The following is a 55,322-nucleotide window of genomic DNA, read 5'->3' as shown; positions in this document are numbered from 1 at the left end:
AATCACGGCCAGTTGCGCATCGGCGACGCGCTGACCGAGGGCGAGGCGCTGCGTTTCACCGGCATCCCCAGTTTCGCGCCGGAACTGCTGCAGGCCTGCCGCGCGGGCGACCCGATGAAGGCCAAGCATCTCGACAAGGCGCTGATGCAATTCGCCGAGGAAGGGGCCGCCAAGGTGTTCAAACCGGTCTTCGGCTCGGGCTTCATCGTCGGCGTGGTGGGCCAGTTGCAATTCGAGGTTCTGGCGAGCCGGATCGAGCTGGAATACGGCCTGCCGGTGCGGTTCGAGCCCACGCAATTCACTTCCGCCCGCTGGGTGATGGGCGAGAAACTCGCGGTCGAGAAATTCGCCGCGGCGAACAAGCAGCATATGGCCGAAGACAGCGACGGCGACCCGGTCTTCATGACCCGGCTGCAATGGGATATCGACCGCGTGGCGCGCGACTACCCGGATGTGCGCCTGACCGGGACCAAAGAGATGATGGTGTGATCTGCCGCCCGCTTTCCGACGTAGGGTGCGTGCTCCCGCACGCACCTTACCGCCAACGCCCACATCAATAGCTGCGGATCAATCCCCTGAAGCCGCCCCTGCACCGCCACCTGATCATCGCGCAACAGCCGGGTCTCATAGGCCGGATTGGCCGCTTCCGGCGCGATCATCCCGTTCTGCCGCCGGAACCGCCTGAGCGTCGATTCATGTCCCTTGACCAGTGCCACGGTGATCATCAACACGCAGCATATGGCCGAAGACAGCGACGGCGCGGGTCGTCATGACCCGGCTGCAATGGGATATCGACCGCGTGGCGCGCGACTACCCCGATATGCGCCTGACCGCGACCAAAGAGATGATGGTATGATCTGCCACCCGCTTTCCGACGTAGGGTGCGTGCTCCCGCACGCACCTTACCGCCAACGCCCACATCAATAGCTGCGGATCAATCCCCTGAAGCCGCCCCTGCACCGCCACCTGATCATCGCGCAACAGCCGGGTCTCATAGGCCGGATTGGCCGCTTCCGGCGCGATCATCCCATTCTGCCGCCGGAACCGCCTGAGCGTCGATTCATGTCCCTTGACCAGTGCCACGGTGATCATCAACACGCAGCATATGGCCGAAGACAGCGACGGCGCGGGTCGTCATGACCCGGCTGCAATGGGATATCGACCGCGTGGCGCGCGACTACCCCGATATGCGCCTGACCGCGACCAAGGAGATGATGGTATGATCTGCCACCCGCTTTCCGACGTAAGGTGCGTGCTCCCGCACGCACCCTACCGCCAACGCCCACATCAATAGCTGCGGATCAATCCCACAAGCCGCCCCTGCACCGCCACCTGATCATCGCGCAACAGCCGGGTCTCATAGGCCGGATTGGCCGCTTCCAGCGCGATCATCCCGTTCTGCCGCCGGAACCGTTTCAGCGTCGCCTCATGCCCCTCGACCAGCGCCACGACGATATCGCCGTTATCCGCCGTCTCCTGTTCGCGGATCACCACGATATCCCCGTCATTGATGCCCAGATCGATCATCGAATCGCCCTGCACCTCCAGCGCGTAATGCGCCGCGCGCCCGCTCAGCATCGTGCCCGGCACTGAAATATCGCGCACCGCTTCGCTGATCGCCTCAATCGGCGTGCCCGCCGCGATCCGCCCCATGACCGGCAGGCTCAGCGCCGCCGCATCCTCAGGCCTCGCGCGCGCAGAGGGTTCCGGCCGCGCCGTCGCGCCCCCGTCGATCACGCGCGGCGCGAAACTCTGGCTCATCAACGCATCGGGCAGTTTCAGTACTTCGATGGCCCGCGCCCGATGCGGCAGGCGGCGGATGAAACCGCGTTCTTCCAGCGCCGTGATCAGCCGGTGAATCCCCGATTTCGACCGCAGATCAAGCGCATCCTTCATCTCGTCAAAAGAGGGCGCGACCCCTTCGGCTTCCATTCTTGTGTGGATCAGTTTCAACAGGTCAATCTGTTTGCGTGTCAGCATCGCGCGCTCCCTGAGCTGTCCCCCACCCGGATATTCACATTATGTTCTAACTCTGTTCTGCTGTTCTGTCAACCTTCCTCACAGAGCGATATAGCGCATCTGTTCTCCCGTCCGCCGCGCGCCATCCCCCGCCGGGTGGATCAGCAGCGCATCGGCACTGCACAGCACCGACAGAAGCGCGCTGTCCTGATCGGGCAGGGGGGTGATCGTCGGCCCCGGCCCCAGCGTCGCGCGCATGTAATGCGTGCGCGGCCCGTTGGCGGGCAGATCGCAGGTCAGTTCCGCAAGCTGGCTTGGCAGCGGCAGGGCGCCCAGCCCCTGCATCGCGCGCAGCGCAGGGCGCATGAACAGATGCCCGCAAACGATGGAAGAGACAGGATTTCCCGGCAGCCCCAGCAGCACCGCATCCCCCATCCGCCCCGCCATCAGCGGCTTGCCCGGGCGCAGCGCCACCTTGTAAAAGGCGCGTGTCGCCCCCAGCGCCTCAGAGACCGGGCCGACAAGATCATGATCCCCGACCGAGGCCCCGCCCACGGTCACGATCAGATCCGCCCCCAGCGCCAGATCGAACACTGCGCGCAGGCTCGCCGCATCATCCGCCGCAATCGGCAGGATCCGCGCCTGCGCACCTTCGGCCTCGGCCATGGCCTTCAGCGCAAAGACATTCGAGGCGATGATCTGATCGGCGCGCGGCGTCTCTCCGGGCATGACCAGCTCATCCCCGGTCGCGATGATCGCCACATCGGGCCGCGCGCTGACGCTCAGCCGCGGACAATTCATCGCCGCCAGCAGTGCCAGTTCCGTGGCCCGCAGACGCCGCGGGGCGCTGATCTGGTCCCCGGCGCGGAAATCACCCCCTTGGGGCCGGATATGTGTCGCGCTGCCGGGGACACCCGCGATCGTGATCACATCCCCCTCGCGGGTGACATCTTCCTGCATGATCACGCGGCTCGCACCTTCGGGCACGGGGGCGCCAGTGAAAATGCGCAGCGCCTGTCCCTCAGCCACCGCGCCGTCAAACCCATGGCCCGCGCCCGCGCTGCCGATCACCTGAAACTGCATGCCCTTCTGCGCCGCGCCGCGGATCGCATAGCCATCCATCGCCGATGCCGCAAAAGGGGGCTGATCGCGCGCCGCCCGCACCGCGCCGCGCAGCACCCGGCCTGCGCCATCTTTCAGCGCGATCTCTTCGGTGCCCAGCGGTGTGACCAGATCGAAAACCCGTGCCAGCGCCTCTTCGACCGCTATCATGATCCCGCCTCGTAACGCCCTGATTTCCCGCCATCTTTCAGCACAACCCGCGTCGCGGTGATGGTCATCGACTTCTCGGCGGCTTTCAGCATGTCATAGACCGTCAGCGCCGCGACCGAAGCCGCAGTCAGCGCCTCCATCTCCACCCCGGTCTGGCCCGTCGTGCGCACCTCGGCGCGGATCCGCACACCGGGCAGCTCGGCATCCGGCACCAGATCGACCGAGACCTTGGTGATCGGCAGCGGATGACACAGCGGGATCAGATCGGCGCAACGTTTCGCCCCCATGATGCCCGCCAGCCGCGCCACCCCCAGCACATCGCCTTTTTTCGCGCGCCCCTCAGTAATCAGCGCCAGCGTCTCGGGGCGCATCTGCACCGCGCTTTCGGCAATCGCCACCCGCGCTGTATGGGACTTTTGCGACACGTCAACCATATGTGCGCGGCCTTCAGCGTCGAAATGTGTCAGTTTTTCCACATCACACCTCGGCCGCGACGGGATTGGCCAATAGCGCGCGGGTCGCCCCGGCCACATCTTCCTGCCGCATCAGACTTTCGCCGATCAGGAAGCTGCGCGCGCCATAGCCCGCCAGATCGGCCAGATCGGCGGGCGTGTAAATCCCGCTCTCGGCGATCAGCCGCTTGCCTTCGGGCACCAGTTTCGACAGCCGCCGGGTGGTTTCCAGCGTCACCTCGAAAGTTTTCAGATTGCGGTTATTCACCCCCAGAAGCGGCGAGCGCAGCGCAAGCGCGCGCTCCAGTTCTTCCTCGTCATGCACCTCGACCAGCACATCCATGCCCCAGCCAAAGGCCGCATCCTCCAGCTCCTGCGCCTGCGCATCAGAGACCGAGGCCATGATGATCAGAATGCAATCGCCATGCAGCGCGCGCGCCTCCGCCACCTGATAGATGTCATACATGAAATCCTTGCGCAAAGCGGGCAGGGCGGTCGCTGCGCGCGCCGCGGTCAGAAACGCATCCGCGCCCTGAAAGCTGGGCGTATCGGTCAGGACAGACAGGCAGGTCGCGCCCCCGGCCTCATAGGCGCGGGCCAGCGCGGGCGGGTCGAAATCGGCCCGGATCAGACCTTTGGAAGGGCTGGCCTTCTTGATCTCGGCAATCAGCCCGTAGCCCACCGCCTCGGCCCGTGCCAGGGCGCTGGCAAAGCCACGCGGGGCAGGGGCCGCGCGCGCGGCCTCCTCGACCTCGGCCAGCGGGCGCGCAGCTTTGCGGGCGGCGACCTCTTCCAGCTTGTAGCTCTTGATCTTGTCCAGAATGGTGGCCATTGCGCCCTCCGATTTCACGATTTCACCGGGCTGATCCGCGCCAGCGCCTCGACCGCGCGCATCGCCGCACCCGAATCGAGGCTCTCGCGCCCCCGCGCCACGCCCTCGCGCAGATCAGCGGCCTTGCCCGCGATCACCAGCGCCGCCGCTGTATTCAGCAGCACCGCATCGCGGTAAGCCGCGCGCCCTGCACCCGTCAGCACCGCGCGCAACTCGCGCGCATTCTCGCCCGGCGCACCGCCCAGCAAATCCTCGAACGGATGCACCGGCAGCCCCGCATCCTCGGGATGCAGCGAAAATTCCCGCAAATCGCCGTTCTCCAGCGCGACCACGGCGCTTTCCGCCGCAATCGACAATTCATCCGTCCCGTCGCCGCCATGCACCAGCCAGGCGCGTTCGGTCCCCAGCGCGGCCAGCGTCTCGGCCATGGGCCGCAGCAGATCGGTGCTGAACGCCCCGGTCAACTGATATTTCACCCCCGCCGGATTGGTCAGCGGCCCGAGGATGTTGAAGATCGTGCGCGTCCCGAGTTCCATCCGCACCGGCCCCACATGCCGCATCGCCGGATGATGCATCGGCGCCATCATGAAGCCGATCCCGGCCCCCTGCAACGCGCGCTCGACCACATCCGCGCCCACCATCACCTCGATGCCCAAAGCGCCCAGCGCATCCGCCGCGCCCGATTTCGACGACAGGTTGCGATTGCCATGTTTGGCGACCACCACCCCCGCGCCCGCCACCACAAAGGCCGTCGCGGTCGAGATATTCAGCGTCCCTTTGCCATCGCCCCCGGTGCCGACAATATCCATCGCCCCCTCGGGCGCGCGCACCTTCACGCATTTCGCGCGCATCACACCTGCGGCGGCAGCATATTCATCCACCGTCTCGCCCCGCGTGCGCAGCGCCATCAGAAAGCCCCCGGTCTGCGCGGGCGTCGCCTGCCCCTCGAACAGCAGGTTGAACGCGGTCTCGGCCTCGGCGCGGGTCAGCGGGCGGGTGGCGGCAAGGCCGATCAGGGGTTTGAGATCCTCCATCACGCCACCACTTCCGCTTGTTCCAGAAAATTGCGCAGCATCGCATGGCCATGCTCGGAGCGGATGCTCTCGGGATGGAACTGCACCCCCTCAATCGGCAAGTCACGATGCCGCAGCCCCATGATCAGCCCGTCCTCCAGCCAGCTTGTGATCTCCAGACAGTCGGGCAGACCCTCGCGCTCGACCACCAGCGAATGATAGCGCGTCGCCGCCAGCGGCGAGGGCAGGCCGCGAAACACCCCCGCCCCCGCATGATGCATCTGCCCCAGCTTGCCATGCACGATAGAGGGCGCGCGCACGACCCTGCCGCCAAAAGCCTGCCCGATGGTCTGATGCCCCAGACAGACCCCCAAGAGCGGCACCCGCGCCTCGGCAGCGGCCAGTGTCAGGGGCAGACAGATCCCCGCCTGATCCGGGTCGCACGGGCCGGGCGAGAGCACGATGGCCGAAGGGTTCAGCCCCATCGCCTGCTGGACATCCAGCGCGTCATTGCGATGCACCACCACATCGGCACCCAATTCGCCGAAATAATGCACAAGATTATAGGTGAAGCTGTCGTAATTATCGATCAGAAGCAGCATTTCACAGCTTTCATATCCATGGGGCTTGTTGCTGCCTTCATGCCCGTGCAGACAGGCTCTGGTCAAGGGCAGGTCCGGCAATCTGTTTGATCCGCGCGTGGTTTTGTGGGAGACTCGCCCGCAAACGCGCGGGACAGGCGCGACGCAGTCTATCGGCAGCAAGAATGAGGTCAGGTGTGAACAGCTCACTACTCGCGGGACTCGGCGTAGGATCTGGACTTGTTCTGCTGGGATTTGTCGGCGCGACCGTGGTCTTTCCACCCCAGCCCGGCCCGGTCGCCCCGCCCCTTTCCGACAGTATCAGCCAGCCCGCCCCGGCCAGCCCGGAGCCGGAACTGGCTGACCCGGACCTGGCCGCGCCCGAAATCACTGAGTCCGAAATCACTGAGCCCGAAATCACTGAGCCCGAAAGCCCCGTCCCCGATCTTGCAGCGGAACCCGACACCACACCCGAAACGGACCGCGACGCCCCCTCGGACGCGCCCGACCCCGATTCCGCCCTGACCGAAGCCGCGCCCGAGCCGGAAACCCCCGCCGAGGACAGCACCGCCGCGCCCCGGCCCGATATGCCCGAGGAACCCAACGGCACCGCTGAACTGGCCGATGACATCGAGCCCACAGCGCCCCCGGCAGAGGTCACCGGCCCGCAGGCGCGCTTGCCCGCAGGCATGGTGCCAAGCCCCAGCCGCGAGGCGGGGCAGGGCCTGCCGCAGGTCACTGTGCCGCAGCTGCCCAGCTCTGACGCCGCCAGCCCCCCCGCCAGCGACGCCCCCGCAGCCGATGACAGCGACAGCGCCGCCCTGACTGAGGCGCCCCCCGCCACCCTGCCGGGCACGCGCATCTCCGGCCTGCCGCAGATCGGCGCAGGCGATCCCGCCGCGCCCGATGCTTCCGCCGAAGTGCCCGCGCCAGAGGCCGCCGCCATCCCTGCGCTGGAGCGCAATTCGCTCTATGACGGGGCCAGCACCGGGGCGCGCATGGCGCTTGTCCTCAGCGATCCCGGCCTGCCCATGGCCATGCGCCGCGCGCTCGCCGCGCTGGATTTCCCCGTCACCATTGCGCTCAACCCGCTCGACACCTCGGCCCCCGACGCCGCCGCAATCTACATGGAGGCGGGCAAGGAAGTCCTGATCCTCGCCACTTCTATCCCCGAGGGCGCCACGGCCTCGGATCTGGATGTGACCTTCAACGCCTATTTCGCCAGCCTGCCGATGGCCGTGGGCGTGATCGACCTGCCGCAAACCGGCTTTGCCCGCAATGCGCGCCTGCTGAACGAGGTGCTGCCGCTCCTGCGGCAGGACGGGCATGGGCTGGTCACATTCTCGGGCGGGCTGGCACAGGCCACACGCGCCGCGAGCGCTGCGGGCGTGCCCCATGCCGAAGTGTTCCGGGTCATCGATTCCGGCAATGACAGCGCCTTCACCATGCGCCGCTTCCTCGACCGCGCGGTGTTTCAGGCCAGCCAGATGGGGCAGGTGATCGTCTTTGGCGACGCCTCGAATGATGTGCTGATGGAAGCGATCACCATGTGGCGCGAGGGCAGCAGGCTCGATCAGGTGGCGCTGGTGCCGATTTCGGGTATTTTGCGCAACCTGCCGTAAGTCCGCCAGTTGACGCGAAGAGTGCATTGCGGACGGTCCAGGGCTCTCATAGACTTGTGGGGTTGTTTGGCTTCATGGGGCTTTGATGACAGTAGCGCGCCCGCATCCTCGACTTAAGTTATCGAAGCTCCGCGACATCGGCTGGACCCTCTGGGATCCAATAGGTCTGCTGTCGTCCGACGGACCTTTTTCCGGGCGATGGAGCGACGACGCAAACAGTGCGTTCGCCGACGAATACGACAGATACCTGATTTCTGCCGCCTCTCAGCTAAGGAGAGGCGAATCCCGCAGTCAGGTCGTCAGATACCTCGTGAACGTCGAAGCCGACTACATGGCGCTTGGAGAAGGCCCGACATCTCAAGAGCGCGCTGAAGCGGTCGTAGCGGCGATACTCGCAGACGAGAGTATCTGGACATGGCCTGATGAGCAGGGACGGTTCGCTCAGAACGACTGACCGGAAAGTCCCGCAGAACCGCCCCCCACTCTCGCCCAACTCCCCCCAGACCGCATTTCCCGTCTTGAAGCCCCACACACCCCGGTCTAGACCGGGGCGCGTGGCCGCTTGCTGGAACTGGTAGACAGACCGGACTTAAAATCCGTTGCTCGCAAGGGCGTGTGGGTTCGATTCCCACAGCGGCCACCAGCGCAGATCAGGGATTGATCCGTATCGGCGTGCCGTCGCGCACCATCGCATAGATATCCTCCATCTCCCGGTCCGTCACCGCGATGCAGCCCTCGGTCCAGTCGCCCCGCACCCGTTGGAAACGCGGCCCCTGCCCATGGATGAAGATATCCCCCCCCGGCTTCCAGCCATTCATCTCGGCATATTCGCGGTCCATCTCATTGGGATAGTCCAGCCCGATCGACAGATGGAAGGCGGAATTGGGGTTGCGCCGGTCGATGATGTAATCACCCTCGGGCGTGCGCCGGTCGCCTTCGCGCTGCTTGTGACCGACCGGGTTGCCGCCAAGCTGCACGTTGAAGCTGCGCAGCACCCGGTGGTGGTGAAGAAGATACATCCGCCGCTCGCCCTTGTTCACCACGATCTGGGTGACTTCGGGGCCATGATAGCTGCGGAACTTGCTCGGGGGTTTGCCACAGGATGCCAGTATGCCAACCAGCATCACTGCGACAAAAACGCGGAAGAAACCCATGTCACTGCCTCTGATTTTTTTCAAAGACAATGCCGCATTGCCGCGATTCTGCCAAGCATTTGCTGGGGCACTCACGAAGCTGTCATTCCGCAGGCGTGGTCTCTTTTTCCTTCTCCGCCGCCAGTCGCGCCTCGATGGAAGCAAGCCGTTTCAGCACCTCATCGCGGTAATCCGAGGTCGCCTGATTGCTCTCGGCAGCATGCGCATCCTGCATCGAATTGACGATCAGACCCACGAGCAGGTTCACCACCGCAAATGTCGTGACCATGATGAAGGGCACGAAAAACGCCCAGGCATAGGGATAGACCTCCATCACCGGGCGCACGATCCCCATTGACCAGCTCTCCAGCGTCATGATCTGGAACAGCGAATAGGCCGAATTGCCCAGATCCCCGAACCATTCGGGGAAACTGCCGGAAAAAAGCTTCGTCGCCATCACCGCGCCGATATAGAACAGCATCCCCATCAGCAGAAAGACCGAGCCCATCCCCGGCAGCGCCTTGATGAACCCCTCAACCACGCGGCGCAGATTGGGGCTGACCGAAACCACGCGCAACAGCCGCAGGATCCGCAGCGCGCGCAACACGCTGAATGTCTGCGCGCCGGGCATCAGCGAAATCCCCACGATCAGGAAATCAAACACATTCCAGCCCGAGCGCCAGAACTGCCCGCGCTGGGCATGGAATTTCAGCGCCAGTTCCAGCACGAAAATCGACAGGCAGAGCGTATCCAGCGCGATGATCAGCGGCCCCGCCACAGCCATGATCGTCCCCGAGGTCTCCATCCCCAGGAGCACCGCATTGAACAGGATCACCCCGATAATGCCATTGCGCACCCATGATTGATCCAGAAAGGCGGCGGTTCTTTCGCGGCTGAGCATGATCACTCCCTGATTTGGCGTCCTGCCCGCGCGATATGCTATCTCGTGAACCGCGCTGCAAGCTCCACATGCGGCGAGAACCGAAATTGATCGACCATCTGCACCCAGTCCAGCCGGAAACCGCCCTGAATGAGCGTTTTCGCATCACGCGCGAATGTCACCGGATTGCACGACACGGCCGCGATCCGCCCGATACCCGACCCCGCAAGCGCGGCGGATTGCGCTTCCGCGCCCGCGCGCGGCGGGTCGATCACGGCGGCGTCAAACCGTGCCAGATCTTCGGGCAGGACCGGGTTGCGGAAGAGATCGCGCGCCTCATGGCTCACCCGCTTCACCCCCTGCGCCCCCCGCCAGCCCTGATCCAGCGCCGCAAGCATCGCGCCATCGCCTTCGACCGCATGCACTTCCGCGCGTTGGGCGAGCGGCAGCGCGAATGTCCCGCAGCCCGCAAACAGATCCACAATCCGCCCGGCATCGCCCACAGCCTCTGCAACCGCCGCCTGCAAGGCGGCCTCGGCATCTTTCGTCGCCTGCAGGAATGCGCCCGGCGGCGGCATCACCAGCGCAGGCCCGATCCGCTGCAGCGGCGGGCGTGCTTGGGCAATCACTTCACCCTCCCAGGCCAGCCGCGCCAGCCCCGACTGGCCCGCCCATGCGCCCAGTTCGGCCCGCAACGCCCCGTCCAGTGGCTTCCCGCCCGAGACCGCCAGATCCAGCCCCGCCTCGGAAGCAGTCAGCGCCAGCCCCAGCGCGGTCTTGCGCGACCCGAAGCGCGCGGTCAGATCTTCCAAAAGCGGTAGACCCGCGATCAGATCAGGATGCAGGATCAGACAGTCCGGCACCGCCGTGATCACATCCGACCCGCGCGCATGAAACCCCACCAGCGCGCCCTTTTTCAGCCGCCGCCCGGAAAACCCCGCCCGCCTGCGCGTGCCCAAGGCAGAGATATGGGCGGTGCGAAACGCGGCCTCGATCCCCTGCGCGGCCAGCGCCTGCCGGATCACGCCCTCTTTCCATTCGGCCACGAAATCGGCCCGCGCATGCTGCAGCGCACAGCCGCCGCAGGTGCGGTAATGCGGGCAGGGCGGTTTCACCCGCAGCACCGAGGGCGTCACGATCCGCGCCGCCTCCATCCGCCCCGCGACCACCTCGCCCGCCACCACCTCACCCGGCAGCGCGCGCGGCACGAAAACCGGCCCTTCGGCAATACCATCGCCCTGATGGCCCAGCCGCGTGATCGTGACTTCCATCACAGCGCCCGCGCGGGCGAGAACGCATAGCCATCGGGCGACAGGATCGTGGCCTCGCGCAGCCCATGCGGCTTGTCGCGCGGCGCTTCCAGCACCGTGTCAGGCTCGGCGCGCGCAACAGCCGCATCCGGGTCGATCCCGAACAGATAGAACTGCGTCCCACCCCCGCGCGGGGCGGCTTCCGGCACCAGCCCCAGCAAAGGATGCGCGCCGAAAGTCCCGTCCGAATGCAACTGAAAGACCATCTCGCCATGCTGGACAATGGCGAAATCCGCACTCAGCCGGTGCAGCTGCAGCCCGAAGACCTCGCGCAGAAACCCCGCCATCGCCGCCACATCGCGGCATAGCAGATTGACCCCCAGCCCGCGCAGCGACCGGCCAAACGCATCCGCCGCAATCGTGTCAAATTCGCTCATGCCTCTTCCGCATCATAGCCCAGAAACCCGCCCGATTGCCGCGCCCAGAACCGGGCATAGGTGCCCCCCCCGGCCAGCAATTCGTCATGCGTGCCCTGCTCGATGATATGGCCCTCGTCAAGCACGATGATCCGGTCAAGCTGCGCAATCGTCGACAAGCGATGCGCAATCGCCAGCACTGTCTTGCCTGTCATCAGCGGCTCAAGGGCTGCCTGCACCGCCGCTTCCACCTCGGAATCCAGCGCCGATGTCGCCTCGTCCAGCACCAGAATCGGCGCATCCTTCAGGAATGCCCGCGCCAGCGCGATCCGCTGGCGCTGCCCGCCCGAGAGCCGCACCCCGCGTTCGCCCAGATGCGCCTCATAGCCGCGCCGCCCCTCATGATCCTGCAGGCCAAGGATGAACTCATGCGCCTCTGCCGCCTTCGCGGCGGCCTCGACCTCGGCCCGCGTGGCATCGGGCCGCCCGTAGCGGATATTCTCATAGGCCGAGCGGTTGAACATCGCCGTTTCCTGCGTGACCATGGCGATATTGCGCCGCAGGCTTTCCTGCGTCACCTCGCGCAGATCCACCCCGTCCAGCGTGATCCGCCCGGCCTCGACATCATAGAGCCGGAGTAGCAGCGCCACGAGCGTCGATTTCCCAGCGCCAGAGGCTCCCACGATCCCGATCTTCTCGCCCGGCGCGATGCTCAGGTTCAGCCCTTCAACCCCGCCCGCCTGCCGCCCATAGGCGAAATCCACGCCCTCGAAGCGCACATCCCCGCGCACCCGCCCCAGATCGCGCGCGCCATCCGCATCGCGCAGATCCACCGGTTTGGTGAGGGTTTTCATCCCGTCCTCGACCTCGCCCAGATTGCCGTAAATCCCCATCAGCACGAAACTGACCCAGCCGGTCATCTGCGCAATGCGGATCGCCACCGCGCCCGCCGCCGCAATCGCGCCGGGCGTTGCCTGTCCCAGCGTCCACAGCCACAGCGTCCCCCCGATCAACAGCACCGGCAAGACCCCCGCACAGAGCATCAGCCAGAAGCGGAACGAGGCCTGCACCGCGCCGAACTCCACCGCGCGGTCGCGAAACACCCCCATCGCATTCAGCGCCGCGCGATCCTCGAATGCGGCATGGGCAAACAGCTTCACCGTCTTGATATTGGTGATCGTATCGACAACCTGCCCGCTGACCTGCGCCCGTGCCCCCGCCCGCGCGCCCGAGGTCTTGCGCACCTGCGGCAGGAAATACCGGATCAGCCCGAAATAAAACACCATCCAGACCCCCAGCGCCAGCGCGATCCGGCTGTCAATCGTCAGCAGCAACACGACCGAGCCCAGAATCGAGGCCAGCGCAAAGGCCATGGTGTTGATCGTCTCATTGGCAACTTCGGTCAGCGCGCGCGCCGTCTGCACCTGTTTCTGCGCAATACGCCCCGCGAAATCATTGTCAAAAAACGTGACCGGCTGGCCCAGCGTCCAGCGGTTCAGCCGCGATTGCACCAGCACATAGATATTGGGCTGCACCACGATCGTATTCGCGGCTGACGACAGGCCAAAGGCCAAGGGCCGCAGGACCACGAAAAACACCACAAACCCCAGGATCAGCCACAGATGCGTGGCGATAAACTCCGCAGGCCCGGTTTCCACCGCCGCATCAATGATCAACCCCAGGAGCAGCGCCGAGATCACCTCGGTCGTGCCCACAACCGCCGAGATGACCCCCGCGACCAGCAACACCGGCCAGGCCCCGCTGACCGCCCACAGGATAAAGGCCCACAGGCTGCGCGGCGGCTCAGTCTGCGCAGGCTGGAACGCATCAATCAACCCCGCCAGCCGCTGCGCTGCGCCGGGTTTCATCTCCTTGGTCTCTGTGGTTTTCTGCAGCACGCGCACCCCCGATCCTGCGCCAGATATAGGCGCGGGCAGGGCGGAAGGCCAGTCAGCCCAGCAGCGCCGCCCGGTCCAGGCGGAAATCCGACGCGATCCAGCGCGCCTCTGCCTCTTTCAGCCTTGCCCCCAGCGCAGGCCCTTCCAGCCCCGGCAGATCGCGCGCCCGCAGCGGGAACCGTGCCTGCGCGCCGCGCGCAATCTCGACCTGCCAGCCCGCGCGCAGGGGCGTCTCGAACAGCGCCGCCCGCGCCAGCACCACATCCGCAGCCAGATCCTGCCCCAGCCGGTAGCCCAGTTCCGCCGCAGGCTGCAGCGTCTCCAGCGCGGCGCGCGCCTTGTCCAGCCCCCGCGCCTCGACCCGCGTCAGCCGCAACCGGGCGATCTCGCCCCCCAGCACCAGAAGCCGCCGCAGAAAGCGCGGCGCAAGCCCGTCTTCCAGATGCACCAGCACCGGCAGCGCGTGCGGATCTGCCCCCGGCAAAACCTGCGCCAGAACCCCCGCCTGCGCCATCGCGGCGACCGCAGGTGCCGGATCACGCGCCGACAGAAGCTTGCGCATCTCCGCCCCGATCCGTTCCGCCGAGAGCCGCGCCATCCCCTCCGCACCTGCCGCACAGGCCGCCAGTGCTCCCGCATCCAGCCCCGCCTCCGGGTCGCCATATTGCGCATGAAAGCGGAAAAACCGCAGGATGCGCAGGTAATCCTCACGGATCCGCTGGTCCGCATCGCCGACAAACCGCACCCGCCGCGCCTGCAGATCGTTCAGCCCGCCCAGCGGGTCAAGCACCACCCCATCCGCCCGCGCATAAAGCGCGTTCATGGTGAAATCCCGCCGCGCCGCATCCTCGGCCAGATCGGTCGAGAACGCCACCGTCGCGCGCCGCCCATCCGTGTCGAGATCGGCGCGGAAGGTCGTGACCTCGAACCCCTCACCACCGACCACCAGCGTCACCGTGCCATGCTCGATCCCCGTCGGCACCGCGCGCAGCCCCGCAGCTTCGGCCAGCGCCACCACCCGCTCGGGCCGCGCATCGGTCGCGATATCAATATCCGTGACCGCCAGCCCCATCAGCGCATTGCGCACGCAGCCCCCCACGACCAGCGCCTGATGCCCCGCATCCGACAGCAGCCCCAGCACCGTCTGCGTGCCGGGCTCCGCCAGCCAATCCGCCGTGATCCTCATGACCCCACCCGATCCGCGAGCCCGCGCAAAATCCGCGCCGTCGCCCCCCAGATGTAATAAGGCCCATAGGGCACGACATAGTAATTCCGCCATGTCCCCCGCCAGATCCGCCGCTCGACCCGGAACTGACGCGGATCCAGCAGATGCGCCAGCGGCGCCGCAAAAACCTCTGCCACTTCGCCCGGATCGGCGCGCGGGGTGAAATCGCGGGTAATCTCGGCCAGAACCGGCGTCACCTGATAGCCCGTGACCGTCTCATGCGGGGGCAGGGCGCCAAGGATCTCAACCGCATCACCGGGCAGGCCGATCTCTTCCTCGGCTTCGCGCAGCGCCGTCGCCACCAGATCAGGATCGCCCGCATCCTGCCGCCCCCCCGGAAAGGCGATCTGCCCCGGATGGTGCCGCAGATGCGAGGCGCGCTTGGTCAGCACCACCCGCGTCTCGCCCGCGACCCGCGACACCCCCACCAGCACCGCCGCCGGACGCAAGATGCGCCCCTCGGGCAGAACCGTGCCGGGGTTCAGGTCGTAATCGCTTGAGGGCCGCGCCCCGCGCGCAAGCCCCGCGCGCAGTGCCTCCAGCGGATCAGGCGCCATCACCACCCGCCTCAAACCCCAGCGAGGCCGGGTCCATCACATAATGCGCCCCGCAGAACTGGCAATCCGCCGTGACCGTGCCCTCGGGCGTGGTCATGGATCGGATATCCTTGGCCGAATAGATCGACAGGCTCTGGCGCACCTTGTCCTCAGAGCAGGAACAGCCGAAATGCACCGCCTGCGGATCATAGACCCGCGGCGCTTCCTCATGAAACAACCGGAACAGCAGATCCGGCGGCTGCACCTTCGGCCCGATCAGCTCCAGCTCCTCGACCGTATCCAACAGCAGATTAGCCCGGTTCCAGTCCTCGCTGATCGCCTCACGCTCGCGTGGTGTGGCCCCCGAGGCTTGCGGCATATGCTGCACCATCACCCCACCCGCGCGCCATTTCTCCGGCTGGCCGGGCAGGGTGGCCCGCCCGAAACTCAGCGCAAACCGCGTCGGCAATTGCTCGGATTGCGCGAAATAGGCTTCGGCACAATCCGAGAGCGAGCGCCCGGCAATCGGCGTGATCCCCTGATAGGGCGTCATATCCGGGCCCTGATCGATCAGGATTGCGAAATACCCATTGCCGATCTGCGGAAATCCTGGCCCGTTCAGATCCAGCCGGTCCTTGTCGAAACTCGCATAGGCCCGGATACGTGCGGGCGCGCCCTCGGTCTCGGGAGCGTAATAATCCGTGGCGATCAGCCGCGCCGGCCCATCGCCGCGCACCTGAATCGACAGCTTCCAGCGCAGCTTGATCGTCTGCCCGATCATCGCGGTCAGCAGCGCGGCCTCGGCCACCAGCGCCTCGATCACCGGCGGATAGTCATGGCGCATCAGCACCCGCTCCAGCGCGGTGTCCAGCCGCGCGACGCGCCCGCGAATATCACTATGGTCCAGCTGGAACGGCAGCACAGTGTCATCCCAGGCGATCTGTCCGCCAAAACTCATCTCATTCCCCTTGCAGGTCGCGGCGCCGCCGCCGTCATCGGCCCCTCATATAGGCATTCGCGCCGAGCCGCCAAGCGCGAAGCGCCCGCGCCGTGCCGGGCAAGGCCCGCCGATAGGGGGCACGGCCCCCGATCCCGCCAAAAAAGCGCGCAACCGAGAGCCAGAGCGCAAGCCGCCCGGCCCGGCACCACAGCACGCAGTGGAATGCCCATCCGACGCATTCCCCCCCCCGCCCGGTGAAACCGCGCCCGGAAGCATGGGCGACGCAGGGTCAAGCGGCAGCAGCCTCCTGGACTGACCCGCGATTCCCGCTCCACTCCGCCGCGGAAATGGGCGCAGCGCAGGGCCAGGGCACAGCATCTCCCCGACCGATAAGCCCCAGCTTGGCGCTCAGCGCAGCGTCGCGCAGGCAACCGCCCCCGCGCGCGTCGATGCGCCGGGAGCAGAAGGCCGACGCAGGCCCCGCCAACCCGCTGCCCCCGCGCGCGGCAACGCGCCGTGGCCGGGAAGACCGGCGGAGGCCCCATCGAACCAACCGCCCCCACGCGCGCCAACCCCCTCTGGTCCCGGACCCTCACCCGCCGGGGCGGCGCTCAGCCTCTTGCGCGCGTCTTCGCTCGTGCCCGCCCCCTAGCGTCCGGCAGGGGCCTCGGCGGCATGCAGATATTCCAGCAAGGCCCCCGAGACATCATCGTCAAACTCTTCCTTTCCCGACCATGTGGTCAGCTCCCATTTCAGCGCGTCCAGAAATTCCGCCCCCTGAATCCGCGCGAGCTTGCGCAGGGTGCGCTCCAGCCCCTCTTCGCCATATTCCTCGCCCGCCAGATTGGCGCATTCGGTGATCCCGTCCGAATAGAGCAGCAGCCGGTCGCCGGGCATCAGCTGCGTCTCGATGGTGGCATAATCCGCCTGCGGGATCAGCCCGATGGGCAGACCCCCTTCGCCCAGAAACTCGACCTGCCCATCCGCGCGTTGCAGCGCGGGGTGAGGGTGGCCCGCCTGCACCAGCTTCACCACGCCCGAGCGCAGGTCGAGATCGGCATAGGCGATGGTCAGATAGGTTTCAGTCTCGAACTCATCGAGCATCAGCGCATTGATCCGGCTGGCCACCACATGCGGCGGCAAGGCTTTGGTCATGCCCGTGGCCGGGTCGCGGCTCAGCGCGATATTCTGGTTGCGGTCGCCGCCGGTGAACAGCCCCGCGATCCGCGCCCCCAGCATCGCGGCGGCGACCCCATGCCCCGCGACATCGATCGCATAGATCCCGATCCGCGCCTCGTCGATGGCAAAAGTTCCCACCATATCCCCGCCGACATGGCCCGAGGATTGCAGCAAGAGCGACAGGCGGCTGCCGGAATAATCATGATGGCGCTTGCGGATCAGCGATTGCTGCAGGCGGCGCGCCTGCATCAGATCGCGGTCCAGCGCGTCATAGAGCTTCTGCAACTCCTCCAGCGCCGCGCGCAATTCCTCGTTCTGGCGGCGCGCCTGCGCTTCGGCCCGGCGCGCGGCGTCGTGCGCGGCATGCAATTCGGTCACATCCACCCGCAGGCTGACCCGGCCGCCATCGGCGGTGCTGCGCTCGACGATCTGCAAAACGCGCCCGTCTTCCAGTTTCTGGCGGGTGCGCGCATGGGCCAGCGGCATGCTCAACCTTTCGCGCAGCCAGGCTTCCTCGCGCCCGCGCGCCTCCGGATATTGGCCCTGCGCGAGCCCGTAGCGCAGGATATCCTCATAGCAGGCCCCCTCGACCAGCGCCGGCGCGCTCAGCGGATAGAGTTCGCGAAACCGGTCATTGGCCAGCACCAGACGATCCTCGGCATCGTAATAGACAAAGGCATCATCCAGCGCCTCGACCGCGGCGACAAGCTGGCCGCGGGCCGTGCGTACCTCGCGCTCCATCGCCAGCAGCCGTTCGCCTGCATTGATCCGCGCGCGCAATTCCGCTGGCGAGACCGGCTTCGAGAGGAAATCATCGGCCCCGACATCCAGCCCCTCGGCCACCGCATCCTTGTCATTCTTCGAGGTCAGCAGAATGAAGTAACTGTATTGCGCGCGCGTCAGGGACCGAAAGGCACTGCAGAATTCCAGCCCGTCCATGCCGGGCATGATCCAGTCCGACAGGATCAGATCGAAATGTGTGGTCGCGCAGCGCTCCAGCGCTTCCAGCCCGGTGCCCGCTTCCTCGGTCTGGTAGCCCCATTTCTGCAAATGCCGCGCGAAGATGATCCGCTGCGCGCGGCTGTCATCCACGATCAGCGCGCGCCGCTCAGGCTGGCGCGAAAGCGCCTGTTCCTTCATTTCCTGTCGCACATGCTCAACCCGTTTCCAGCCTGCAGCCGCTCACCTGGTTATCGTAGTCCGGAATTAAGGTTCGGTGAAAGAATAAAATCTGATACTCTTTGACGAATGATGCTAAGGCTTGGTTAGCGCATCCCGGCTAGCGTGATGCACACCACAGTGACGGAATGGAACATGATCAACTGGGCGCGACTGGCGGAACTTTACGAGGATTTCGGCGAAGACGGCATTGCCGAAGTGGTGGAAATCTTCCTCGAAGAGGTCGGGCAGGCGCAGGAGCGGCTTCTGGCCACCGAGGATTCGAAAGCCCTGCGCGACGAATTTCACTTTCTCAAGGGGGCGGCGCTCAATCTCGGATTTGACGAGATCGCGGCGCTTTGCGCAACGGGCGAACAGCGCGCCACCGAAGGGCGCGACTGCAGCGAAGAAAAAGCACAGCTGGCGCTGCTTCTGCCCCGGACCTGCGCTGTCTTCGCCCGCGACTGGCGCATGCGCATGGCCGGATAGAGCATGCCCGCGCAAAACTGGTCTCCGGTTTTGCGCATCAAAACATGCGACCACAGTAAGTTATAGCGGGGCGCATGAATGCCAATGAATGCAACCCGCTATAGGCCCGCGCGCGCCCGCGCTCAGATCACGAAACCCGCGATCACATCGTCATCGGTGATATCGGTAAAGGTGAATCCGGTCGCCGCGATCCGCGCAAACAGGGTTTCGAAATTCTCCGGCCGCGCGGTCTCGATCCCGATCAGGACCGTGCCGAAATTGCGCGCGGTCTTTTTCAGATATTCAAACCGCGCGATATCATCCTCCGGCCCCAGCGTTTCCAGAAAATCGCGCAAGGCCCCCGGTCGCTGCGGCAGGCGCAGCATCAGGTATTTCTTGGTCCCCTGATGGCGCATCGCGCGTTCCTTGACCTCGGGCAGGCGCTCGAAATCGAAATTCCCGCCCGAGGTGACGCAGACCACTGTCCGGCCCGCGACCTGATCCGCCAGATTGGGCAGCACATCGACCGACAGCGCGCCCGCCGGTTCCAGCACGATGCCCTCGACATTCAGCATCTCCAGCATGGTCACGCAGATCCGGTTCTCCGGCGCGATCAGCAGATGCGCCGGGTCCACATCGCGCAATTCGGCGAAGGTCAGCCCCCCGATCCGCGCGACCGAGGCCCCGTCCACGAAACTGTCCAGCCCGCTCAGCGTCACCGGCGCCCCCGCCGCCAGCGCCGCCTGCAGGCTCGCGCCCCCGGCAGGCTCGACATAGCGCAGCGCGCGCGCGGCACCGGTCTCGCGCAGATAGCGCGTGACGCCTGCACTCAGCCCGCCCCCGCCCACGGGCAGAATCACCATATCCGGCGCGCGCCCCAGTTGCGCCAGCATCTCGACCGCGACACTGGCCTGCCCCTCGATCACATCGGCATCGTCAAAGGGCGACAGGAAATGCGCCCCCTCTTCGGCGCAGAACCCCTGCGCCGCCGCCAGCGACTGGTCGAAAATATCCCCCACCAGCCGGATCTCGACCATCTCGCCGCCAAAGCTGCGGGTTTTCATGATCTTCTGCTGCGGCGTCGTCACCGGCATGAAGATCGTGCCGCGCATGCCGAAATGACGACAGGCAAAGGCCACGCCCTGCGCGTGATTGCCCGCACTCGCGCAGACGAAATGGCGGCTTTCGGGATGCGCCTCCAGCCGCTTGCGCATCGCGCTGAAGGCCCCGCGGATCTTGTAGCTGCGCACCGGGCTCAGATCCTCGCGCTTCAGCCAGATATCCGCCCCGAACCGCTCTGACAGATGGTCATTGCGCAACAGGGGCGTCGGCGGGAACAATTCCCGCAGCGCGGCTTCCGCTGCCTGCGCGGCCTCGACAAACCCGCTCACGCCTGCACCCATTGCGCCAGCCGCGCCCGGATCGCACTGGGCATGGGCGCCGCGCGCCGCGTGGCCGGGTCGAACATCACTTCCACCACCTCATAGCGCGCATGTTCCGCGCCGCTCTCGGCATGGCGCATCGAGAAGCCAAGCGTGCAGCTTTTCGTCCCGATCCGCGCCACCGCCCCGGTGATCACCACCAGATCCCCCGCTGTCAGTTCCTTCACGAAACTCGTGCGCGCCTCGGCTGTCACCATATGCAGCCCATGCACTTCCTGCATCATCGCATAGCCCAGCCCCATCCGCGCCCAGATGTGATAGACCGCATCATCGAAAAACGGCGCGTAATGGCGCACATTCATATGTCCGAAATGATCCAGATGCCACGGATGGATTACCCCCCGTCCCAGTTCCAGCGCCTCTTGCATCGCATCCCTCCGCTTTTGCCCCAGCCTTAGCACATCCCGGCCCCGCGCATAGCCCCGCGGCCCTTGCAGCAGCACCATGAACGCAATAGACGAGAGCGCAACAGAGCCATTCAACCCCGGAGTCCCCATGTCCGCCACCAAACGCGCCCCGAAGAAAGTCGTGCTTGCCTATTCCGGCGGGCTTGACACCTCGATCATCCTCAAATGGCTCAAGACCGAATATGACTGCGAGGTCGTGACCTTCACCGCCGATCTGGGGCAGGGCGAAGAACTGGAGCCCGCGCGCGAGAAGGCGCTGATGCTGGGGATTCCGGCGGAAAACATCTTCATCGAGGATCTGCGCGAGGAATTCGTGCGCGATTTCGTCTTTCCGATGTTCCGCGCCAATGCGGTCTATGAAGGGCTCTACCTGCTCGGCACCTCGATCGCCCGCCCGCTGATCTCCAAGCGTCTGGTCGAGATTGCAGAGGCGACCGGCGCCGATGCCGTGGCCCATGGCGCCACCGGCAAGGGCAATGATCAGGTCCGGTTCGAACTTTCCGCCTATGCGCTCAACCCCGAAATCAAGGTGATCGCGCCCTGGCGCGAATGGGATCTGACCTCGCGCACCCGGCTTCTGGAATTCGCCGAGGCCAATCAGATCCCCATCGCCAAGGACAAGCGCGGCGAAGCGCCGTTCTCAGTCGATGCGAACCTGCTTCACACCTCATCCGAGGGCAAGGTGCTGGAAAACCCCGCCGATGACGCGCCCGATTACGTCTTCCAGCGCACCGTCCATCCCGAAGACGCGCCCGACCAGCCCGAAATCATCGAAATCAGCTTCGAGAAGGGCGACGCCACCGCGATCAATGGCGAGCCCATGTCCCCCGCCACCATCCTCACCGCGCTTAACGAGTATGGTCGCAAACACGGCATCGGGCGGCTCGATTTCGTCGAGAACCGCTTCGTCGGCATGAAATCGCGCGGAATCTATGAAACACCGGGCGGGACAATCCTGCTGGAGGCCCATCGTGGTATCGAACAGATCACGCTCGATTCGGGCGCTGGCCATCTGAAGGATTCGATCATGCCGCGCTATGCCGAACTCATCTATAACGGCTTCTGGTTCTCGCCCGAACGCGAGATGCTGCAGGCCCTGATCGACAAGAGCCAGGAACATGTCACCGGCACTGTGCGGCTGAAACTCTACAAGGGCCATGTGCGCACCATCGGGCGCTGGTCGGATCACAGTCTCTATTCGGAAGCCCATGTCACGTTTGAGGAAGATGCAGGCGCTTACGATCAGAAAGACGCCGCAGGCTTCATCCAGCTCAACGCGCTGCGCCTGAAACTGCTCGCCGCCCGCAACCGCCGGGTCAAGGGCTAAGCCACAGGCATTTTCTTGCCCCAAATACTCCCGCCGGAGGCGACCGCGCCTCTGGCCCCCCGCCACAGAAAGGGCCCGCCATGACCAGTCCCGTTGTCCTGTGCATCCTCGATGGCTGGGGCCTCTCGCCCGCGCGTGAAGGCAATGCCGTGGCCCAGGCCGCGACCCCCAATTTCGACCGGGTGATGCGCGACTGTCCCAATGCGACGCTGATCACCCATGGTCCCGATGCGGGTCTGCCCTCGGGCCAGATGGGCAATTCCGAAGTGGGCCATACCAATATCGGCGCCGGTCGCGTGGTCGCGATGGATCTGGGCCAGATCGATCTCGCGATCGAGGACGGCTCTTTCGCCACCACCCCCGCCATCCAGTCGTTTGTTGAAAAACTGCAAGCGACCAAGGGCACGGCCCATGTTTTCTCAGTGGTTTCCGATGGCGGCGTGCATGGCCATGTTGAACATTTGAAAGCCACCATCGCCGCGCTCGGCGCGCGGAACATCCCGGTCGTGATCCATGCCATCACCGACGGGCGCGATGTCGCCCCGAAATGCGCCGATCAGTTCCTGCGCGATCTGGGCAGCCATCTGAGCGAGCGGATCCGCATCGGCACCGTGATCGGGCGCTACTGGGCGATGGATCGCGACAATCGCTGGGACCGGATCGAGCGCGCCTATAGCGCCATCATCCGCGCCGAAGGCGCGCGCGCAGCCTCCGGGGCCGAGGCCGTCGCCGCCGCCTATGCCCGCAATGAAAGCGATGAATTCATCGCCCCCACAGTCATCAACGGCTATACCGGCGCCAAGCCCGGCGACGGGTTCTTCTGCCTCAATTTCCGCGCCGACCGCGCCCGCGAAATCCTCGCCGCCCTTGGAGCGCCGAGTTTCAACGGTTTTGACCGCGGCCAGCCCCCGGCATGGTCCGCGCTTCTGGGCATGGTCGAATATTCCGATGCCCATAACGCCTTCATGGCCACCGTCTTTCCCAAACGCGCCATCGCCAACACGCTGGGCGCATGGGTGGCGCAGCAGGGCCTGCGCCAGTTCCGGCTGGCCGAAACCGAGAAATACCCGCATGTGACCTTCTTCCTCAATGGCGGCAAGGAAGACCCGGAACCCGGCGAGGACCGCCATATGCCGCAAAGCCCCAAGGTCGCGACCTATGATCTGGCCCCGGAAATGGCCGCCGCCGAGGTGGGCGCGAAACTCGTTGAGGTGATCAATGCCCGCTATGACCTGATCGTGGTCAATTTCGCCAATCCCGATATGGTGGGCCATACCGGCGATCTCGCCGCCGCCTGCCGCGCGAATGAAGCCGTCGATGCCCAGCTTGGCGCCGCCCTTGAGGCGCTCAAAGGGCAGGGCGGCGCGATGCTGCTCACCGCCGATCACGGCAATTGCGAAACCATGATCGACCCCGACACCGGCGGCGCCCATACCGCGCATACGCTCAACCCGGTGCCGGTGGTGCTGATCGGCGGGCCAGAGGGCGCGCGTCTGCGCGATGGCCGTCTGGCCGATATCGCGCCCACGGTGCTCGCGCTGATGGGGCTTGAACCCCCGCCCGAGATGACGGGCCAAAGCCTGATCGAGCGCTGATGCGGCGCGGGCTTGCCCTTGCCGCCTGCCTGATCTGGGCCAGCGCCGCGCAGGCCGACCCGGCAGAACGCGCCACCACCGCCGCCCGCGCGCTGGAGGCCGCGACCGCAGCCATGCAGGAAGCGACCGGCGGGCGCGACCAGATCACTGCCCTCAGTCAGACCATTCAGGCCTATGAGGAGGGGCTGGTCTCGCTGCGCGACGGCTTGCGCGAAGCGCAACTGCGCGAGGCCACGCTCACCCGCCGCTTCTCCGCCGATGCCGCCCGCGTGACGCGGCTGCTCAGCGTGCTCATGGCGACCGAGCGCGTCGATGACAGTCTGGCCCTTGTCCATCCCGAAGGCGCGCTTGCCACTGCCCGCGCGGCCATGCTTTTGGGCGACGTGACCCCGGCACTGGCCCGCGATGTGGCCGAATTGCGCGACGCGCTCGACGATCTGCGCGCGCTGCGCCGCGCGCGGCAATTCGGGCTTCTCGCGCTCGAACAGGGGCTTGTCGCCGCGCAGGAGGCCCGCATCGCGCTGGCACAAGCCATCTCTGATCGCGGCCCCTTGCCGAAACGGCTGGTCGACGACCCCGAGCAACTCGCCATGCTCGCGCTCAACGCCGCCACGCTCGACGATTTCGCGCAGGAATTGCAGCAGGGCGACGCGCTGCGCCATGACACCCCCACTGCCGGTTTCCGCGACGCGCGCGGCAGCCTGCCTTCGCCGGTGCGCGCCACGCTCCTGCACGGGTTCAACCAGCCCGATGCCGCCGGGATCACCCGGCAGGGCGTGATCCTCGCCACCGCCCCCAAGGCGCTGGTCACAGCGCCATGGTCCGCGACCGTGCGCTATTCCGGCCCGCTGGCCGGGCATGGACAGGTCGTCATTCTCGAACCGGCAGAGGGCATTCTCATGGTCCTCTCGGGCCTTGGCGCGACTCTGGTCGAGACTGGCGAGATCCTGCCCGCAGGCGCGCCACTGGGCAGCATGCCCGCCGCTCAGCAATCCGAGAGCGCCTCTGGTATCCGCAGTGAAACACTCTATTTTGAGTTGCGCGAGAACGGAAACCCCATTGACCCGGCGTCCTGGTTCGCCTTCACTGGGGGCTGACAGGCACCGGCAGGACAGGGTATGCGCAGGCGGGGCAGGCGCTAGGGGCTGGCCAGAATAGGATGATGGAATGAACAGATTCGTGATGGCGGCAATCGGCGGGATCATGGGCGGCGCGATTCTGGCGACGCAGGTGGCCGCTCCGCTTCTGGCGCAGGAACGCGGCAATGCGACCTCGGTCTACGAGCAGCTCGACCTGTTCGGCGAAGTCTTTGAGCGCATCCGCAGCCAATATGTGGACGAACCCGATACCGCCAAACTGGTCGAGGCCGCGATCAACGGCATGCTGATGTCGCTCGACCCGCATTCGGGCTATATGGCCCCGGATGATTTCGACGATATGCGCACCCAGACGCGCGGCTCTTTCGGGGGCCTGGGGATCGAGGTGACGCAGGAAGACGGGTTCATCAAGGTCGTCACCCCCATGGACGGCACCCCTGCCGACAAGGCAGGTGTTGAACCCGGCGATCTGATCACCCATGTCGATGGCGAATCCGTGCTGGGCCTGACGCTTTCGCAGGCCGTGGACATGATGCGCGGCCCGGTGGGCTCAGAGATCATCATCACCGTGGTGCGCGAAGGCACGGCAGAGCCCTTTGACCTCTCGATCATCCGCGACACGATCCGGCTGCAGGCCGTGCGCACCCGGATCGAGGGCGATATCGTCGTGCTGCGCCTGACCACCTTTAACGAACAGACCTATCCTACGATGCGCGAAGAACTGGACGGCGCGATCGAAGAACTGGGCGGGCTGGAGCATCTCGGCGGCGTGGTGCTCGATCTGCGCAACAATCCCGGCGGGCTGCTGACTCAGGCGATCCGCGTCAGCGATGCCTTTCTCGAACGCGGCGAGATCGTCTCTACCCGTGGCCGCGACGAAGGCGCGGGCGAGCGTTTCAATGCGCAACCGGGCGATCTGATCGAGGGGCTGCCGCTGGTGGTGCTGATCAATGGCGGTTCGGCCTCGGCCTCTGAAATTGTCGCAGGCGCGCTGCAGGATCACCGCCGCGCGATAGTCGTCGGCACCCGCAGCTTCGGCAAGGGCTCGGTCCAGACCGTCATGCCGCTGCGCGGCGATGGCGCGATCCGGCTGACCACCTCGCTCTATTACACCCCCTCGGGCCGCTCGATTCAGGCGCTGGGCGTCTCGCCCGATATCATGGTGGAACAACCCCGCCGCGCGCCCATCGAAGAAGCCGATGAAGAGCCGCGCCCCTCACGCTCGGAAAATGACCTGCGCGGACGGCTCGACAATCGCGGCATGTCCGAGGATGAACAGCGCCAGATGGATGAGGAACGCCGCAAGGCCGAGGAAGTCGCCCGCCTGCGCAAGGATGACTACCAGCTGGCCTATGCGCTCGACATCCTGCGCGGGCTGTCGGCCCTGAACGGCCAGTGATGACGCCGGAACAGGTGGCAATGCTGCCCTATCGCCCCTGCGTGGGCGTGATGATGATCAACCCCGAAGGGTTGATCTTCGCCGCCCAGCGCATCGACAGCCCCACCCCCGCCTGGCAAATGCCGCAAGGCGGCATTGATCCGGGCGAAAATCCCGGCCTTGCGGCGCTGCGCGAGCTGGAAGAGGAAATCTCGGTCCCGCCCACACTGGTCGCGCCGCTCGCGGAAACCGCCGACTGGCTGACCTATGATCTGCCCCCCGAAATGGTGCCGACCATCTGGGGCGGGCGCTTTCGCGGCCAGAAACAGCGCTGGTTCCTGATGCGCTATCTGGGCGGCGACGATCAGATCAATCTCGCCACCGAACATCCCGAATTTTCCGAATGGCGCTGGATCGGCGCGGCAGAGATGCTCGACGCCATCGTGCCCTTCAAGCGCCAGACCTACGCAGAGGTGATTGACCAGTTCCGCGACTGGCTGGCCTGATCCGCGCTTTTCGCTGCATCAGCCCTGTAAAACAGCGCCCGGCCTTGCTATATGCATCCCTCAGACCCCATAGCCAGAGGCCACGATGTCCACCACCGCCCCCATCACGCAGGATGTGCTGACGATCCCGCGCAAATTGTCGGCAACCGGCAAGATCAATCTTGTGGGCCTGACGCGCGCGCAACTGGCAGAGACCCTGATCGCCCATGGCACGCCCGAGAAACAGGCGAAAATGCGCGTGGGCCAGATCTGGCAATGGATCTATCACTGGGGCGTGCAGGATTTCGGCGCGATGACCAATCTCGCCAAAGCCTATCGCGCGGAACTGGCCGAGCATTTCGAGATTGCGCGGCCTGAAATCGTCACCCGCCAGATCTCCGACGATGGCACCCGCAAATATCTCTTGCGCATTGCAGGCGGGCACGAGGTCGAAGCCGTCTATATCCCCGAAGAAAATCGCGGCACGCTCTGCATTTCCAGCCAGGTCGGCTGCACGTTGACCTGCTCCTTCTGCCATACCGGCACGCAGAAACTGGTGCGCAACCTGACGGCGGCGGAAATCGTGGGGCAGGTGCTGGTCGCACGCGATGATCTGGGCGAATGGCCCCAGCCCGGCGCCCCGAAAGATGAGACCCGCCTTGTCAGCAATGTGGTGCTGATGGGCATGGGCGAGCCGCTTTATAATTTCGACACTGTGCGCGACGCGATGAAAGTGGTGATGGATGGCGAGGGGCTCTCGATCTCGCGCCGCCGCATCACGCTCTCCACCTCGGGCGTGGTGCCAGAGATTGCCCGCACCGCGACCGAGATCGGCTGCCTGCTCGCGATCAGCTTCCACGCCACCACCGACGAGGTGCGCGACCAATTGGTGCCGATCAACAAACGCTGGAATATCAAGACGCTGCTGGATGCGCTGCGCGACTATCCGCGCCTGTCGAATTCCGAGCGCATCACCTTTGAATATGTCATGCTCAAGGACGTCAATGACAGCGACGCCGATGCGCGCCGGTTGGTCAGGCTGATCGCGGGCATCCCCGCCAAGATCAACCTCATCCCCTTCAACGAATGGCCCGGCGCCCCCTATCAGCGCTCGGACTGGGCGCGGATCGAGGCTTTTGCCGATATCGTCCACAAGGCGGGCTATGCCTCGCCGATCCGCACGCCCCGCGGCGAGGATATCATGGCCGCCTGCGGGCAGTTGAAATCCGCGACCGAGCGCGGGCGCAAATCGCGCGCGGAAATCGCGGCAGAAGCGGGGGGGTAGGCAATGGAAGTCGTACTTATCGAAGGCTATGCGAACGCAGGGAAAAGCACACTTGTCAGGTGTTTGAGCGGAATCGGGAATGCTCAGCATATCCACGCAAACTGCAGGAACGTGTTGCAGCTTGATTGGATAAATCCGAAAAAAAAGCAAAATACTTTGGTATTAGCAAGCTCTTTGAACGAGGGCATCACTCAGGCCGACGCTGAAGAATATACTCCGGTGAGTACAGAAAGCCTAGGTGCTGCGATACCGCCATGGCAAGTTGAAGATCTTTTGGATTCTTATCAAGCTACTTGTCAGGCAGAAAAAGCTATTTTGTGTATCTCCGCTACAGCCTTGATTAGAAATAAAAATTGGAATGCTCAAGCTTATGCTGATCACATCACCAATAATAACGGTGGTTTCGGGAAACACCCCGTGACCCATGTGGTTTCCTTGACCAGCAATCCTGTGCCATTGCCGCTTTTCAACGCTGCCAACAATTTGATGATTCCAGCAGCACAGTTTCCGGCGCGACCGAACATCACTCGAAATGCGCTGGCATTTCAGGTGCGGCCATTCATCAATTTAGTTTAGGGTGTGAAAGATGCCGCTCGTGCTTCTGATCGTTGTCGGGGCCTTGGCAGGCGTGGTCGCCACACGCCTGATGCGCATGAACACGGACCTGCCCACGGCAATGGTGATCGGCGTGTTGGGCGCGGTGATCGGCGGGCTGGGCTTTCGCTTCCTGATGACCTCGGCAGGCTGGATCGGGGCTTTCGTGATCGCGCTTCTGGGCTCGCTCGCGCTGCTCTGGATCTGGCAGAAATATCAGGGGCGGCGGTGAGTAAGGTGCGTGCTAGAGCCTCGCACCCTACCTGAGCCCCCTCACTCCCCCGGCCGCTTCAGGCTGAACACCTCTTCCACCACTGCATAATCGCGATAGCCGCAACGCGCCAGCGGGCGGAAACGGGTGATATCGAACACCCCATCCACCAGACAATCCTCGCGCAGATGCACCCCTACCACCTCGCCCAGCACCAGAAAATTCGCCACCCCCTCCAGCGTCACGATCTGCGTCATCCGGCATTCCAGCGCCGCAGGCGCATCCGCCACGCGCGAGGCGGCGATCATCCGGCACTCCTCGCGCGCGATCCCGGCGCGGTCGAACTCATCCACCTCGCGCGGCCAGGGGCCTGAACTCATATTCATCGCGTCCCGCGCCGCAAATTCCACGATATTGACGCAGAACACCCCCGTCTCGCGGATATTGGCCACCGAATCCTTGGTGCCCTCGCGATCCGGTTTGGTGCTGGTCGAGGCAAACATCACCTGCGGCGGCACATAGGCCACGGCATTGAAGAACGAATAGGGCGCAAGATTCTCGCTCCCATCCGCGCCCCGCGTCGAAATCCAGCCAATCGGGCGCGGGGTCACGATGGCATTGAACGGGTTATGCGGCAGGCCGTGGCCCTGCCGTGGCTCATAGAACATATCCGGTCTCCGATCTGTTTGCGTGCACCCTAACGCCATGCTAGGGGCGCTGCCAGCAAGTCTTGGGCCGGGGACAGTCGATGCAGCTCACGGAAGAAACCCCCGCCGACTGGTGGGAAGTCGAGGCGCTCTATGACCTCTGTTTCGCGCCGGGCCGCGAGGCGCTTTCCTCCTACCGGCTGCGCGACGATGTACCCCCGGTCGCGCCCCTCTGCCTGCTATTGCGGAGCGAAGATGGCATCGCCGCCGCGATCCGCTTCTGGCCCGTGCGCGTGGGCGGGGCCGAAGTGCTGCTGCTCGGCCCCATCGCCGTCCACCCCACCCATCAGGGCGAGGGCCTGGGCGGCTGGCTCATGCGCGAAAGTCTGGCCCGCGCGGGCGCGCTCGGCTGGACCCGCGTGCTGCTGGTGGGCGACGCGCCCTATTACAGCCGTTTCGGCTTCGGGCTGCTGGAAAATGTGCGCATGCCACCGCCCACCAACCCCGCCCGCGTGCTGGGTCTGGCGCTGGTGCCGGGGGCCTGGGACGGGATCTCGGGCGATGTGACGAAATTCACCGAAATATCGGAAAAGTGACAGTCGGGAACCCGCGCTCCCCTATTCGACCAGCGTCGCGATATAGTCCAGCAGGGCCGGGCGCGCATTCTCCAGCCCGCGCGCCTGCACCCGTGCGATCAGCTCCGAGACCTCGTTCAGATTAGACCGCCGGATCAAGGACTTGACCGGACCAATTGAGGCTGGTCGCATCGAGAGTGCAGAGATTCCGATCCCCGCCAGCGCCAGTGCATCCGTGGGCCGCCCGGCATCTTCGCCGCAGAAGGACAGCGCGGTTTCCGAGGCATGGCAGCGATCCACCACAACCTGCAGAAATGTCAGAAAACTGACATTCAGCGTATCATAGCGCCGCCGCACCAACTCGTTCTCGCGATCCGCCGCGAAGAAAAACTGCTTCAGATCATTGCCGCCGATCGAGATGAAATCGACCTCTTTGAAAAATGCATCCGGCGCATAGGCAAGCGAGGGCGTCTCCAGCATCGCGCCCACGCGCAGAACCTCGGGCAGCTTATGCCCCAGCCGGTCCTCGCGCTCGACCTCGCGCATCAGAATGTCGCGCGCGCGGGTGAACTCGCTCGCCGTCGCCACCAGCGGGAACATCACCGACAGGGGCCGCCCCTGCGCCGCCCGGATCAGCGCCTGCACCTGCATGCGCAGCACGCCCTTCTTGTCCAGCCCCACCCGCAGCGCGCGCCAGCCCATGGCCGGGTTCGGCTCGTCGGGCCGCTTCATATAGGGCATCACCTTGTCCGAGCCGATATCCAGCGTGCGGAAATGCACATCCTTGCCCTTGGCCGCATCCAGCACGCGCGCGTAATTCGCCACCAGTTCCGAGCGTTTCGGCATATTCTCGCGCGCCAGAAACTGCAATTCGGTGCGAAACAACCCCACGGCCTCGGCGCCAGAAGTCGGCAAGGAGGGCAGATCCGCCATCAGCCCCGCATTCATCTTCAGCCGGATCCGCGTGCCGCAACGCGCCTGCGCAGGCTTGTCGCGCAAGACTGCATAGCGTTCCTGCGCCTTGGCCTGCATCGCCATCTTGTCGCGAAAGGCCGTTGTCACACTGTCATCAGGGCGCAGATGCACCTGACCTTCGGTGCCATCGACCAGAATATGATCGCCTGTCAGCGCCTCGGTGGTGATGCGCGGCACATTGATCACCAGCGGAATCGCCAGCGCGCGCGCCACGATGGTCGCATGCGAGCCCACCGCCCCCTCTTCCAGCACCACCCCGCGCAACCGGCGGCCATATTCCAGCAATTCGCCCGGCCCGATATTGCGTGCGACCAGAATCGGCCGGTCGGGCATCTCGGCCCCGGTATGATTGCCCTGTCCGGTCAGAATGCGCAGCAGGCGGTTGGACAGGTCATCCAGATCATGCAGCCGGTCGCGCAGGTAAGCGTCGGGCACTGTCTCCAGCCGGGCGCGGGCGGTGGATTGCTCCTTCTCGACCGCCGCTTCGGCAGAGAGGCCCAGCCGGATATCCTCTTCCATCCGCTTCATCCAGCCGCGCGAATGGGCAAACATCCGGTAGGTCTGCAACACCTCCTGATGCTCCTTGTCGCGCGACCCCGCCGTGACCAGCAACTGGTCGATCGAGACCTTGAGTTGCGCCACCGCATCTTCCAGCCGCTTCAATTCGGCGCGGCTGTCATCATTCACCAGTCGCGTGATCACCACGCGCGGCTCATGCAGCCAGACATGGCCCTCGGCCTCGCCCTCCTGCGCCGTGACTCCGCGCAGCAGCAGCGGGTTCTTATGCGTCGCGGCGAAACTGGTGCCCTCGCCGACGAACACGCCCAGTTCGGTCATCTCGGCGATGACCATCGCCACCACTTCCAGCCCGTAAATCTCGTCATCGGAATAGAGCCGCGGCTCTTTCGCCTGCACCACCAGCACGCCCAGCCGCTCGCCCAGCCGCTGGATCGGCACCCCCAGAAACGAAGTGAACACCTCTTCCCCGGTCTCTGGCATATAGCGAAAGCCCGGCTCGGCCGGGGCATTGGCGGTGTTCAGCGGCCGCGCCAGCCGCGCCACCTTGCCCACCAGCCCCTCGCCCAGACGCAGCCGGGTGACATGCACGGATTCGGGCCGCAGCCCCTCGGTCGCGCACAGCTCCAGCGTCTCGGGATCGCGCAGCAGATAGATCGAGCAGACATCGACGCCCATCGAATCGGAAATGATCGTCGTGATCCGGTCCAGCCGCTCCTGACCGGGCTGCGAGACCGACATTTCATCGCGCAGCCGACGCAGCAGCTTCCGACTGTCCGTTTCCGTTCTCTGGGGCATGGCCCCTCCGATGCTGATGCGGGCCTGCCTCAGCCCGCCTTGTCCAGTTCAAACGCATCATGAAGCGCCTGAACCGCCAGTTCCATATATTTTCTGTCGATCAGCACCGAAATCTTGATTTCCGAGGTCGCGATGACCTTGATATTGACGCCTTCTTCAGCAAGTGCGCGGAACATCCGCGCCGCGACCCCGGCATGCGAGCGCATCCCGATCCCCACGACCGAGACCTTGGCTGCATCCGTGTCGATTTCCAGCTTGTCATAGCTGATCTGGCCCGCCTCGCGCGCGGTTTCCAGCGCCTTCCTCGCGCGCGCCACCTGATCGACCGGGCAGGAAAAAGTCATATCGGTCACGGGCTTCTCATGCCCCTGATAATTCTTCTCCGAAATATTCTGCACGATCATGTCCACATTCACCCCCGCTTCCGACAGCGGCCCGAAGATCGCGGCGGCAATGCCGGGGCGGTCCTCGACGGTGATAAGGGTCAGCTTCGCTTCCTCGCGGCTATAGGCCACGCCCGAGACGACTTTCGATTCCATGATCTCATCCTCATCACAGACCAGAGTTCCAGATGTTTCGTCCGTATCATCAAATGATGACAGGACCCGCAGCCGCACCTTGTAGCGCATCGCCAGTTCCACCGAGCGCGTCTGCAGAACTTTCGCCCCCAGCGATGCCAGTTCCAGCATCTCCTCGAAACTGATCTTGTCAAGCTTGCGCGCTTTCGAGGTGATGCGCGGATCGGTGGTATAGATCCCGTCCACATCGGTATAGATATCGCAGCGCTCCGCCTCGAAAGCCGCCGCGAATGCCACCGCCGTCGTGTCCGAGCCACCGCGCCCCAGCGTGGTGATCCGCCCCTCGGCGCTCACCCCCTGAAAGCCCGCGATCACCGCGACCCGGAACCCTTCAGCAAATTTCGCGTCGATATTGGCGCGCGGGATATCCATGAACCGCGCCGCGCCATGCTGGCTCGTGGTCATGATCGGCACCTGCCAGCCCTGCCAGGACCGCGCCGGCACCTCCATCTCCTGCAGCGTCAGCGCCATCAGCCCGGCGGTCACATTCTCGCCGGAACTGACCACCGCATCATATTCGCGCGCATCATAAAGCGGCGAGGTCTCATTGACCCAGCCCACCAGTTCATTGGTCTTGCCCGACATGGCCGAGACGATGACGATCACATCATAGCCCCGCTCGACCTCCGCGCGCACCTTTTCGGCGGCATTGCGGATGCGCTCCAGATTGGCGACCGAGGTGCCGCCGAATTTCATCACCAGAAGCGGCATGGGCCGACCCCTTCCCCCAGAGAGTTTTCGCGCCACTCTTTATGCGCGCGAGGGCTTGCGCGCAAGGTGGCGCAGGCCCGGCGCAGCGCCTGCGCGCGGTTTTTGTCGCAGCGCGGCGGCGGGGGGAAGCTGTCGGGGGCAGGGGGCGTTTCGCGGGAAGAACCGGCGGTCGGGACGGTTCCCGCAGCGGCGCGTATAGCACGCCTTGCTGCCGCAGGGGGGGCAGGTGAGCGTCTGCGAAGTGGGGCTTTGCGGACAGGTGACGGTAAGCGAAAGCCGCGCAGCGCCCGACCGCGGGTGGGCGCTCCCACAGTGAAGGTGGGCAGTTTATGCTGCGGCATACTCCGACGGTTTTCGAGTGCGCGACAGCGAGAAGCGCCCGCCCGGGGGGCGGTCGGGCGCTGCGCGGCGGCCTGCGGCCTTGATTCCGCGCGGGGGCATAACCTCTGACCGTCCGCCATGCGCTCCCAGCCGACCCAGCGCACCGATGTCTCACCCTCGCGCCCCCATACCGCCCGACCGCCGCACTGCCCATACCCCGCCACGGATCCCTCAGGGCGCATCGCCCATCAGATAGCGTGGGCCGCTTCCATTCCGGGCCGCGCGGTCCTGCGGGTTGTACAAGCCGCAGCGGTCCAGCGACAGACAGCCGCAGCCGATACAGCCGTCCAGCGTGTCGGACAGTTTCTGCAGCGCCGCGATCCGTGCCGCGATCTCGGCCCGAAACCCGGTCGCGATCTGCTCCCAGTCCCGCCGGTCCGGGGCGCGGTCAGTGGGCAGGGCGGTCAGATGCCGCGCGATTTCCGCCAGTGGAAAGCCCAGCCGCTGCGCGATCATGGCAAAGGACAGCCGCCGCAGGTCGGATCGCCCGTAGCGCCGGTGCCCGCCCTGATTGCGCAGGGGCTGCACGATACCATGAGTCTCGTAGAAGCGGATGGCCGACACGGCGAGGCCGGAGCGCGCGGCCAGTTCCCCGATGGCAATGCCCTGACGCATGGCAATTTTCTCCTTGACCTAAAGTTAACTTGAGAAATTACACAAGGGAGTATCGAAAGCAAGCCCGGCCGGACTGCCCCAAAGCCGGGTCCAGACAGGAGGTAGAGATGGCGCGTTTGGAACATGTGAACATCACCGTGGCCGACCCCGATGCAGCGGCAGCAGAGCTCTGCAGTTTGTTCGACTGGAAAATCCGCTGGTCCGGGCCGGGCATGACAACGGGCCGAACCGTCCATGTGGGCGAAGAGGCCAGCTATCTGGCGCTCTTCACCTTTGGCAACCCCGATGAGTTGCATCAGGAAACCTACCGCACGCGCGGCGGGCTGAACCATATCGCAATCGTGGTCGATGACCTCGATGCGACCGAAGCGCGGGTCAGGGCCGCCGGATACACGCCCGGAGAGGTCCATGACTACGAGCCGGGGCGCCGGTTCTACTTTGTCGAGGCCAATGGCATCGAGATCGAAGTGGTGGAATATCCATAACAGGCGGCACCATTCAGATCGAGCAAGCGCAGGCCCCCCAGCGCTGCCCGATCTCGCAGCCCCTTGCGCCGGTCCCGCCTTTGCGGCATGCATCTTCACCGTGATTTAACCGCCGCCCTGTTTACTTCCACAGGGCTTGCCCCGTAAGATCGGTGCCATGATCAAATTCTCGCTGCGCTGCATTCAGGGCCATGCATTCGAGAGCTGGTTCCAGTCGGGACCGGCCTTTGACGGGCTGCGCGAACGCGGCCTTGTGACCTGCCCGAGCTGCGGCAGCAGCGAGGTGTCGAAGGCGCTCATGGCCCCCTCTGTCAGCCCGGCGCGCAAGGCCCCCACGCCCGAGATGCGGGAAAAACTCGCCGCCCTGCGCGCCGAGATCGAGGCCAATACCGATTATGTCGGCGAGCGTTTCGCCGAGGAAGCCCGCGCCATGTATCTGGGCGACATCCCCGACCGCCCGATCCATGGCGAGGCGCGGCTCGAAGACGCGAAAGCGCTGCTCGAAGACGGCATCCCGGTCCTCCCCTTGCCCTTCCTGCCCAGCCGCAAGGCCAATTAGCCCGCGCCTCGCCGCAAAAACCTCCGGGGCGCCGAGGGGCGGCGCCCCCGGGCCGCCCACAAACCGAGAGCGCCCCCCGCAACGCGCCCCTCCGCCCGCACGGGCCTTCAAGACCCCGCGCCCCCGGCCCCCTTCCGGCCCATATGCAGGCATCATCCTGCTCCAAATACTCCGGGGGCGACGGGGGCAGCGCCCCAATCCCGCCTACAGTTCCAACGCCTCGCCCGAAACGCAGACCAGCGCGCGCCCGCGCATCGTCACGAGCACGCGCCCCCAGACCCCCCGCCCGCAACGGCCCGGCCCAGACGCAAGCTTCATCTTGCTCCAAATACTCCGAGGGGCGGCGCCCCCGGACCCGCCCACAAACCGAGAGCGCCCCCCCCAACGCGCGCCACCGCCCGCGCTTCCTTGAAGACCCCGCGCCACCAGCCCCCTTTGGGCCCATATGCAGGCATCATCCTGCTCCAAATACTCCGGGGGCGACGGGGGCAGCGCCCCAATCCCGCCTACAGTTCCAACGCCTCGCCCGACACATGGACCACCGCGTCTCCCGCGCATCGCCAAGGTTACGCGCCCCCAGACCCCCCGGCACTCCGCCCGCAACGGCTCGGCCCAGACGCGGGTCTCATCTTGCCCAAAATACTCCGGGGGTTGCCGCAGGCGACGCCACAGGCGACGGGGCAGCGCCCCCAAAACCCCGCTCACAAGCCCAACACCTCCCCCGACACATTCACCACCGCCCCGCCTGCCGCCCGCGCATCCGCCAGATCATGCGTCACCAGCACCACCGGCAGCCCCCGCGCGCGGGCGCGGGCAAAGACAAATTCCCGCATCTGCGCGCGAAGCCCCGCATCGAGCTTCGCGAAAGGCTCGTCCAGCAACAACGCCCGCGGCTCCGACAGCAGCACCCGCATCAGGGCCACCCGCGCCCGCTGCCCGCCCGAAAGCGTCGCCGGATCGCGCCCGCCCATCCCCTCCAGCCCCGCCTCGCGCAGCGCCGCGTCAATCACGCCTGCGCGGTCCGCGACACCCCGCGCCAGCCCGAATCCCAGATTGCCCGCGACCGAGAGATGCGGAAACAACAGATCATCCTGAAACAGCATCCCCATGCGCCGCCGGTGCGGGGGCAGGGCGGTCACATCGCGCCCCTCCAGCCAGACCCGTCCGCGCATCGCAAACGCCCCCGGCAGCGCCCCCACCAATGCCGCCAGCAGCGTCGATTTCCCGCAGCCCGAGGGCCCCATCACGCTCAGCACCGCACCGGGCGCGATCTCGCGATCGAGCCGCACCATCACTGCGCCCGCGCGCGCAATCTCCAGCCTGTCGAGCCGCAAGCTCATCCGATCCGCATCCCCTGCCTGTGCCGGAACAGCCATGCGGGCAGCAGCAGTGCCAAAACGAAAACCGCCATCGGCAGCGCCATCTGCACCACGGCCCAGACCCCGATCAGCCGCCGGTTGCCCGACGCCGCCAGCGCCACGGCTTCCGTCGTCACCGTGCTGACCCGACCTGCGCCGATCAGCAGCGTCGGCAGATATTGCGCGACCGATGTGGCAAATCCCACCGCAAAAGCCACGCAAAGCGCCCGTGCCAGCATCGGCAGCCGCACCGCCCAGAGAACCCGCGCAGGCCCCGCCCCAAGCCCCGCCGCCACCAGCCCCGCGCGGCTGTCCCAGGCCCGCCAGGGATCGGCCAGCGCGAGAAAGACATATGGCAGCACAAAGACCAGATGCGCGCCCATCACTGCCCAGCGCGTCCCGTCCACCCCCAGAACCAGCGCGAATGTCGCCAGCCCCGGCAGAAAGGCGATCTGCGGCACGATCAGCGGCAGATAGATCAGCCCGGCACTGCGCCCCCGCGCCCCTGCCTGAAGCGCTGCGATGCATAAGGCCAGCGCAATCCCCGTCGCCCCCAGCGCGATCAGCGCGCTGTCCCACAAGCGCCGCTGCAGCGCCCCCATCTGCCCCGACCAGATGCGCAGGCTCAGGCTTTCGGGCAAAGCTGCGGGAAACTGCCAGAGCCCGGCAAAGGACCACAGCAGGAGCCCCGCCAGCCCCAGACCCACCGCGAGCCCGATCCCCAGCGCCGCCCCCGCGCCCAGCGGGCGCAGCACTGCATCCGCCCCCACACCCCGCGCGCCGCCTGCTGCCCAAACCGCGCCCCGGCGCGCGAGCGCACTCTCCCCCAGCCGCCACAGAACCAGCACCGCCACCACCAGCCCCAGTTGCAACAGCGCCGCCGCCGCTGCCTGAAACCGCATGCTAAGGTCCGGATGCGTCATCCATTCCAGTATCTGCACCGCCAGCACCTTTGGGCGCGTCGGCCCAAGGATCAGCGCCACATCCACCACCGACATGGAATAGGCCAGCACCGCATAGACCGGCAGGCGGATTTGCACATAGACGCGCGGCGCCACCGCTTTCATCCAGCCCATGACCCGTCCGTAACCCAAGGACCGCGCCACGAGCTGCGCGCGCAGACTGTCGCTCTGGGGCAGGGCGGCCAGCACCATCAGCAACAGAAACGGCACTTCCTTCACCACCAGCCCCGCCACCAGCGCCAGCCCCCAGGGATCATTCACGATCAGCAGATCCGGCGGGCGCTCCCAGCCCGTGGCCCAGGGCGAGAGCCCGCGCGCGATCCAGCCCGAAGGCGCGATCAGAAACGCAAGACCGAAAGCCGCCGCCGCATGGGGCAGCGACAAAAGCGGCGCCAAGGTCCGCGTGATCCACAGAAACGAGCGCGTGCCCTGCCATGCCGCGACGATCAAGAGCGTCAGCGCCAGCGAAATCCCCGTCGCCAGCAGCCCCGTCACCACGGAAAGCCGAACCGCCGCGCCCAGCCCCGGCCAGCCCAGCACCCCGCGCCAGGGCTCCAGCGACCACGCCACGCCCCCCAGCGCGGGCAGATAGCCAAAGGCCGGGCCGATCACCCCCGCCAGCCCCGCCAGAACCGGCAGCGCCAGCAGGGTCAGCGCCGCCCAGAGCCCCGCGCGGGCCAAGTCACTGCCCGGTGCCGTAGCGCGCCGCCCAATCCTCGGCGATGCGCGTCATCCAGCTTGGATGCGGCTCCAGAAGCCCCGTGCCCATCTCATCGGGCGCAAGCGTCGCAATCCCCAGATCCAGCGCCTCGAACCGCGCGCGATCTTCAGACGTCAGCAGGTCCATCCCCAGCACCGTCTGAAACCCCAGCACATCCGGATCCTGCGCCCGCGCCTGAATCTCCGGGTCCAGAATCAGATTGGCCAGCAAGAGCGCCCCCTCGATATTCGCCGCATTATAGGGGATCGAGAGATAGGAGGAATTGGCCAGCGTCCCTTCCTCGAACACGAAGGTCCGCACTGTATCCGGCAATTCCCCATCCGCAATCGCCGCAGAGGCCCGGCCGGGGTTGAAGGCAAAGCCGATATCGACCTCGCCATCCGCCAGAAGCTGCGCCAGCGCCGGTTCATTCGCGGGGTATGCACGGCCCCCCCGCCACAGATTGGGCGTGATCTCATCAAGGAATGCCCAGAGCGGCGCGGTCACCGCGTCATAATCCACATCCTCGACGGGCCCCAGCAGCACCGAGCTGTCCTCGACCACCCCGTAAAGCGCCTGTTTCAGAAAACTCGTGCCCAGAAAATCGGGCGGCTGCGGATAGGTGAACCGCCCCGGATTGTCGGCAATCCACCCGCGCAAGGCCGCGAGCGAACGCGGCGGTTCCGCCAGCCGCGCCGCATCATATTCAAACACCATCTGGAACATGGCCCATGGGCTGCCATAGCCCTCCACCGGCAGGGTGAAATCCACCAGAACCGCCGGGTTCGCCTCGGTATCGACCAGGGGCCAGTTGGGCAAGGCTTCCGCAAACGGGCCGAACAGCAGCCCCTGATCCTTCATCGAGGCAAAATTCGCCCCATTGATCCAGATCGCATCGACCGCGCCGCCCGCATCACGCCCCGCCTGCCGCTCGGAAATCACCCGCGTCACCGCATCCGCCGTATCGGCCAGCCGCACATGCTCCAGCGTGACCCCGTAGCGCGCCTGCAGATCCGCGCCGACCGAGGCAATGAAGGCATTGATCCGCGGATCGCCGCCCCAGGCATGCCAATAGACCGTCTGCCCCTGCGCGGCGGCTTCAATCGCGGGCCAGTCGGTCACATCCTGCGCGCCCGCGCCCATCGGGGGCAATGTCAGCGCCGCAAGGGCGGTTGTCAGTAGAATCCGATGCATATCGTGCTAAGTCCTTCACTGCTGCGTCTGTTCCCCATTCGACAATCAGGCGCAAAAGTTTCAAAGCGGATGAAATTTCTGCCGCCCCCGGACCGTAATGCGCCAGTACCCGATGTAAAGAGCAGATCCCCCATGCTTGACCGCCACCTGCGCCCCTTGATCGACCCGCCCTTGAACCGGCTTGGCGCCAGCGCCGCCCAATGGGGGCTGAGCGCCAATCAGGTCACGCTGATCGGGCTGGGTTTCGCGCTGGCCGCCGCTGGCGCGATCCTCGCGCAGCTCTGGTGGCTCGCGATCCTGCTGATCCTCGCCTCGCGGCTGGCCGACGGGCTTGACGGGGCAGTGGCGCGGGCGAGCCATGTCACCGATTTCGGCGGCTATCTCGATATCGTCTGCGATTATGTGTTCTATGCCGTGATCCCGCTTGCCTTCATCGCGCTCGACCCTGCCGCGCATGGCGTGGCGGGGGCGTTTCTGCTGCTCAGCTTCTATGTCAATGCAGGCTCGTTTCTGGGTTTTTCGGTGCTGGCCGAGAAGAAACAGATGCGCTCGGAGGCGCATGGCGTGAAATCGCTCTATTTCACCGGCGGCTTGCTCGAAGGCACCGAGACCATCGCCTTCTTCCTGCTCCTGTGCCTGCTGCCGGGCTGGTTCGCGGCCCTCGCATGGGGCTTCGGCGCGCTCTGCCTGATCACGGCTGGCGCGCGGGTGATACTGGCCGCGAAAGTGTTCCGGGACTGAGGGGGAGGGGAGGCTCGCCGGTGGCGTCGCTTCAGCGCGGCAGCTTTGCAGGAAGTTGACAAACGCAACCTGATTACCTATCTAATCTCATGAGGCGCAGACTCGTGTTGCCCTCATTCCGAGGCCCGCGCGCAAGCGCGGGTTTTCGTGTTTGTGGGGACTGCTTTGACCTACATTGCTTACTTGGATGAGTTCGGCCATATCGGCCCCTATATCAGCCGCAATGATCCCCGACACAACGATAGCCCGGTCTTTGGCCTTGCCGGGCTTGTGCTTCCGGTCGAGGAAGTTCGCAACTTCGGGACTTGGTTCTATCAGCGGAAATGTGAGCTGCTGAAGTTCGAGATTGACCAATCGGATATGCATCCATCCGTTTGGGAAAAGAAAGGCTCGGCTCTCTATACGGTCAGGAACGTCGAAACCTATCAGGAATTGCGTGGTTTCACCAATCGGCTTTTCAACAAGATCGGTACACTTGGCGGCTTCACCTTCTATGTGGGGCAGGGAAAGCGCGATAGTCCCGAGGTTCACGATTCAAATGCTCTCTATCGACATATACTGCGTGAAGCGATCAAACGTATTAACCAACACTGTGAGGAGGATTGCACCCCTTGCGAAAGATTTCTTCTGGCTCTCGACCAACACGACCAGCGATCGTCTCTCGTTACACAAGCAGCCATTGCGATGTATGGAACAGATCAGCGGCGGTGCCTTGTCGAGCCGCCTTTTCAGTTGGAAAGCCACCGCTATCAGACCATGCAGGCTGCCGACTGGATCGCGGGCATCGCGGGGCGCCTTGGTGCCTATTGGAAATCACCTGACGAATATGCTGAAAACGGGATCTTTGCGACTTACTTTGCCTCGCGACTGCACCGATGTTCGGTCCGAAGTGGCATCAGGGATTAACCGATGGTGTAGTCCCGTAGGATTTGCGCATATTTTCAGAAGCCTGTATCGGGCGGCAGCGGACCCTCAAGCCACCTGCATGAGCGAATAATTTCTTCGCAAACTTCCACACCACCCCCCTCACAACCCATGACGCGGCGCAGGCGCAATCGGCGCGCTCAGGCTTTCGGGCAGGGTCAGCCCCGCCACCTGTTCGGCAATCGGCTTCACCGACAGCGGATGCGTCGCCCCCGAGAATTGCGCCGGATCCCCCAGATCCTGCCAGCGCCCGTCATGATAGACCTCCAACGCGGCAAATTTCGCCTTGTAATCCATCTTCGGACTGCCCGGCACCCAATAGCCCAGATAGACATAGGGCAGCCCCACCTTCTCGGCCAAGGCGATCTGGTCAAGGATCATGTAGCTGCCCAGCGAATCCTCGGCCAGCGTCGGCTCGAAAAAGGAATAGACCAGGCTCAGCCCGTCATCGAGCACATCGGTCAGACAGACCGCGCGCAACTGGCGCTGCCCCGTCTCCTCGGGATGCACATATTCCAGCACCCGCGTGCGCACCGGGGTTTCCTCGATCATCGCGGCGAATTCGAACACATCCATATCCGCCATGCCGCCATCCGCGTGGCGCGCATCCAGATAGCGGCGGAACAGATCGAACTGATCCTCGGTCGCCCAGGCGCTTGTCACCTGCCGCTGCAGATGTCGGTTGCGCCGCAGGATCCGCCGCTGCGAGCGCGTGGCCACGAAATCCGCCACCCTTATCCGCGCCGAGAGACAGGCGCAGCAATCCGCACAAGACGGACGATAGAGCACATTCTGCGAGCGCCGGAACCCCTGTTTCGAGAGCGTGTCATTCATCGCCTCGGCCTGTTCGCCCTGCAGGGCTGTGAACAGCTTGCGCTCCATCCTTCCCGCAAGATAGGGGCAGGGCTGCGGGGCAGTCACATAAAACTGCGGAATCGTGGGCAGGCTATGGCGCATCAGGTCCACTCGTCAGACGGCAATGACGGCCAGAGTAGCAAGGCTTTTGCCCTTCGCCAAGCCTTTGAAACCGCCTTATTCCGGCGCGACCCGGTGCAGCATCGTCGTGCCCAGAACCGTGTCATGCAGCCCCTGCCGATAGGGGGTGACAAGGATCATCACCATGGAAGCGATCTGCGCCGGAAACACCATCCAGATCCCGGCATGAAAGGCCGAATAATAGAATGCCGTCAGCGCATCGGGCCCGCGCCCGTCCAGCCCGCGCCATTTCAGCGCCATCAGCATCATGCCGAAGGTCGCGCCATAGCGCGACAGCATCACCGTGCGATAGCCGATCGAGACCGCGGCAAACAGCACCGGCAGGAAAAACGCGCCGATAAACAGCGTCAGCACCAGCGCCGCCACTGTCAGCGCCAGCGTCACCACCAGATCAATCGCCCAGGCCGCAGAGCGCTTGAAGGGCACATCGGCATAGAATTCGGGCTGTAGCTCCGGGTCGGGCAGGCTCATTCCACAAAATCCGCAACTGTGGCAGTCGTCAGCGAGATAAGCACTTGCGGGTCGATTGAAAAGACATGGCGCGGCGTGCCCGCCGCTGCCCAGACCGTCGCGAATTCGGTCAGGCGCGGGTCCATCCAGATGGGCGAGGGGCTCAGATGCCCCACCGGCGCCACGCCGCCAATGGCAAAGCCCGTGGTCGCGCGCACCAGTTGACCATCCGCCCGCACCAGCGCCTCGCCTGCGAGCCTTGAGGCCTTCTCCGCGCAGACCCGGTTGCCGCCCGCGGTCAGAAACAGCCGCACCGCGCCGCTCTCTTCCCCGGCAAAGATGATCGACTTCACGATCTGATCGAGGTCACAGCCGCAGGCATGTGCCGCCTGCTCTGCCGTACGCGCCTCACCCGCCTCGAATGTTGTATCCGGCAGGCCCGCGTCACGCAGCGCCTGCCGGACTCGTTTCAGCGATTTGCTCATCAGTCCAGACTGTCCAATACTTCGCCCAGCGTGTTGATCAACTGATCAATATGGGCTTTCTCGATGATCAGCGGCGGCGACATGGCGATGATATCCCCGGTGGTGCGGATCATCACGCCCTTCTCATAGGCTTTGAGGAAGGCCGAAAACGCCCGCTGCGTCGGCGCGCCTGCAATCGGCTCAAGCTCCACCGCCCCGATCAGCCCCATATTGCGGATGTCGATCACATGGCGACGGTCTTTTAGCGAATGCACCGCCGCTTCCCAATAGGGCGCCAGTTCCGCCGCGCGCTCGAACAGCCCTTCCTCGCGATAGGTCTCCAGCGTCGCCAGCCCGGCGGCAGAGGCAATCGGACTGCCCGAATAGGTATAGCCATGGAACAGCTCGATCATATGCTCCGGCCCGGTCATGAAGGCGTCATGAATTTCCGGCGTCGTCAGCACCGCCCCCATGGGGATCACCCCATTGGTCAGCCCCTTGGCGCAGGTGATCATATCGGGCAGCACATCGAAATGCTGCGCCGCAAACGGGCTTCCCAACCGCCCGAAACCGGTAATCACCTCGTCAAAGATCAACAGGATCCCATGTTTCCGCGTGATCTCGCGCAGCCGCTGCAAATAGCCCTTGGGCGGGATCAGGACGCCCGTGGACCCGGCCACCGGCTCGACGATCACCGCCGCAATCGTATCGGCCCCGTGCAAAGCCACCATGCGTTCCAGATCATCGGCCAGATGCGCGCCATGCTCGGGCTGGCCCTTGGTCCACTGGTTTTCCGGGATATGCGTATGCGGCAGGTGATCGACGCCGACCAGCATCGCGCCGAAATGGCGGCGGTTATTGACAATCCCGCCCACCGAGATGCCGCCGAAATTCACCCCGTGATAGCCGCGTTCCCGCCCGATCAGCCGGGTCTTGCTGGCATTGCCACAGGCGCGGTGATAGGCAATCGCGATTTTCAGCGCGGTCTCGACCGATTCCGAGCCGGAATTGGTGAAAAACGCATGGTCAATCCCATCCGGGGCCAGATCCACCAGCCGGTTGGCCAGTTCAAACGCCTTGGGGTGCCCTATCTGAAAGGCCGGCGCATAATCCAGTTCCGCCGCCTGTTTCTGGATTGCCTCCACGATCTTCGGGCGCTTGTGACCGGCATTGCAGCACCACAGCCCCGCCGTGCCATCCAGCACCTGCCGCCCGTCCGAGGTGGTGTAGAACATCCCCTCCGCCTCGACCAGCAGACGCGGGGCCTGCTTGAACTGGCGATTGGCCGTAAACGGCATCCAGAAGGCACGCAGATCATTCGGGGTGGGGCGGTCAAGGGCCATGCGACGGACTCCGGTTGAATTTGATCAAATAACGCTATCAGATTCATCCCCCGTGACAAGGGGGGCAGAAACGCAGAAAGCCCCGGCGCAAGGGCCGGGGCTTTGCATCACGCTCAGAGCATCCGCCCCGGCAACCACAACACAAGCTGCGGGAAGAAAAACACGCACAGAACCGCCAGCATCTGTAGCAAGACGAAAGGAACCACCCCCTTGTAGATATCGACAATCGTCACCCCAGGCGGGGCCACCCCTTTCAGATAGAAGAGCGAGAATCCCACAGGCGGCGTCAGGAAACTGGTCTGCAACACCACCGCAAACAGCACGATGAACCAGATCTGATCGAAGCCCAGCAGCACCACCACCGGCGCGACCAGCGGCAGCATGATCAGCGAAATCTCCAGCCAGTCGAGGAAGAACCCGGCGAGGAAGGCGATGAACAGGATCGTCAGCACCACGCCCGAAGGGCCGAAGGGCAGGCCGCGCAGCGACTGGCTGATGAACTCATCCCCGCCAAGCTGACGCATCACCACCGCAAACATCGTCGCCCCAAGGAAGATCCCGAAGATGAAGGCCGTGGTCAGCGTGGTCTTCATCCCCACATCCTTCAGCACCGCCCAGGACAGCCGCCCATTCGCCGCCGCCAGCAATGTCGCGCCAAAGGCCCCCACGCCCGACGCCTCGGTCGGTGTCGCCAGCCCCATGAAGATCGAGCCCAGCACCGCCAGAATCAGCAGAAGCGGCGGCACCACCGCCAGCAGCGTGTCGAAGATCAGCCTGGCCGTGACAGGGGGCAGATCCTTGGGCGCCGGGGCCAGTGTTTTGAAGAAAGTCGCGGCCACCATGATATAGATGATGTAGAACACCCCCAGCATCAGCCCCGGGATCAGCGCGCCCATGAACAGATTGCCCACCGAGACCGACATCTGATCGGCCATGATGATCAGCATGATCGAGGGCGGGATCAGAATCCCCAGCGTCCCCGCCGAACAGACCACGCCCGAGGCGAAACCCTTGTTATAGCCCTGCTGCAACATGATCGGCATCGACAGAAGCGCCAGCAGCACCACGGACGCGCCGACAATCCCGGTCGAGGCCGCCAGCAGGATCCCGATCAGCACCACGCCCAGCGCCAGCCCGCCCCGGAACCGCCCGAAAAGCTGGATGAAATTCGACATCAGCTTTTCCGTCACGCCAGAGCGCTCCAGCATCAGCCCCATGAAGATGAACATCGGCAGCGCGACCAATATCCAGTTCGACATCTGCCCCCAGATGCGCTGCACGAAAATCCCGAAGATGCGCATATCGGTCAGGAAATACGTGTCCCAGCCGAACATGTCGAAGCCGTAGATGGCGATGAAGCTGAAGGCGATCGACACCCCCGCCAGCGCCCAGGCCACCGGGATCCCGGTGAAGATGAGCGCAATGAAGGAGACCAGCATCGCGATAACGAGGATTTCGTTGGTTTCCATCCCGTCTTTCCTGAAATTCACGCGGCTTGCGGCCCGCAGGCCACGGCGCGGCGTTGGTTACCTGACCGCCCGCGCACGGGGGAAATTGAAGAGAAAGGCCGTGACCCGCAAGAGCCGCGCGAAAGCGGCCAGCCCGATATAGGCGAAGGCCAGCACGATCACGCCCTTGATCATCCAGCGATTGGCCAGCCCGCCTGGCGCCGAGGACCGCTCGCCGCGATTGTACGACGCTTCTACAAAGGGAATTCCGTAGCTGATGATCAGCCAACACATCGGCAGGATGATGCAGACAATCGAGAACAACTCGATCCAGGCCCGCGGCGTGGGCCGGAAATTCGCGGCCAGCACATCGACGCGCACATGGGCATCATGCATCAGCGCATAGCCGATCCCGAACATGAAGCCCACGGCATACATGTGCCACTGCACTTCCTCGATCCAGATATAGTTCACGCCCAGCATGTAGCGCATGACCACATTGGACACGATGATCACCACCAGCACGATCCAGAGCGTGTTCAGCACGAAAGAGAGCGACCCCAGCACCGCCTCGATCATGTCCGAGGCCCATGTGCGCGGGAAATCCAGCCCGTGACTGCGCGCGCCCGCATCCTCGACCTTGTCGAGATCAATGTCGATCTGAGGAGGTAGCTGGCTCATGCGGCACATCCTTGCTTGTAAGGGGGCTGTTCTGAAAAGAGCCGCGCCCCGGCAAGGGCGCGGCGGGTCTTCTGTGGCGCGGAATTACTCGCCGATCCGGGTCTGCCAGTCGCGCGGCAGATAGCCCATCTCTTTCCAGGGGCGCAGTTCTTCCTGATAGGCCATCATCGAGCTATAGACCTTGCCGAACATCTCGTCCCGCTCGGACCATGCACCCAGCACCGTGATCGCGGCTTCGCGGAAGGCTGCAATCTGCTCATCCGTGTAGGTCCGCACATTGGTGCCCTGCTCCTGGAAGCGCTTGATCGCAGCACCCTGCAGCGCTTCGGCACGGGCGATGGAATAGGCATTGCCCGCCATGCAGGTGGTTTCAATCATGGCCTTGGTCTGGTCGCCCAGCCCGTTCCACACATCAAGGTTGATATACAGGAACTGGTTGGTCGAAGGCTGGTGCCAGCCCGGCAGATACAGGTAAGGTGCGACCTGATAGAAACCCAGCTGCTCATCCACGGTCGGCAGCGAGAATTCGGTCGCATCCAGCGTACCGGTTTCCAGCGCCTGATACAGTTCACCGCCCGGCATGATCGTCACCGACATGCCGAATTCCTGGAAGATTTCACCACCGACGCCCGCCGCGCGGAAGCGCAGACCCTGCAGATCTTCGGCAGTGTTCACCTCATTGCGGAACCAGCCAGCGGTTTCCGGGCTGATCGTGCCGCAGAGCACCGGATGCACATTGTAAGGATGGAAAGTCTCTTCCAGCAGTTCCTGTCCGCCGTGATGGGTCATCCATGCCAGAAATTCGATCGATTCCAGCCCAAAAGGCGTCGCGCCGAACAGGGCGGATGCAGGCACAGTGCCCCATTCATAGCCCATCCAGCTATAGCCAGCATCGATATTGCCTTCCGACACGTTCTCGAAGATCGAGAGCGCGGGAACCACAGCGCCCGGCTCTGCGGTACGCAGGTCGATTTCGCCGCCCGATACCGCGCGCAACTGGTCGGCCACCCAAGGCATCGTATCGCCAAGCGCGGTCAGGGTCGAGGCAAAGCTCATCGGCACCTGCCAGCGGATACGTTCTTGCGCGGTCGCGGCACCTGCCACAAGGCTGGCCGTCAGCGCGGTCGTGATCATCAATTTATTCATGAGTTCCTCCGGTTGTTGGACTTTCGTCCCTGCTATCCACCCATTCAGGGCGATATCCGTCAAGAGAAAAGCGCGGCGTTGGGTCACAAACTTGTGCGGCCTGTCCGGTGCAAATGGCGCGCGGCTCCTCCCCCTGCAGTGTTGGTAAAATGATTTTACCAATTCTGGCAAGATAAATTTTCATGATACCGCTAGCATGCCCGCAGCCATGATTTCGCCAGCGCCCCGAAGCGGCAGATTTTGCATTCTGGCTTAGGAAGTTGCGCCAATTGACGCGGCCCTGCGCGCAAGGCATGGTCTGGGCATGAGTTTCGCGCCCCTGACCCGTCTGCCCTTGCCCTATGACACCGAATCTGGTGCCGAGGCCCGCGCCGCCTTCCCCGACCTGCCCGCAGATCTCTCCGATCTGATCGCAGGGGCGGCCGGGTGCAGCCCCTATCTGCGCACCCTGATGACCCGCGAACAGGACTGGACCCGCGCCGCGCTCACCCGCGATCCGCAAGCCAGCATCGACGCTGAACTCGCCGCCCTCGATGACGTGCCGCTCGCCGATCTTTCCGCCCGCCTGCGTCAGGCCAAACGCCGCGTGGCGCTGCTGGCGGCGCTGGCCGATCTGGGCGGCGTCTGGTCACTTGATCAGGTCACAGGCGCGCTCAGTGATCTCGCCGACCGCGCGACCCACACCGCCCTGACTGCCCTGCTGACCGAAGAAATCCGCCGCAAGAAACTGCCCGGCATGACCCCCGAGGATGCCAAGACCGGCGCGGGCATGGTGGTGCTCGCCATGGGTAAGATGGGCGCGCGCGAACTCAACTATTCCTCCGATATCGACCTGATCTGCCTCTTTGACGAAACCCGCTTCTCGACCGACGACTATCACGACGCCCGCGCCGCCTTCATCCGCGTGACCCGCAAGCTTTGCGGGATGCTCTCGGATCACACTGCCGAGGGCTATGTCTTCCGCACCGATCTGCGCTTGCGCCCCGATCCCTCGGTGACGCCGGTCTGCCTCTCGATGGAAGCCGCCGAGCGCTATTATGAAAGCCTTGGCCGCACATGGGAACGCGCCGCCTATATCAAGGCCCGCCCCTGCGCCGGGGATCTGGCCGCAGGCTGGCGCTTTCTCGACACGCTGCGCCCCTTCGTCTGGCGCAGGCATCTCGATTTCGCCGCGATTCAGGACGCCCATGACATGCGCCTCAAGATCAAGGCGCATAAAGGGCTTGGCGGCACGCTCTCGCTCAATGGCCATGACCTCAAACTGGGGCAGGGCGGTATCCGCGAGATCGAATTCTTCACCCAGACCCGGCAGTTGATCGCCGGTGGCCGCGACCCCGATCTGCGCAGCCCGCGCACGGTGGACGGGCTCGCGGCGCTGGCCGCCAAGGGCTGGATCCCGGCAGATCTCGCCGAAAAACTGACCGCGCATTACATCCAGCACCGCGAGATCGAACACCGGCTGCAGATGGTGCAGGACGCCCAGACCCAGAAACTGCCCACCAGCCCCGAGGAATTCGACCGTCTCGCCCGTTTCACCGGCGAAGCCGAGACCAGCGCCTTCCGCCAGCGCCTGAAAGCGCGGCTGATGGAGGTGGCGCAGCTGACCGAAGGCTTCTTCGCCCCCGACGCCACCGCCACCGAAGAGCCCGACCTCTCGGAAACCGCGCAGGATCTGATCGCAGGCTGGCACAGCTATGCCGCACTCCGCTCCGGCCGCGCCAAGCAAATCTTCAAACGCGTCCGCCCGGTGATCCTGACGCGGTTGCAGGACGCCGCCGACCCCGAAGCCGCCCTTGTGCAATTCGACCGCTTTCTCGGCGGCCTCCCCGCCGGGGTGCAGCTTTTTTCACTATTCGAGGCCAATCCCCAGCTAATCGAGCTGATTGTTGACATCTGCGCAACAGCCCCGCGCCTCGCCGCCTATCTCTCGCGCAATGCCGCCGTCTTTGATGCGGTCATCGGCGGAGGGTTTTTCACCTCATGGCCCGGCACGGCAGAGCTGCAAAAAGACCTCGCCGACCGGCTGGCCATGCTCGACGATTACGAGCGCCAGCTTGACCTCGCCCGCGTCTGGGCACGCGAATGGCATTTCCGCGTCGGCGTGCATCACCTGCGCGGGCTGATCGACGCGTTCGAGGCCGGATCCGAATATGCCGCCCTTGCCGAAGCCACCCTCGGCGCGCTCTGGCCCGTGGTGGTGACGGAATTTTCGCGCAGGCACGGCCCGCCACCGGGGCGTGGGGCGGTGGTGCTGGGCATGGGCTCGCTCGGCGCGGGGCGGCTCAATGCGGCCTCGGATCTGGATCTGCTGATCATCTATGACGCAAAAACCGAGGATCAGTCCGACGGCCCCCGCCCGCTCGATGCGCGCAGCTATTACGCCCGCCTGACCAAGGCGTTCCTCAACGCCATCTCCGCCCCCACCGCCGAAGGCCGGCTCTACGAGGTGGATATGCGCCTGCGCCCCTCCGGGCGGCAAGGCCCGGTCGCGACCTCGATCACTGCGTTTGAGCAGTATCAGCAACACGAGGCCTGGACCTGGGAACATCTGGCCCTCACCCGCGCGCGCCGCGTCGCGGGTTCCCTGGCGCTGGGCGAGCGGATCGAACATTTCCGCCGCGCGCTTCTCATCGAAAAATCCACCGGCCAGAGTATCGCCCGCGACGTGGCCGATATGCGCGCGCGTCTGGCCGAAGCCAAACCCGCGCATGGGCTCTGGGATGCCAAGGCCGGGCCGGGGCGGCTGATGGATCTCGAACTCACCGCGCAATATTGCGCCCTGAAATCCGGCCACCACGCCCGCCGCCCCGAGCCGCAACTGCGCGCAGGCATCCGATCCGGCACGATCACGACGGATCAGGAAGCCGCGCTTCTGCGCGCCTACCGGCTGTGCTGGACGATGCAGGCCACCGGCCGCCTGCTCACGGACCGCATTTCCGATATTGCCGATCTCGGTCCGGGCGGGCAGAAGTTCATTCTGAGCTCCGCCGGGGCAGACAGCGCCGAGGCTTTGGCGAGAGCCCTGCAAACCGCCTGCGCCGAGGCCGATCAGATCATCACCACGCTGCTCGCAGCGCCAGACACAGAGGATAAGGATGCAGCCCAGCCATGACCCCAAGGGCCTGATCCGCGAAAGCTACCGGATCGAGGGCATTTCCGATGCCGAATGCCGCTCGATCCTGATCGACTGGGCGCTCAGCCTGCCGAACGGGCAGGATCCGCGCGCGGCGTTGCAACATCTGCTCGACCAATACGGGGGCGACAGCGGCCATCCGATGACCGCGCTTTTGCAAGAGGGGCTCGCCGCCCCCGGACCCGCGCGCCGGGGCAGGCGGCGCTGATGCAGGCCGATGTCGAACTGGACGCGATCGGGCTTCTCTGCCCGCTGCCGGTGCTGAAAGCGCGCAAGCGGCTGAAATCCATGGCACCGGGGCAGGTGCTCTGCCTGCTGGCCAGTGATCCTGCCGCCGTGGTCGATGTGCCGCATTTCTGCGCGGAATCGGGCCATACGCTTCTCGACAGCGAAACCCGCGGGACGGCAACGGCCTATTACATCCGCCGCGCCTGACATTTTCTTGCCCCAAATACTCAAAGCGGGCGGGCGCATCCTTGCCGTAGGGTGCGTGGGAACCACGCACCTTACCCCTGCGGCCTGGCTCCGCGCTCCCGTGTCCCGCAGCGTGTCGGCCAAGCCGGACCGAGCGGGCGCCCGCCACCGCTTTGAGGAGACATCGCGCGCGTCCTCCCCGGCATGGCGGGCGGGGAACGGTCTTTCGCGGCGCCCCTGCAGCGGGTCGGACCCCCTGCCTGTGAACAACAACGCAGGGACGCGCTAACTCTTCGCCGCCAGCCGCAGTTCCAGTCGTCTCAACGCAAGGATGACCCGATTGGCCTGCATATGGGGCACCAGCGCAAGTTTCATTTGCGTGGCAAGGATCATCAGCGTTGCCGCCGAGATCCCCCATTTGATCGCGGATAACTCTTCCGTCGCGGTGAAAAAATGCCATCCGGCCCAGATCGCGATCAGAAACATCACGGTCTGCACGACCATAAGCACCCATGTCACCCAGCCCTGCGGGCCGCGCAATGTGGAAAAGACCAGCGAGAAGAAGCCCGGTTCACGCGCGTCTTCCGGCAAACCGAGATCCTCTTCTGCAAGTGCCTCGGCGATTCGGCGGTCAAATTCGTCCATGATCCTCTCCTGTCATCAAGACCCGCAAACGGCTGCGGGCGTGCATAAGCCGGGTCTTCACGGTTCCCGGCGGAATGGCGAGCGCAGTGGCGACTTCGGCCACTGTGAGCCCCTCCAGATAGAACAGTGCCAATACCGCCCGCTGCCCGGCGGGCAGTTCGGCAATGGCGGCGCGCAGATCCGGCGGGTCGGCACCGGGCGCATCAGCGGCGCGGCTAAGCTCCTTCGCGGTCTCGCGCGCCCGGACGCGGCGGGCCACTTCGCGCGCGGCGGCACGGGTCACGATGGCCAGTGCCCAGGGCAGGAACGCCCTGTCGTCGCGCAGGGCAGGCAGGCTGCCTGTGATCGCCGCCCAGGCCTCCTGCACCAGATCGCGCGCAGTGTCAGCATCATCCGCCAGCCGCCTTGCATGCGCGAAGAGGCGCGGGCCAGCCAGTTCGACCAGCGCGCGGAAGTCCCGCGACCGGCCCATGCGCGCCCCGGCGACATGCAGTGCCAGCAGCGCGCGCAGTTTCTCGCCCTGATCCATCCTCGTCACCTTTCACCCCTCAGGTGCGTCTCAGGCGACAAAAGGTTCAGTCCTGAGAAAAAGAATTCGGAACCTGTCCCCCAATTCGTCCAGAACTGGCCCCGGGCAAGCGGCCCCCCATACGTGGTTTAACCCGGCGCTGCGCAAGCCACCGAGAGAGATCACCGGCTCGAAGATGGTGGCGCAACTGCGAAAAGCCGTGCCATGGCGCGAGCTGCGGGAATGTCGCTCATGGCGTCTTCCCGCCCCCGCGCTCTTTCCGGCGCGAAAGCCCGCCTTGCCGTCCCCATATGCGGTCTATCCGACAACCGGGCGCGCTGCGCGCCCCGTAAGGTGCGTGCTCCCGCACGCACCCTACCCACGCCCAGCCAGCGCCTTCTCCAGATCCCCGTATCCCGTGAACCGCCGCTCATACCCCAACCCCAGCCGCGCCGCGCAGTCGCGCGCTTTCGCATCCAGCGCCGGATCCTCGGTCTGCGCCTGATAGATCAGCTTGGTGTAATTGCCGAACATCATCGGGATCAGCTCGGGATGGCGGTCAAACCCCATCGGTTTCCAGACAAAGGCATCAAACTGCCGCACCAGAAAATCCGTCAGATAAAACGCCGTGATCTCATCCTCGGCCTTTTCGGCAAAGGCCTCCACGCCTTCAAAAAACGCATAGCAATGCGGCCCCGCGACCATCTCGACACCCAAATCCGCGCAGCGCGCCTGCAACAGCCCGCCCGTGCCGCAATCAGCATAGACCACGAAAATCTCCGTGTAGCGGTCACGATGCGCCCGCACTGCCTTTTCCACCGCATCGGGGATCCGCTCGGGCCAGAGATGCAGATTGGCGGGCAGGCACATCAGATCCATATGATCCCAGCCATTCGCCGCCTTCAGCGCCAGGATCTCCCGCGCCAGGGCCCCGCAGGCCAGCAAAAGGATCGAGCCGCGCCCCGAAGGCGCCAGCCCCGCCTGCGTCAGCACCGTGTCATCTGCCTGCATCCGCCTTCTCCCGCGCCTTGGCCGCGTTCCAGAATGCATCCATCTCCGCCAGAGTGCTGTCCTCGGGGCGACGGTTCTCATCCGCCAGCGCCGCCTCGATGGCGCGGAACCGCCGGGTGAATTTGGCATTGGCCGCGCGCAGCGCCGCTTCCGGGTCAATCTCCAGATGCCGCGCCAGATTGGCCATCACGAACAAGAGATCCCCGAATTCCTCTTCCTGCTCCGCCGCGCCCATCTTGTCGCGCGCCTCCACCAATTCGCGCGCCTCCTCGATGATCTTGTCGAGCACCTGCGCGGTATCAGGCCAGTCAAACCCCACCCGCGCCGCGCGTTTCTGCAGCTTCACCGCCCGCATCAGCGCAGGCAGCCCCAGCGCCACATCATCAAGCACCCCGCCGCGCCCCTGCGCCGCGCGCTCCTGCGCCTTCACCCGCTCCCAATCCGCCACCTGATCCTCGGCACTCTTGTCGCGGCTCTCATCGCCAAAGACATGCGGATGCCGCGCCAGCATCTTGTCGCTGATCCTGCGCGTCAGGCTCTCAAAGCTGAAATGCCCGGCCTCTTCGGCGATCTGCGCATGATAGACCACCTGCAACAGCAGATCCCCCAATTCCCCTTCCAGCGCGGGCCAGTCGCGCTGCGCAATCGCATCCTCGACCTCATAGGCTTCCTCGATCGTATAGGGCGCGATCGAGGCGAAATCCTGCGCGATATCCCAGGGGCAGCCGGTGTCAGGATCGCGCAGCGCTGCCATGATCGCGCGCAGCCGCGCGACAGAGCCATCGGGGGCAAAGATCAGAGGGTCATGTTCCATGAAAACCGGCACCTTGAACAGAGACATCCGGCCCCGTTCTACAGCGCTGCCCGCCCCTGTCCAGCCCTCAGCCCGAAAACCGCTACCGCGCCCATCGCCAGAAGTGCGGCCCCCGCGACCCCCAGCACCAGGAGACTGCCGCCCAGATTGGCCACCAGCACCCCCAGCAGTGCCCAGATCACCGCCAGCGCATATTCCGGCGCATGGGGCAGGGTGAGCGCCACAGAAAGCGCGATCATCACCCCGCCCGCCAGCGCCACCACCGCTGCCCATTCCGGCGTGAACACCCCATAGCCGCCCAGCTGCACCCCGATCGACACGGCCGACGCCGCCGTCAGCCAGCCCGCATAGAGCGCGACCGGCGCCTGCAACAGCCAACGGTCCCGGCGCGGTGCTGCAAACAGCGCCCAGAGCGCGCATCCGGTCATCCACAGGATCAGCGCCGTGGCGGCGGGCGGGTTGACCCCGGCCAGCCACAGCCAGAAAGCACCCGGACCAAGGCTCAGAACCAGCGGCACTTGCACCCGCGCCCAGGCCCGGTCCCCGCGCCGCCCCATCACCCCCGCCAGCGCGCTCACCCCCAGCCACAGATAGATCAGCCCCCAGATGCCAAAGGCATAGCCCGCAGGCTGCACCGGCGGATCGACCTGCGGCACCGGAAAGCGTGCCGGGTCAAAGCCCGAAAACGGGTCGGTGAGAAAGGGCGAGATCAGAAACCCCGCCGTCGCAATCAGGGTCAGAAAAGGCAAAATCCGTATCATGGCAGATCAACCCGGCAACCGGCTTTCAGGTTCCGACAGGCGCGTCGCGCAGAGAAGAACCTACCATAGCCACAGGGCCCGCCCGCGCGCAAGCGCGGGCAGCGCCCGCGAATGGCATGGGCAGGGTGGGTGGGCCGTGAGCGGGCGCTTCTGA

56 protein-coding genes, 1 tRNA gene and 2 pseudogenes (1 of these 59 cut by a window edge) are annotated in these 55,322 nt (G+C 65.0%); 21 read left to right on the top strand and 38 right to left on the bottom strand.

What is annotated here, in order from left to right; translation table 11 throughout:
- Window positions 1-489, top strand: the 3' portion of a protein-coding gene (locus tag BG457_RS04220) for a peptide chain release factor 3 (RefSeq protein WP_071795739.1). 1,119 nt of this gene lie to the left of the window's left edge; the window shows 489 of its 1,608 coding nt (coding positions 1,120-1,608); its start codon lies beyond the left edge, outside the window; its stop codon occupies window positions 487-489.
- Window positions 490-569: 80 nt separating this feature from the next.
- Here BG457_RS04220 and BG457_RS04215 read toward each other — a convergent pair.
- The 8 genes and pseudogenes from BG457_RS04215 to BG457_RS04180 form a co-directional block, all read right to left on the bottom strand.
- Window positions 570-722, bottom strand: a pseudogene (locus tag BG457_RS04215) (LexA family protein); the annotation flags it as partial.
- A 214-nt stretch (window positions 723-936) separates the two neighbouring features.
- A pseudogene (locus tag BG457_RS04210) lies at window positions 937-1,089 on the bottom strand (LexA family protein); the annotation flags it as partial.
- Window positions 1,090-1,287: 198 nt separating this feature from the next.
- Window positions 1,288-1,980, bottom strand: a complete 693-nt coding sequence (gene lexA, locus BG457_RS04205; RefSeq protein ID WP_071795738.1) for a transcriptional repressor LexA — start codon at window positions 1,978-1,980, stop codon at window positions 1,288-1,290.
- Between the two features lie 78 nt (window positions 1,981-2,058).
- On the bottom strand, window positions 2,059-3,231 hold the full coding sequence (locus BG457_RS04200) for a molybdopterin molybdotransferase MoeA (protein WP_071795737.1): 1,173 nt from the start codon (window positions 3,229-3,231) through the stop codon (window positions 2,059-2,061).
- A complete protein-coding gene (moaC, locus tag BG457_RS04195) occupies window positions 3,228-3,707 on the bottom strand; it encodes a cyclic pyranopterin monophosphate synthase MoaC (RefSeq protein ID WP_071795736.1) in 480 nt (159 codons plus the stop codon). Before moaC ends, BG457_RS04200 begins: the two co-directional genes overlap by 4 nt.
- A gap of 1 nt (window position 3,708) precedes the next feature.
- Window positions 3,709-4,515: an indole-3-glycerol phosphate synthase TrpC gene (trpC, locus tag BG457_RS04190; RefSeq protein WP_071796049.1), complete on the bottom strand. Its 807-nt coding sequence runs from the start codon at window positions 4,513-4,515 to the stop codon at window positions 3,709-3,711.
- A 14-nt stretch (window positions 4,516-4,529) separates the two neighbouring features.
- Window positions 4,530-5,552 carry an anthranilate phosphoribosyltransferase gene (gene trpD / locus BG457_RS04185; RefSeq protein WP_071795735.1) on the bottom strand — a complete coding sequence of 341 codons (1,023 nt, stop codon included), beginning with the start codon at window positions 5,550-5,552 and terminating at the stop codon, window positions 4,530-4,532.
- The gene (locus BG457_RS04180) at window positions 5,549-6,130 is read right to left on the bottom strand and encodes an anthranilate synthase component II (protein WP_071795734.1); all 582 of its coding nucleotides are present in this window, start codon (window positions 6,128-6,130) and stop codon (window positions 5,549-5,551) included. Before BG457_RS04180 ends, trpD begins: the two co-directional genes overlap by 4 nt.
- A 176-nt stretch (window positions 6,131-6,306) precedes the next feature.
- Between BG457_RS04180 and BG457_RS04175 the strand changes: the two genes are divergently transcribed.
- The 3 genes from BG457_RS04175 to BG457_RS04165 all read left to right on the top strand — a co-directional run bounded on the left by BG457_RS04175 (window position 6,307) and on the right by BG457_RS04165 (window position 8,374).
- A complete protein-coding gene (locus BG457_RS04175; protein ID WP_139257541.1) occupies window positions 6,307-7,731 on the top strand; it encodes a divergent polysaccharide deacetylase family protein in 1,425 nt (474 codons plus the stop codon).
- Window positions 7,732-7,816: 85 nt separating this feature from the next.
- Window positions 7,817-8,185 (top strand): hypothetical protein, encoded by a 369-nt coding sequence (locus tag BG457_RS04170; protein WP_071795732.1) that lies wholly within the window; start codon window positions 7,817-7,819, stop codon window positions 8,183-8,185.
- 102 nt (window positions 8,186-8,287) lie between these two features.
- Window positions 8,288-8,374: transfer RNA gene (locus BG457_RS04165), tRNA-Leu, on the top strand.
- 7 nt (window positions 8,375-8,381) lie between these two features.
- Here BG457_RS04165 and BG457_RS04160 read toward each other — a convergent pair.
- From BG457_RS04160 to BG457_RS04120, 9 genes are all read right to left on the bottom strand, one after another.
- Complete coding sequence (locus tag BG457_RS04160; RefSeq protein ID WP_071795731.1) at window positions 8,382-8,885, bottom strand: L,D-transpeptidase family protein; 504 nt, start codon at window positions 8,883-8,885, stop codon at window positions 8,382-8,384.
- Window positions 8,886-8,967: 82 nt separating this feature from the next.
- Window positions 8,968-9,765, bottom strand: a complete 798-nt coding sequence (locus BG457_RS04155; protein ID WP_071795730.1) for an ion transporter — start codon at window positions 9,763-9,765, stop codon at window positions 8,968-8,970.
- Window positions 9,766-9,803: 38 nt separating this feature from the next.
- Window positions 9,804-11,015, bottom strand: coding sequence for a class I SAM-dependent RNA methyltransferase (locus BG457_RS04150; protein WP_071795729.1), 1,212 nt, complete (start codon window positions 11,013-11,015; stop codon window positions 9,804-9,806).
- On the bottom strand, window positions 11,015-11,431 hold the full coding sequence (locus tag BG457_RS04145; RefSeq protein WP_071795728.1) for a VOC family protein: 417 nt from the start codon (window positions 11,429-11,431) through the stop codon (window positions 11,015-11,017). Before BG457_RS04145 ends, BG457_RS04150 begins: the two co-directional genes overlap by 1 nt.
- The gene (locus BG457_RS04140) at window positions 11,428-13,278 is read right to left on the bottom strand and encodes an ABC transporter ATP-binding protein (RefSeq protein ID WP_071796048.1); all 1,851 of its coding nucleotides are present in this window, start codon (window positions 13,276-13,278) and stop codon (window positions 11,428-11,430) included. Before BG457_RS04140 ends, BG457_RS04145 begins: the two co-directional genes overlap by 4 nt.
- Before the next feature lie 82 nt (window positions 13,279-13,360).
- Complete coding sequence (locus BG457_RS04135; protein WP_071795727.1) at window positions 13,361-14,494, bottom strand: CCA tRNA nucleotidyltransferase; 1,134 nt, start codon at window positions 14,492-14,494, stop codon at window positions 13,361-13,363.
- Window positions 14,491-15,090, bottom strand: a complete 600-nt coding sequence (locus BG457_RS04130) for a CoA pyrophosphatase (RefSeq protein WP_071796047.1) — start codon at window positions 15,088-15,090, stop codon at window positions 14,491-14,493. The genes BG457_RS04135 and BG457_RS04130 overlap by 4 nt, the downstream gene beginning before the upstream one ends.
- Complete coding sequence (gene hslO, locus BG457_RS04125) at window positions 15,080-16,027, bottom strand: Hsp33 family molecular chaperone HslO (RefSeq protein ID WP_071795726.1); 948 nt, start codon at window positions 16,025-16,027, stop codon at window positions 15,080-15,082. The genes BG457_RS04130 and hslO overlap by 11 nt, the downstream gene beginning before the upstream one ends.
- Before the next feature lie 630 nt (window positions 16,028-16,657).
- Complete coding sequence (locus BG457_RS04120) at window positions 16,658-18,340, bottom strand: SpoIIE family protein phosphatase (protein WP_139257540.1); 1,683 nt, start codon at window positions 18,338-18,340, stop codon at window positions 16,658-16,660.
- Window positions 18,341-18,475: 135 nt separating this feature from the next.
- Between BG457_RS04120 and BG457_RS04115 the strand changes: the two genes are divergently transcribed.
- Entirely contained in the window at window positions 18,476-18,835 is a 360-nt protein-coding gene (locus BG457_RS04115) for an Hpt domain-containing protein (RefSeq protein ID WP_071795724.1), read from the top strand.
- A gap of 122 nt (window positions 18,836-18,957) precedes the next feature.
- Here BG457_RS04115 and ilvA read toward each other — a convergent pair whose 3' ends face one another.
- Both ilvA and BG457_RS04105 read right to left on the bottom strand, forming a co-directional pair.
- Window positions 18,958-20,205: a threonine ammonia-lyase IlvA gene (gene ilvA / locus BG457_RS04110; RefSeq protein ID WP_071796046.1), complete on the bottom strand. Its 1,248-nt coding sequence runs from the start codon at window positions 20,203-20,205 to the stop codon at window positions 18,958-18,960.
- The gene (locus tag BG457_RS04105; protein WP_084657456.1) at window positions 20,202-20,753 is read right to left on the bottom strand and encodes an acyl-CoA thioesterase; all 552 of its coding nucleotides are present in this window, start codon (window positions 20,751-20,753) and stop codon (window positions 20,202-20,204) included. Before BG457_RS04105 ends, ilvA begins: the two co-directional genes overlap by 4 nt.
- Here BG457_RS04105 and BG457_RS04100 point away from each other — a divergent pair.
- The 8 genes from BG457_RS04100 to BG457_RS04070 all read left to right on the top strand — a co-directional run bounded on the left by BG457_RS04100 (window position 20,752) and on the right by BG457_RS04070 (window position 28,656).
- Complete coding sequence (locus BG457_RS04100) at window positions 20,752-21,990, top strand: argininosuccinate synthase (RefSeq protein WP_071795723.1); 1,239 nt, start codon at window positions 20,752-20,754, stop codon at window positions 21,988-21,990. The two genes, BG457_RS04105 and BG457_RS04100, sit on opposite strands and share 2 nt — an antisense overlap.
- Before the next feature lie 80 nt (window positions 21,991-22,070).
- A complete protein-coding gene (gpmI, locus tag BG457_RS04095) occupies window positions 22,071-23,585 on the top strand; it encodes a 2,3-bisphosphoglycerate-independent phosphoglycerate mutase (RefSeq protein WP_071795722.1) in 1,515 nt (504 codons plus the stop codon).
- On the top strand, window positions 23,585-24,682 hold the full coding sequence (locus BG457_RS04090) for a murein hydrolase activator EnvC family protein (protein WP_071795721.1): 1,098 nt from the start codon (window positions 23,585-23,587) through the stop codon (window positions 24,680-24,682). Before gpmI ends, BG457_RS04090 begins: the two co-directional genes overlap by 1 nt.
- A 70-nt stretch (window positions 24,683-24,752) precedes the next feature.
- A complete protein-coding gene (locus BG457_RS04085) occupies window positions 24,753-26,081 on the top strand; it encodes a S41 family peptidase (protein WP_071795720.1) in 1,329 nt (442 codons plus the stop codon).
- A complete protein-coding gene (locus BG457_RS04080; RefSeq protein ID WP_071795719.1) occupies window positions 26,081-26,566 on the top strand; it encodes an RNA pyrophosphohydrolase in 486 nt (161 codons plus the stop codon). Before BG457_RS04085 ends, BG457_RS04080 begins: the two co-directional genes overlap by 1 nt.
- Before the next feature lie 85 nt (window positions 26,567-26,651).
- Window positions 26,652-27,830, top strand: coding sequence for a dual-specificity RNA methyltransferase RlmN (gene rlmN / locus BG457_RS04075; protein WP_071795718.1), 1,179 nt, complete (start codon window positions 26,652-26,654; stop codon window positions 27,828-27,830).
- 3 nt (window positions 27,831-27,833) lie between these two features.
- Entirely contained in the window at window positions 27,834-28,406 is a 573-nt protein-coding gene (locus tag BG457_RS19825) for a hypothetical protein (RefSeq protein WP_139257538.1), read from the top strand.
- A 10-nt stretch (window positions 28,407-28,416) separates the two neighbouring features.
- Window positions 28,417-28,656, top strand: coding sequence for a GlsB/YeaQ/YmgE family stress response membrane protein (locus BG457_RS04070; RefSeq protein ID WP_071795717.1), 240 nt, complete (start codon window positions 28,417-28,419; stop codon window positions 28,654-28,656).
- Window positions 28,657-28,697: 41 nt separating this feature from the next.
- On the opposite strand, the gene BG457_RS04065 is transcribed toward BG457_RS04070, so the two are convergent.
- Entirely contained in the window at window positions 28,698-29,303 is a 606-nt protein-coding gene (locus BG457_RS04065; RefSeq protein WP_071795716.1) for a flavin reductase family protein, read from the bottom strand.
- A gap of 80 nt (window positions 29,304-29,383) precedes the next feature.
- On the opposite strand from BG457_RS04065, the gene BG457_RS04060 reads away from it, so the two are divergent.
- Complete coding sequence (locus tag BG457_RS04060; RefSeq protein WP_071795715.1) at window positions 29,384-29,878, top strand: GNAT family N-acetyltransferase; 495 nt, start codon at window positions 29,384-29,386, stop codon at window positions 29,876-29,878.
- 21 nt (window positions 29,879-29,899) lie between these two features.
- Here BG457_RS04060 and ptsP read toward each other — a convergent pair whose 3' ends face one another.
- The 3 genes from ptsP to soxR all read right to left on the bottom strand — a co-directional run bounded on the left by ptsP (window position 29,900) and on the right by soxR (window position 34,431).
- On the bottom strand, window positions 29,900-32,146 hold the full coding sequence (gene ptsP, locus BG457_RS04055) for a phosphoenolpyruvate--protein phosphotransferase (RefSeq protein ID WP_071795714.1): 2,247 nt from the start codon (window positions 32,144-32,146) through the stop codon (window positions 29,900-29,902).
- A 29-nt stretch (window positions 32,147-32,175) separates the two neighbouring features.
- Complete coding sequence (locus BG457_RS04050) at window positions 32,176-33,435, bottom strand: aspartate kinase (RefSeq protein ID WP_071795713.1); 1,260 nt, start codon at window positions 33,433-33,435, stop codon at window positions 32,176-32,178.
- 552 nt (window positions 33,436-33,987) lie between these two features.
- Complete coding sequence (soxR, locus tag BG457_RS04045; protein ID WP_071795712.1) at window positions 33,988-34,431, bottom strand: redox-sensitive transcriptional activator SoxR; 444 nt, start codon at window positions 34,429-34,431, stop codon at window positions 33,988-33,990.
- Window positions 34,432-34,538: 107 nt separating this feature from the next.
- Between soxR and BG457_RS04040 the strand changes: the two genes are divergently transcribed.
- Window positions 34,539-34,916 carry a VOC family protein gene (locus tag BG457_RS04040; protein ID WP_071795711.1) on the top strand — a complete coding sequence of 126 codons (378 nt, stop codon included), beginning with the start codon at window positions 34,539-34,541 and terminating at the stop codon, window positions 34,914-34,916.
- Window positions 34,917-35,073: 157 nt separating this feature from the next.
- Window positions 35,074-35,475, top strand: a complete 402-nt coding sequence (locus BG457_RS04035; RefSeq protein WP_071795710.1) for a DUF1178 family protein — start codon at window positions 35,074-35,076, stop codon at window positions 35,473-35,475.
- Between the two features lie 701 nt (window positions 35,476-36,176).
- Here BG457_RS04035 and BG457_RS04030 read toward each other — a convergent pair.
- The 3 genes from BG457_RS04030 to BG457_RS04020 are packed head-to-tail and all read right to left on the bottom strand — an operon-like array spanning window position 36,177 to window position 39,689.
- Window positions 36,177-36,815 carry an ATP-binding cassette domain-containing protein gene (locus BG457_RS04030; RefSeq protein ID WP_071795709.1) on the bottom strand — a complete coding sequence of 213 codons (639 nt, stop codon included), beginning with the start codon at window positions 36,813-36,815 and terminating at the stop codon, window positions 36,177-36,179.
- Complete coding sequence (locus BG457_RS04025; protein ID WP_071795708.1) at window positions 36,812-38,476, bottom strand: ABC transporter permease; 1,665 nt, start codon at window positions 38,474-38,476, stop codon at window positions 36,812-36,814. Before BG457_RS04025 ends, BG457_RS04030 begins: the two co-directional genes overlap by 4 nt.
- A 1-nt stretch (window position 38,477) precedes the next feature.
- Window positions 38,478-39,689 (bottom strand): ABC transporter substrate-binding protein, encoded by a 1,212-nt coding sequence (locus tag BG457_RS04020; protein ID WP_071795707.1) that lies wholly within the window; start codon window positions 39,687-39,689, stop codon window positions 38,478-38,480.
- A 132-nt stretch (window positions 39,690-39,821) separates the two neighbouring features.
- Here BG457_RS04020 and BG457_RS04015 point away from each other — a divergent pair, with 132 nt between their 5' ends.
- On the top strand, window positions 39,822-40,430 hold the full coding sequence (locus BG457_RS04015; RefSeq protein ID WP_071795706.1) for a CDP-alcohol phosphatidyltransferase family protein: 609 nt from the start codon (window positions 39,822-39,824) through the stop codon (window positions 40,428-40,430).
- A gap of 165 nt (window positions 40,431-40,595) precedes the next feature.
- Complete coding sequence (locus BG457_RS04010) at window positions 40,596-41,336, top strand: DUF3800 domain-containing protein (protein WP_245770922.1); 741 nt, start codon at window positions 40,596-40,598, stop codon at window positions 41,334-41,336.
- 120 nt (window positions 41,337-41,456) lie between these two features.
- Here BG457_RS04010 and BG457_RS04005 read toward each other — a convergent pair whose 3' ends face one another.
- The 7 genes from BG457_RS04005 to BG457_RS03975 all read right to left on the bottom strand — a co-directional run bounded on the left by BG457_RS04005 (window position 41,457) and on the right by BG457_RS03975 (window position 47,882).
- Complete coding sequence (locus BG457_RS04005) at window positions 41,457-42,311, bottom strand: arginyltransferase (RefSeq protein ID WP_071795704.1); 855 nt, start codon at window positions 42,309-42,311, stop codon at window positions 41,457-41,459.
- 75 nt (window positions 42,312-42,386) lie between these two features.
- On the bottom strand, window positions 42,387-42,821 hold the full coding sequence (locus BG457_RS04000) for an RDD family protein (RefSeq protein ID WP_071795703.1): 435 nt from the start codon (window positions 42,819-42,821) through the stop codon (window positions 42,387-42,389).
- A complete protein-coding gene (locus BG457_RS03995) occupies window positions 42,818-43,285 on the bottom strand; it encodes a YbaK/EbsC family protein (RefSeq protein ID WP_071795702.1) in 468 nt (155 codons plus the stop codon). Before BG457_RS03995 ends, BG457_RS04000 begins: the two co-directional genes overlap by 4 nt.
- A complete protein-coding gene (gene aptA / locus BG457_RS03990; protein ID WP_071795701.1) occupies window positions 43,285-44,607 on the bottom strand; it encodes an omega-aminotransferase AptA in 1,323 nt (440 codons plus the stop codon). Before aptA ends, BG457_RS03995 begins: the two co-directional genes overlap by 1 nt.
- Window positions 44,608-44,720: 113 nt before the next feature.
- On the bottom strand, window positions 44,721-46,076 hold the full coding sequence (locus tag BG457_RS03985; RefSeq protein WP_071795700.1) for a TRAP transporter large permease: 1,356 nt from the start codon (window positions 46,074-46,076) through the stop codon (window positions 44,721-44,723).
- 57 nt (window positions 46,077-46,133) lie between these two features.
- Window positions 46,134-46,736, bottom strand: a complete 603-nt coding sequence (locus BG457_RS03980; protein WP_071795699.1) for a TRAP transporter small permease subunit — start codon at window positions 46,734-46,736, stop codon at window positions 46,134-46,136.
- Window positions 46,737-46,820: 84 nt separating this feature from the next.
- Window positions 46,821-47,882: a TRAP transporter substrate-binding protein gene (locus BG457_RS03975; RefSeq protein ID WP_071795698.1), complete on the bottom strand. Its 1,062-nt coding sequence runs from the start codon at window positions 47,880-47,882 to the stop codon at window positions 46,821-46,823.
- 304 nt (window positions 47,883-48,186) lie between these two features.
- On the opposite strand from BG457_RS03975, the gene BG457_RS03970 reads away from it, so the two are divergent.
- Genes BG457_RS03970 through BG457_RS03960 form a run of 3 tightly spaced genes read left to right on the top strand, consistent with a single transcriptional unit; the run spans window position 48,187 to window position 51,450 of the window.
- Complete coding sequence (locus BG457_RS03970) at window positions 48,187-50,994, top strand: bifunctional [glutamate--ammonia ligase]-adenylyl-L-tyrosine phosphorylase/[glutamate--ammonia-ligase] adenylyltransferase (RefSeq protein WP_071795697.1); 2,808 nt, start codon at window positions 48,187-48,189, stop codon at window positions 50,992-50,994.
- Window positions 50,978-51,223, top strand: coding sequence for a hypothetical protein (locus tag BG457_RS03965; RefSeq protein WP_071795696.1), 246 nt, complete (start codon window positions 50,978-50,980; stop codon window positions 51,221-51,223). The genes BG457_RS03970 and BG457_RS03965 overlap by 17 nt, the downstream gene beginning before the upstream one ends.
- On the top strand, window positions 51,223-51,450 hold the full coding sequence (locus BG457_RS03960; protein WP_071795695.1) for a sulfurtransferase TusA family protein: 228 nt from the start codon (window positions 51,223-51,225) through the stop codon (window positions 51,448-51,450). Before BG457_RS03965 ends, BG457_RS03960 begins: the two co-directional genes overlap by 1 nt.
- Window positions 51,451-51,714: 264 nt before the next feature.
- On the opposite strand, the gene BG457_RS03955 is transcribed toward BG457_RS03960, so the two are convergent.
- The 5 genes from BG457_RS03955 to BG457_RS03935 form a co-directional block, all read right to left on the bottom strand.
- The gene (locus tag BG457_RS03955) at window positions 51,715-52,074 is read right to left on the bottom strand and encodes a DUF6768 family protein (protein ID WP_071795694.1); all 360 of its coding nucleotides are present in this window, start codon (window positions 52,072-52,074) and stop codon (window positions 51,715-51,717) included.
- On the bottom strand, window positions 52,061-52,603 hold the full coding sequence (locus BG457_RS03950) for an RNA polymerase sigma factor (protein ID WP_071795693.1): 543 nt from the start codon (window positions 52,601-52,603) through the stop codon (window positions 52,061-52,063). Before BG457_RS03950 ends, BG457_RS03955 begins: the two co-directional genes overlap by 14 nt.
- Window positions 52,604-52,957: 354 nt before the next feature.
- Complete coding sequence (locus BG457_RS03945) at window positions 52,958-53,593, bottom strand: DUF1638 domain-containing protein (RefSeq protein WP_071795692.1); 636 nt, start codon at window positions 53,591-53,593, stop codon at window positions 52,958-52,960.
- The gene (gene mazG, locus BG457_RS03940) at window positions 53,580-54,407 is read right to left on the bottom strand and encodes a nucleoside triphosphate pyrophosphohydrolase (RefSeq protein WP_071796044.1); all 828 of its coding nucleotides are present in this window, start codon (window positions 54,405-54,407) and stop codon (window positions 53,580-53,582) included. The genes BG457_RS03945 and mazG overlap by 14 nt, the downstream gene beginning before the upstream one ends.
- 38 nt (window positions 54,408-54,445) lie before the next feature.
- Window positions 54,446-55,168 carry a hypothetical protein gene (locus tag BG457_RS03935; protein WP_071795691.1) on the bottom strand — a complete coding sequence of 241 codons (723 nt, stop codon included), beginning with the start codon at window positions 55,166-55,168 and terminating at the stop codon, window positions 54,446-54,448.
- Window positions 55,169-55,322: the final 154 nt, after the last annotated feature.

This window comes from Natronohydrobacter thiooxidans (assembly GCF_001884735.1).
Taxonomy (GTDB): Bacteria; Pseudomonadota; Alphaproteobacteria; order Rhodobacterales; family Rhodobacteraceae; genus Roseinatronobacter; species Roseinatronobacter thiooxidans_A.
Note: the sequence above shows the minus strand (reverse complement) of the source record. Positions and strands in the feature narration are given on the sequence as shown.

What these genes read in the sequence shown, in the direction of transcription:
- lexA (WP_071795738.1), bottom strand. Translation starts at nt 1,980, where the DNA reads ATGCTGACACGCAAACAGATTGACCTGTTGAAACTGATCCACACAAGA.
- BG457_RS04200 (WP_071795737.1), bottom strand. Translation starts at nt 3,231, where the DNA reads ATGATAGCGGTCGAAGAGGCGCTGGCACGGGTTTTCGATCTGGTCACA.
- trpC (WP_071796049.1), bottom strand. Translation starts at nt 4,515, where the DNA reads ATGGCCACCATTCTGGACAAGATCAAGAGCTACAAGCTGGAAGAGGTC.
- BG457_RS04180 (WP_071795734.1), bottom strand. Translation starts at nt 6,130, where the DNA reads ATGCTGCTTCTGATCGATAATTACGACAGCTTCACCTATAATCTTGTG.
- BG457_RS04170 (WP_071795732.1), top strand. Translation starts at nt 7,817, where the DNA reads ATGACAGTAGCGCGCCCGCATCCTCGACTTAAGTTATCGAAGCTCCGC.
- BG457_RS04160 (WP_071795731.1), bottom strand. Translation starts at nt 8,885, where the DNA reads ATGGGTTTCTTCCGCGTTTTTGTCGCAGTGATGCTGGTTGGCATACTG.
- BG457_RS04155 (WP_071795730.1), bottom strand. Translation starts at nt 9,765, where the DNA reads ATGCTCAGCCGCGAAAGAACCGCCGCCTTTCTGGATCAATCATGGGTG.
- BG457_RS04150 (WP_071795729.1), bottom strand. Translation starts at nt 11,015, where the DNA reads ATGGAAGTCACGATCACGCGGCTGGGCCATCAGGGCGATGGTATTGCC.
- BG457_RS04145 (WP_071795728.1), bottom strand. Translation starts at nt 11,431, where the DNA reads ATGAGCGAATTTGACACGATTGCGGCGGATGCGTTTGGCCGGTCGCTG.
- BG457_RS04140 (WP_071796048.1), bottom strand. Translation starts at nt 13,278, where the DNA reads ATGAAACCCGGCGCAGCGCAGCGGCTGGCGGGGTTGATTGATGCGTTC.
- BG457_RS04135 (WP_071795727.1), bottom strand. Translation starts at nt 14,494, where the DNA reads ATGAGGATCACGGCGGATTGGCTGGCGGAGCCCGGCACGCAGACGGTG.
- BG457_RS04130 (WP_071796047.1), bottom strand. Translation starts at nt 15,090, where the DNA reads ATGGCGCCTGATCCGCTGGAGGCACTGCGCGCGGGGCTTGCGCGCGGG.
- hslO (WP_071795726.1), bottom strand. Translation starts at nt 16,027, where the DNA reads ATGAGTTTTGGCGGACAGATCGCCTGGGATGACACTGTGCTGCCGTTC.
- BG457_RS04115 (WP_071795724.1), top strand. Translation starts at nt 18,476, where the DNA reads ATGCACACCACAGTGACGGAATGGAACATGATCAACTGGGCGCGACTG.
- BG457_RS04100 (WP_071795723.1), top strand. Translation starts at nt 20,752, where the DNA reads ATGTCCGCCACCAAACGCGCCCCGAAGAAAGTCGTGCTTGCCTATTCC.
- BG457_RS04105 (WP_084657456.1), bottom strand. Translation starts at nt 20,753, where the DNA reads ATGGGGACTCCGGGGTTGAATGGCTCTGTTGCGCTCTCGTCTATTGCG.
- gpmI (WP_071795722.1), top strand. Translation starts at nt 22,071, where the DNA reads ATGACCAGTCCCGTTGTCCTGTGCATCCTCGATGGCTGGGGCCTCTCG.
- BG457_RS04090 (WP_071795721.1), top strand. Translation starts at nt 23,585, where the DNA reads ATGCGGCGCGGGCTTGCCCTTGCCGCCTGCCTGATCTGGGCCAGCGCC.
- BG457_RS04085 (WP_071795720.1), top strand. Translation starts at nt 24,753, where the DNA reads ATGAACAGATTCGTGATGGCGGCAATCGGCGGGATCATGGGCGGCGCG.
- BG457_RS04080 (WP_071795719.1), top strand. Translation starts at nt 26,081, where the DNA reads ATGACGCCGGAACAGGTGGCAATGCTGCCCTATCGCCCCTGCGTGGGC.
- rlmN (WP_071795718.1), top strand. Translation starts at nt 26,652, where the DNA reads ATGTCCACCACCGCCCCCATCACGCAGGATGTGCTGACGATCCCGCGC.
- BG457_RS19825 (WP_139257538.1), top strand. Translation starts at nt 27,834, where the DNA reads ATGGAAGTCGTACTTATCGAAGGCTATGCGAACGCAGGGAAAAGCACA.
- BG457_RS04070 (WP_071795717.1), top strand. Translation starts at nt 28,417, where the DNA reads ATGCCGCTCGTGCTTCTGATCGTTGTCGGGGCCTTGGCAGGCGTGGTC.
- BG457_RS04065 (WP_071795716.1), bottom strand. Translation starts at nt 29,303, where the DNA reads ATGTTCTATGAGCCACGGCAGGGCCACGGCCTGCCGCATAACCCGTTC.
- BG457_RS04060 (WP_071795715.1), top strand. Translation starts at nt 29,384, where the DNA reads ATGCAGCTCACGGAAGAAACCCCCGCCGACTGGTGGGAAGTCGAGGCG.
- ptsP (WP_071795714.1), bottom strand. Translation starts at nt 32,146, where the DNA reads ATGCCCCAGAGAACGGAAACGGACAGTCGGAAGCTGCTGCGTCGGCTG.
- BG457_RS04050 (WP_071795713.1), bottom strand. Translation starts at nt 33,435, where the DNA reads ATGCCGCTTCTGGTGATGAAATTCGGCGGCACCTCGGTCGCCAATCTG.
- soxR (WP_071795712.1), bottom strand. Translation starts at nt 34,431, where the DNA reads ATGCGTCAGGGCATTGCCATCGGGGAACTGGCCGCGCGCTCCGGCCTC.
- BG457_RS04040 (WP_071795711.1), top strand. Translation starts at nt 34,539, where the DNA reads ATGGCGCGTTTGGAACATGTGAACATCACCGTGGCCGACCCCGATGCA.
- BG457_RS04035 (WP_071795710.1), top strand. Translation starts at nt 35,074, where the DNA reads ATGATCAAATTCTCGCTGCGCTGCATTCAGGGCCATGCATTCGAGAGC.
- BG457_RS04030 (WP_071795709.1), bottom strand. Translation starts at nt 36,815, where the DNA reads ATGAGCTTGCGGCTCGACAGGCTGGAGATTGCGCGCGCGGGCGCAGTG.
- BG457_RS04020 (WP_071795707.1), bottom strand. Translation starts at nt 39,689, where the DNA reads ATGCATCGGATTCTACTGACAACCGCCCTTGCGGCGCTGACATTGCCC.
- BG457_RS04015 (WP_071795706.1), top strand. Translation starts at nt 39,822, where the DNA reads ATGCTTGACCGCCACCTGCGCCCCTTGATCGACCCGCCCTTGAACCGG.
- BG457_RS04005 (WP_071795704.1), bottom strand. Translation starts at nt 42,311, where the DNA reads ATGCGCCATAGCCTGCCCACGATTCCGCAGTTTTATGTGACTGCCCCG.
- BG457_RS04000 (WP_071795703.1), bottom strand. Translation starts at nt 42,821, where the DNA reads ATGAGCCTGCCCGACCCGGAGCTACAGCCCGAATTCTATGCCGATGTG.
- BG457_RS03995 (WP_071795702.1), bottom strand. Translation starts at nt 43,285, where the DNA reads ATGAGCAAATCGCTGAAACGAGTCCGGCAGGCGCTGCGTGACGCGGGC.
- aptA (WP_071795701.1), bottom strand. Translation starts at nt 44,607, where the DNA reads ATGGCCCTTGACCGCCCCACCCCGAATGATCTGCGTGCCTTCTGGATG.
- BG457_RS03985 (WP_071795700.1), bottom strand. Translation starts at nt 46,076, where the DNA reads ATGGAAACCAACGAAATCCTCGTTATCGCGATGCTGGTCTCCTTCATT.
- BG457_RS03980 (WP_071795699.1), bottom strand. Translation starts at nt 46,736, where the DNA reads ATGAGCCAGCTACCTCCTCAGATCGACATTGATCTCGACAAGGTCGAG.
- BG457_RS03975 (WP_071795698.1), bottom strand. Translation starts at nt 47,882, where the DNA reads ATGAATAAATTGATGATCACGACCGCGCTGACGGCCAGCCTTGTGGCA.
- BG457_RS03970 (WP_071795697.1), top strand. Translation starts at nt 48,187, where the DNA reads ATGAGTTTCGCGCCCCTGACCCGTCTGCCCTTGCCCTATGACACCGAA.
- BG457_RS03965 (WP_071795696.1), top strand. Translation starts at nt 50,978, where the DNA reads ATGCAGCCCAGCCATGACCCCAAGGGCCTGATCCGCGAAAGCTACCGG.
- BG457_RS03960 (WP_071795695.1), top strand. Translation starts at nt 51,223, where the DNA reads ATGCAGGCCGATGTCGAACTGGACGCGATCGGGCTTCTCTGCCCGCTG.
- BG457_RS03955 (WP_071795694.1), bottom strand. Translation starts at nt 52,074, where the DNA reads ATGGACGAATTTGACCGCCGAATCGCCGAGGCACTTGCAGAAGAGGAT.
- BG457_RS03950 (WP_071795693.1), bottom strand. Translation starts at nt 52,603, where the DNA reads ATGGATCAGGGCGAGAAACTGCGCGCGCTGCTGGCACTGCATGTCGCC.
- BG457_RS03945 (WP_071795692.1), bottom strand. Translation starts at nt 53,593, where the DNA reads ATGCAGGCAGATGACACGGTGCTGACGCAGGCGGGGCTGGCGCCTTCG.
- mazG (WP_071796044.1), bottom strand. Translation starts at nt 54,407, where the DNA reads ATGGAACATGACCCTCTGATCTTTGCCCCCGATGGCTCTGTCGCGCGG.
- BG457_RS03935 (WP_071795691.1), bottom strand. Translation starts at nt 55,168, where the DNA reads ATGATACGGATTTTGCCTTTTCTGACCCTGATTGCGACGGCGGGGTTT.